Origin of the sequence: Microbacterium sp. IEGM 1404 (assembly GCF_030056775.1) — a bacterium.
Lineage (GTDB): Bacteria > Actinomycetota > Actinomycetes > Actinomycetales > Microbacteriaceae > Microbacterium.
In genome coordinates, this window is record NZ_JASHKP010000003.1 from 225618 (window position 1) to 275757 (window position 50140).

A 50140-nucleotide genomic window follows, 5' to 3' on the forward strand; every position below is an offset into this window, starting at 1 on the left:
GGGTCTGGGCGACGAAAGGAGCGCACGGCGGGGGTGCGCTTCACCCGATCATTGGGGTGATGTTCGCCCGTATGACCTGTCGAGGGAGCGGTTTCATCCCCGTGGTCATCCCTCCTTCACCCTGTTGGCATCACACTCTCCGCCCCCCTGTCACCATCGCCGGGCGCCGCCGATTCCCCCCGCGTATCGCCCGCCCGGGCACGATCCGAGGTGGTGCGAGTGCTCCTCCGGGCCGTGCCTATGCTTCCCGGGCTCGGCGTTCCCGATCGGACCGAGCGGAAGGCGGTACACGAGTGGACATGCAACGCGTCGCGCGGATCCTGCGCGCGTACTGGAAGGCGATCGTGGCGCTCACCCTGGCCGGAGGCCTCGCGGGGTTCGGGTGGAGCGCGCTGCAACCACGGGTCTACACGGCCGACGCGAGCGGCTACGTCGCCAGCGTGTCATCCGACGGATCGACCGGCTCGGCTCTCGCGGGAGGGACCCTCGCCCTGGCCAGGGTGAAGTCCTTCATCGACATGGGCTACTGGAAGTCGGTCGCCGAAACGGCGCGCGACGAGCTCGGACTCACCGACAGCCCGGAATCCTTGGTGCAGCGCGTCCACGTGTCCAACCCCGTCGACACCGTCAACGTGCGCGTCGACGCCACGGGGCCGACCCCCGAGGCGGCTCGCGATCTTGCACAGGCCTGGCTCCACGGGATGACCGTGCAGGTGGATCAGTTGGAGTCCACCGGTGGCGCGCACAGCGCCGTCAAACTCGTCGCCGGCGACTCGGCGCGTCTCCCGACGTCGCCGTCCTCGCCCAACGAGAAGCTGGCGATCGCCGTCGGGGCGCTCGGCGGGGCGGTGGTGGGGGTCCTGTTCGCGCTGGTCCGCCGGACCTTCGACCGGCGGGTGCGGTCGACTCAGGACATCTCCGATTCCGTCGACGTGTCGGTCGTCGGCATCCTCCCCGTCGACAAGGAGCTCGCCGCCGGCCGCGCCGTCTTCTCGTTCGACGACATCCGGGACGGACGCGGATCCTTCGCCCACAAGGAGGCCATGCGGGAGCTCCGGACCAACCTGCAGTACGTGGACGTGGACCGGCCTCCGCGCGTCATGGTCGTGACCAGCCCGCTGCCGGGGGACGGCAAGTCCACCACGGCCGCGAACCTCGCGGTGAGCATCGCGGCGACCGGGCAAACGGTGATCCTCATCGACGCGGATCTGCGCCGCCCCGTGCTGGGGGCGACGTTCGGCTTCTCCGACGACGTGGGCCTCTCGGACGTCCTCGCGGGCCGCGCCCGCATCGAGCAGGTGGCCCACCAGGTCGACGAGCACGGGCGCCTCTTCGTCGTCGCGGCGGGGCGGACGCCTCCGAACCCCAGTGAGATGGTCGGCTCGCAGCGCATGCAGCAGCTGGCGCGCACACTGGCCGATGACATGGTCGTCATCATCGACTCGCCACCGACGCTCGCGGTCGCCGACGCCGCGGTGATCGCCAGCTGGGCGGACGGGGCCGTCCTCGTGGTGACAGCCGGTCGTACGACGGACGACATGCTCCAGCGCGCGGTCGGCAACATCGCCAAGACGCGCGGACGGCTCCTCGGGGTCGTCCTGAACCGGGTCCCGCTCCGCGGCGCCGATTCGAACTACTACGGCTCTCAGTACGGCGGATACTACGGCTACGGCGCACCGGGTTCCGGGGCAGAACGAACCCGATGGTGGCGTCGGCCGTGGCGTCGTCAGGTGGGCGACGCGGAGGATGCCGGTGCGTCGGCGCCGGGCCCGCGTCGGCGATCCGCGGAACTGCCTCCCTCGAACGTCAGCGGCCTGCGGACGCTGTCCGCGCGGCGGAACCCCGTGGCGGCGTCGGGTGATTCCACTGGTGAAGGCGCGGTCGCCGTCGCTCCGCCCGCCGCGGTCGTGGCGGACGAGCGGACGCCGCGGCGTCGACGGCGGGGGTGAGACGCCGCCACGGAACACGAGGAGGGCGCCGATTCCACTCCGGGAATCGGCGCCCTCCTCGTGTGCTCAGTGCGCGGTGTCGCCGGGGGCGAAGACGGCCTTCACGGTGCGGAACAGGATGACGAGGTCGCCGATCAGCGACCAGTTCTCTACGTAGAAGAGGTCGAGGCGGATGGCATCCTCCCAGGACAGCGCCGATCGGCCGCTCACCTGCCAGAGACCGCTCATTCCGGGGCGGACGATCAAGCGACGCCGGGCGTCGTCGTCGTAGAACGCCACCTCCGCATCGCGCTGAGGACGCGGCCCGACGAGGCTCATCTGCCCGACCAGCACGTTGAACAGCTGCGGGATCTCGTCGAGCGAGTACCTCCGCAGAATACGGCCGATCGGCGTGATGCGCGGGTCGTCGTCGATCTTGAACAGGGGGGCGCCGTCGCGTCCCTGGCTCGTCAGGAGTTCCGACAGGCGGGCGTCGGCGCCGTCGACCATGGAGCGGAACTTGATCATCCCGAATCGGACGCCGCCCTGACCGACACGTTCCTGCCGGTACAGGATCGGGCCGGGGCCCGACAGTCGCACGAGGACGGCCAGGACGAGCAGCAGCGGACTGAGGGCCCCGAGCAGCAGCAGGGACCCGACGAGATCGAACGCGCGTTTCAGGACCCGCTGACGGGTGGAGTATTGCGGCGTCTCGACGTGGACGAGGGGGAGACCCGCGACCGGGCGCGTGTGGATCCGTGGCCCGGCGACGTCGGTCAGGTTCACGGCGACGATCAGGTGCTGCCGCCCGGGCTCGAGGCCCCAGCCGATCCGCCGGATGTCATGGGCGTCGATGTGTCCGCCGCCGGTGACGAGCACGCTGTCGGCGTCCAGCTCGTCTAGTCGGCGCTCCAGGCGCCGCGCGTGGGCGTCCGTCCACGAGTTCTCGCCGGCGCCCTCGACGGTGTGCACGCCCACGATCGTGAGGCCGACGCCGGGCTGACGGGCGATCTCGCCGGCCACCCGGGCGTTCTCCTCGGAACTTCCGACGAGGACGACTCGCGCGGACAGTTCCCCCCGACGTCTGCGGGCGACGAGCCAGGCGCGGGCGGCCGAGCGCGAGGCGAGGAGGGTGAGGGTCCCCACGGGAAGGCTGAGCAGGAAGTAACCGCGGGACAGGTCGACCCCGGTGAGGTAGGCGCCCATGGCGATGAGGCCGAAGAGTTGGAAGGATGCCGCGATGACCAGGCGATGCTCGGCGACGCCGTGTCCGACGACCCGGGGGAGGCGTGTCCCCCAGAGGGTCAGGGCGATGAGCCACGCGACGCACAGGAGCAGCGACACGGTGGTGTAGTCGATCGGCACCGCGCTGACGCCCGCGTGATCGGGTCCGAGCCAGAGCGCCTGGGTGCCGAAGACGGCCGCTGCCACCACGAGCGCGTCGGAGGCGACGAGGAGCCGGGCGTATCGGGACTGCCAGGTGCGCCTTCGTTGCGTGCGCGTCGGGGTGAAGCTTTTTGTAGGGGCGGGTGAAACAAGTGACGAGGTAGCGAGATCCATGGGTACTCCGCTGATCGGGCTCAGTGGCCGGAGATGATGCGCCTCTGGGCTGGAACAGGAGGCGCGGGGTCCGGGCACTGTGCCACCCACGGCGTCCGCGGGGGACCGATACGTCAGCGGTGCGGGGAGGGTGAAGGGTGTCGAGGGGGAGGGCTCCGAAGAGTGATGCGGCAGCAGGACCGGCCCCGCGCCCGTGATCCGCACATGGTTCGCCCCCGCGCTCACCTCCGCAAGATCGCCGATCACCTCGGCAGGTTTCCCGCCTCCGGGCACGGACCCGACGCCGGTGAGACATGTACACATGTTCATGTGCGCGTAGCCGAACGGACAAGCTGGGTGCATGACCGACGTGCCCGATCCCTGGAACGAGTTCGCCCGGCAGTTCGGCGCCCGTCTGCTCGCGGCGCGTGCGGAGAAGGGTTTCTCGCAGGAACACGTCGCGCATGCTGCCGGACTCGCCACCTTCACGTACCGCAAGCTCGAGCACGGCGAGTCCAACCCCGGTACGCCGGCGAACCCGCGGTTGCGCACGATCGTGTGCTTGGCGGAGGTCCTGCAGATTCCGCTCCCCGACCTGCTTCCGCAGCCGCCGGAGGGCGTCGCGCCCGGTCGCTGAGTGCGGTGTCGGAGGCTCGTGCTTCACTTCTTCCGTGCCCACCGATGATCGGGGAGTCCTCGCGGACGACCCGGAAAGAGAGGTGTCCGGCATGAGCGAGAACGATGTCCATCCCCGTCACTCGGGTGCGCGCTGCACGTACGCGTGGTGCACGACCCGCCACGGCCTCACGGTCCACCCCGACGACGAGACGCACCGCAGCTCCGGCTCGGGTTTCACGGCGCGGGTCCGGGGCTCGGACGAGTCGGGAGCGGGACGGGAGAGCGAGGTCGAGGTCGGAATCCTCCGTCGACCGGGCGATGTCGAGAACTGGCTCGCGATCGAGCTCGGATCCGTGGGGCTCGCGCTCTCGATCGACGGTGCGCGCGAACTCCGCCGCGTGCTCGCGGAGGACCCGCAGATCCGAGAGGCGCTGTCGTCCTGAGGTGATCGGGAACGCGGACGCCGCGGCGATTCACCCGTCCCGGCAGTCGACGCATCGGCCGGCGGGGCGGACGGAGCGGCAGCGGAGGACGCTGTACTCGAGGGAGCAGCCGTCGCGCGCGAGGACCCGACCTCGCCGCCGCCGCCCCGAAAGAGACCCGTGAACCAGCTCTCCCGCCCCCGTGTGCTGATCGTGTGCACGGCGAACGCGATCCGCTCGCCGTTCGTCGAGCACCTGCTCCGTGCCCGGTTCGCCGACGCGGGTGTCGTCGGTCCCGTCCTCACCAGCGCGGGGACGGCCGCGCGGCCCGGCCGATCCGCGGAGCCGGACGCGGTCGAACTCGGACGGGAGCATGGGCTCGACCTCGCCGGTCATCGCACGCGCTCCCTCGACGAGGTCATGCTCGGCGAGTCGTCGACCGTCCTGTGCGCGGCGGCCGTTCACCGGCGAACGGTCCTGGACATGCGTCCGGACGCTCTGGACACGACGTTCATGGTGCGCGAGTTCGCCCGACTGCTTCGGGAGGAGCGCGACGCGTCCGCCGCAGAGGATTGGGACTCGCTGGTGCGCCGCCTCGCTCGAGGGCGGACGCGGACGCGTCGGACACCCGCGGGAGACGATGACCTCGTCGACCCGATCGGTCAGCCGCCGGCCGTCTGGCGGGAGTTCGAGCGCGCCGCGACGGAGGCCGTCGAGGCGATCGCGATGCATACGGCTCCGGCGCTCGCCGCGGCAGCAGTGGATCGCCTCCCGGACCGGCCGCAGATGACCCGCCGGGAGCATCGAGCGCGCGCGCGGCGCGTCGCGGGTTCCGATGCCTCCCTCGACGGAGGTGGACCTCTCACTCCGGGCGTCGACGGCGGGTGAGGCGGCGCAGCGTCGCGAGGCCTGCCGCCCCGAGGATGCCGCCGAGGGTGTTCGCCGCGACATCGACGGCGCTGGACGTCCGGCCGGGGAGGAACAGCCCCTGGGCGATCTCGGCCATCAGCGGCACGACCCACGCCACGCCGAGGATGACGAGAGGCCGACGGGGCAGGACGGTGGCGAGGATCACCCCGAACGGAACCATCATCACGACGTTCAGGGTCGGGTCGATCCCGAACGGGAAGGCCGCGGGGGCGACGCGCAGGAGGACGTCGTACAGCGGACCGGCCTGCGAGTCGATGTGCTGCGGCCAGAACAGGACCGCCGCGAGGACGACGAGATAGACCGACGCCGAGACGGCCGCGAGGATGCGGCCCCGGCCGCGCGGAGGTGCGGTGCGCATGCCTCACCGTACGAAGCCGCGCACGCGGCGTCCGCCGCGCGATCCCGGGGAATTAGAGGGTGATCACGCCGCTGAACCCGGCCCCCGATGGGGCGTCGAGCGCGCGACCCTCTTCACTGTCGGCGCGGGCGATGATGCGGCCGAGGCCGATGCCCGCGGCGAGGGCCGCGACGATCCAAGTGACGATACCGACGACGATGGCGGTGACGACGAAGACCATGGGACTTCTCCTTTGGAGTCCGGTGGTGCACAACGGGTAGCTGTTCGACACTGTAGCGGTCCCGCGCGTGGGAAGGAGAGACTCCCGCCGCGTGGCGGAATGCGCTATGTCAGCCCCGGCGCGTGAACGTCCGGCGGACCACCCTCAGCAGTCCCAGGAAGCCGAACAGGCCGATCACTGCGCCGAGGATCGCGAACAACGTGACCGATCCGCCGAGCACCGGTCCGCCGCCGGCGACGATCAGGACGACGGCGATCACGACCGCGGCGATCGAGACCAGGGTCGTCGCGATCTCGGAGGTGATCCGGCTCAGGATGCCACTCGTATCGGTGCCGTCGTCGGAGCGCAGCGTGATCCCGATGGAGCCGCGCTCGATGCCGGTGAGCAGGGCTTCGAGGCGCTGCGGCATCCGCTGCAGACGTGCGAGCGAGATCACCGCGCCGGCCTGGAGGTCGGTGGCCGCCCGGCTGAGCGAGACCGAGCGTCGGAGCAGGGTGGGCATGAGGGGGAGTGCTCGGCCGACCATGTCGAAGTCATCGACGATCACGCGGAGACAACCCTCCAGGGTGGCGAAACTGCGCAGCGCGGATGCCAGCTCCCCGGGCAGGGCGATCCGGTGCTGTCGGATCACGTCGACGATGCGGGTGAAGATGGAGCCCTGCCCGCCGCTGCGCACGTGTTCCGCCGTGAGGACGATCCCGACGTCGTGGCGGAAGGCATCCAGATCGACGTCGTCGGGGGCGTCGACGATGAGTAGGAGCGCGTCGGTGGCGGCCACGTCGTTCTCGCTGAGGGCTGCGAGCAGGAAGGCCGTCATGTGCTGACGGCGGCTACGCTCGATGATGCCGACCGCGCCGAAGTCGATCAGCCCCAGCCTCCCGGTGTCGGTGAGGAGAACGTTGCCGGGGTGGAGATCGGCGTGGAAGACGCCGTACACGAGGATCTGCTCGATGACCGTCGACATGAGCACCTCGGCGAGCCGATCCCGCTCCTCGGCCGTCAGTGCCGCCAGGCGGTCCGCGGAGTCGCTGAGCGCGGTGCCGTCGACGAGTTCCATGGTGAGCACGCGCGTGCTCGAGGCCTCGGGGAACGCCCCGGGAATGGTGACGAGCCCGCGGCGTCCGGGCTCGGCGGCGTCGATGCGCTCGATCGTGGCGCGGATCATCTCCGTGTTCTGCGCCTCGACGCGATAGTCGAGTTCCTCCAAGAGCGTCGTGGTGAATCCGCGGGCGACGGATTCGATGTGCAGGTCGCGCCCGACGCGGGTGCGCTCCTGCGCGCGCTGGGCGAGGCGGCCGATGATGTCGGAATCCGCTTCCACCTGGGCGCGTGCGGCGGGGCGCTGGACCTTGACGACGACGCGACGGCCGTCGTGGAGCGTCGCCCGGTGCACCTGGGCCACAGAGGCGGCCGCGAGGGGGTTCGGGTCGACGTCGGCGTAGATCTCGTCGATCGGGCGGCCGAGATCGCTCTCGATCACCTCGCGCACGGTCTCCCAGGGGAGGGTGGTCGCGCTCGTCTGCAGCGAGGCGAGGGCGCTGAGATACGGCTCCGGGATGAGGTCGCGGCGCGTGGAGAGCACCTGGCCGAGCTTGACGAAGCTCACCCCCGCGTCGTTGATCGTGGCGACGATGGCCCGGGCGCGTTCCTCCGAGGTGCTGAGCTGCTGCTCCACACGGGAATGGCCGCCGTGGAAGAGCCAGCCGACGCCGTGTCGCGACGCGATGGCGAGGATCTGGAGGTAGCGACGTGTGCGCTTGCGCTGCCGGAGACCGGCACGGATCACATCGATCGGATTGGGCAGCGGTCGCGTCGGGAAGATGGCCTCGCTGGCGACGAGGGTGGCGACCCCGAGGGCGAACACCCAGCTGATGGACAGGGCGATGAGACCGAGGGCCAGCCAGACGTTCCCGCTCTCGGCGAGCGTCGAGCCCGCGGGGAGGTTCGTCTGCTCCAGCACCCATTCCGCGGCGGGAACACCGAGGAAGAACACCAGGAGTCCGACGGCGATGCTGCGCGGCCATCCCACCGCCGTCCCGATGATCTGACGGGCCACGAACCCCACGAGGATCGCGCAGACGATCGCGACGATGGCGATGAGCAGGGTGACGACCACGGGGTCAGCGTAACCGTCGACTCAGGAGATGCGGGCGAACCCGCAACCCGAGCACACCCACACGGCCGCGGAACCTCGGGTGTCGGGATCCATGCGGTGCAGGCATCCGGGGCAACGGGGAGGGAACCCGACGGCCGTGTCGTCGTCGTCGGCCCGCGTCTGAGGGGCAGAGGGGGCGGGGGGTGCGGCGGAAGGTGGGAACATCGATGCCCTTCGGTCGAGGACATCTTTACATGCGCATGCTCCCACGCGGGAGGGCCGTCCACAGGGGCGCCGGCCGCGACGACGAAGGGGGAGGGACGCCGTGCGTCCTCTCCCCCTTCCGCGTGGCCGCGCGGTCCGTCCGTCAGCGACGGAATTCCCGCAGAGCCTTCTTGGCCTTCTTCTCGGCCCGGGCGGCGGCCTTGCGTCGACGTCGGCGTGCGCGCGGGTCGTCCCACAGGCGCACGATCTGGTGGCCGACCGACTCGCGGTTCTTGACTTCGACACGGCCGGTCCGCGTCCCGATCACGTAGGCGATCAGGACGAGGGCACCGATGACGATGATCCGGTTGCGCATGGCATCCCCTTCTAGTTCAGGCGCTTCTGGTCGTGCGCGAGCTTCGCGCGGAGACTCGAATGCACCGAGATGAACGTGCGGAACTGCTGACCGGTCAGGGTCGCGAGATTCGTCACGAGGGTGTCGACGTCCTCGGCGATCTGACGGGGCGACGTGTTCTGACGCGGCGTGATGCTCACGTGCAGCACCGTCTCTTTGCGCACCTCGTTCGAGGAGATGCGCGAGGCGAGGATCTCGTCGCGCTCGTCGAGCGAGTTCTTCAGAGCCGCCGAGGCGAAGTCGTCGGTCACGATGATGCGACCCGCTTCGCTGTCGGAGCCGATGGACTGCAGCGGCACGCGGTGCTTTCCGCGCACGGCGCCCACGGCGACGAGCACCAGCACGATCACGACGACGGCGAGCACGGCGATCGCCCCGATGTCCAGCGACGGCTGACCGATCCCCTCGGTCCATCCGCGGACACCGTCGGCGGTCCGCGTCCACACGTCGGCGGCGCCGGGGAGGGCGGCCACGACGATCAGCAGACCGCCCAGAGCCAGGAGGACCAGCGCGACGACGAGAAGCAGGATGCGGTTGAGTGCGCGATTGGTGTTCCTCATCGGAGATCCTCCTTCCCCGCGTCGAGCGGGCGCTCGACACGGACGTGCGTCCGCACGGACGGGGTGAGACGGTAGGACGCGACTTCCTCATCGACGATGGCTCGAAGGCCGTCGACGTCGACCGGGATCCCGAGCGGCGGCCGCACGGTCACGTCCACGCTGCGGTGGGCGACGCCCACCACCACGTTCTCGCGGGCGATCCCGGACTCGAGGCTCACGTGCTGGGCGATCGAGGAGGCCACCACGCCGTTGTCGACGACGACCGCGCGCTCTCCCCAGGTCATCTCGTGGCGGGAGAGCCGGCCCGGGGCCACGGCGATCACGAGCACGATCAGCCCGATCACGGCGATCGCCGCGCCGATGGCGATGAGCGCCGCGGGGACGACGGCCGTGGGGAGCGCGGCGAGAGCGTCGAAAGCGGCACCGGGAGCCACGAGCAGCGGCGGCCGGCCGGCGAGCGACAACCCGATCTCGACAGCGGCGTACACCGCGGCCAGGATGAGCAGGATCACGACGACGAGCATCGCTCCGGTGCGGGGCGAGTGCGTCTCGCGACGCACGACGGTACGCAGAACGGAGTCGGTCATCTCACCCTCCTTCTCTTCGGGGTGGTCGCCCCGGCGATGGTCAGGTCCACGCGCGACACCTTGCGCCCGAACAGACGGGTGAGGCGGTCGTGGAGATCGTGCTGGATGCCGCGAGCCGCTTCCAGCACGGGGGTGGCGGCCCGCACCGCCTCGGTGTCGTCGAGGCGGGGGACGGGGAAGGGAGCCTGGACGCGGACCACGACGGTGTCGCGCGAGGCGGCGATGTCGACCGACACGTCCGCACGGTCGACGCCGATGGCTTCGGCGGCGGCCTGCTCGGCCGCTTTGCGGAAGACGCGGTCGGCCACGTCCACGCGGCCGTGGGTCTGCACGCTGACCCCGCCCCCCGGGGCGGCGGTGGCCACCCCGGGAAGCGCGGTGGTCACGATGTGCTCCGACCCGAGAATGCGTTGGCGATGCTGCGGATGTCGATCTCGCCCGAGACGATCCGACCGACGACCGCGCCGATCGCCATGAACAGGGCGACCAGGAGGAAGCCCCAGAACCCGAAGATGAGTGCGGCGGCGGCCAGGATCAGGCCGACGAGGGCACCGGTGATGGTCGGGTTCATGACACGCGCGAGGGGGTCGAGTCGTCGTCATCGTCACCCGGGATGTGGATGTCGTTGACGTCGACGTTCACCTCGACGACCTCGAGGCCGACGAGACGGCTGATGGCACCGGCGACGCGCGCGCGCACCTGGTCGGCCACCTCCTGGATCGGAGCGGGGTACTCGACCACGATGGTGAGGTCGGCGGCCGCCTGGGTCTCGCCCACCTCGACCTTGACGCCCTGCGTCAGGTCGGTGGCGTTGATCGCGTCGCGGATCGCGCCGAAGGCGCGCGCTCCGCCACCGCCGAGGGCGTAGACGCCGGTGACCTCTCGCGCCGCGATGCCGGCGACCTTGGCCACGACGGAGTCGGCGATGGTGGTCTTGCCCGCGGTGTCGGCGGCGAGGGTCGCGGAGCCGGCGGATGCGCGGTCCACGCGCGAGCCCTGGGGCGCGGCGCTGGGGGCCGCGGGCTTTTCTTCGATAGCCATCGGAGTGTCCTTCCTGTACGTCCTGGCCGGGGCGGTGATCCCGTGCCAGCTGTGTTCGCTTACTGGTTAGACGTACGCGGAAGGGGTTTCGTCACGCCGCGGCCCCCACTTTCTCCGGATGCGTGCGGCTGCGCTCACACGGGGGTGGCGAACTCCCGGATCGTGAGGCCCGAGAATTGCGCGGCACCGCCGTCGGTGTACAGCGAGATCCCGGTGTCGCCGTCGAGGAAGTGCACCTGCTGCGACAGAACGGTGTGCCCGGCGTTGACGAAGACCTCCACGCTCTGACGGTCGACGAAGATGCGCAGGTGCACGGACCTGGCCGCGGGGTCGATGGGCGCGGCCGCGCGGGTGTACGGCGCGAGAGCGTATCCGGCACGGTCGGACGGCCCCCGGTCGACGTAGAGGTCGGATCCGTACTTGCCGATGTTCGTGTGGCGGGACCCGTCGGCCGATCGGCCGACCGAGACGCCGACGTTGACCGCATCGGTCCACGCGATGTCCAGCTCGAGTTCGTAGGCCCGCCCCGTCCAGGGGAGCACCGCACTGCCGTTCACCGTCCGGTCCGGCAGGGTCGCCGTCGAGGTCGCGCGACCCGCCAGGGCGGAGATCGGTGCGCTGAGCAGGCTGTACCACCCGCCGGACTGCTTCTCCAGGCGCAGCTCGCGCACGATCGAGTTCTGGCCGTTGTAGCCGTCGGTGACGTCGGTGGGGACGTCGCGCGCGGCGTACTTCCAGTTGTTCATCCACCCGATCGCCAGCCGTCGGGTGTCGGGCGCCTCGATGCTCGGCCACGTCACCGCCCCGTACCAGTCCCAGCCCCAGTCCAGCCACTGCGGGGTCGGGTCGTCGGCGACGAAGTGCGTGCCGTTCCACGTTCCCATCCAGTACGCGTAGGTCATCGGGAGCCCGGCCGTGTAGGCATCCATGCTCGCCCCCAGCACCCAGTGCCGGGTGCCGTCGTCGGCGGTCATCTGGAACAGATCGGGGCATTCGATCCCACCGAGCTGCGGGTTCGGGTAGTCGAAGTTGCTGCGCCACGTCCACTGCCGGAGGTCCGGCGAGGTGTAGAAACCCGCGTAGCGGGCACGGCCGAGGGCCATGACCCATTCACCGCGCGACGCGTCCCAGTGCACCTTCGGGTCGCGGCACCACTCGGCGTTGTCGATCTCGGCCGGGGTCTGGGCGGCGCGACCATCGGTGTTGACGAGGACGGGGTCGGGGAGCATCGTGAAGCTGAACCCGCCGTCGGTCGACCAGTAGAGGTACTGCTCCTGGTACTTGCGGATGCCGTCGGTGGGACGGGTCGCGAGCGCGATGACCGCTCCCGCGCCGAATCCCGCGGTGTTCGCCTCGTCGACCACGAGGCACCCCGACCACACGGGGACGCCGTTCGTGAGCGGCATGACGGTGCCGTGGTGGACGAAGCTGACGCCGTCGGTGGTGGCGTGATCCCACCCGCCGGGTCCGTTGTTGACGTCGGAATGGAGGTAGTACAGCTGGTACTGCCCGCCCGAGACGATCGGGCGCTGCGGATCGCACAGCCAGGCCGTCGGTGGGGTCATGTGGTAGATCGCGCGTTGCGACGGCGGGGTGGCGCGGGCGGCCACGGGAGCCGCGGACGCCAGGGCGAGGCCGAAGGCCCCGGCTCCGGCGCCCTGCAGCAGGGTGCGGCGGGAGATCTCGAACGGCATGATGCTCACTTCCTCGTGATCGGCGGGCGCGACGATGCACCCGCCGGGTGTCCGGCGGTTCGGTTGTGGTGGGTCAGGCGGCCGCCGGAGCTGCCCGACCTTCCTGCGCGTCGTCGAGCCCGACGATGCGCACGGCGGGAGCCTCCGCCCCCTCGGCGGTGGCGCGGACGGCCACGGGCCCCGCGCCGAGGGTCACCAGGTGCGAGAGCACGGTGGCGCCCCGGTCGGCGAAGACCTCCAGGAGGGGGCCGTCCAGCACGATCGTGAACACCGCCGCGCCCGCTTCGAGCAGCGGGGCGACGCGCGCGCCGGCGAAGTCGGGGTGCAACGTCCGGGCGGCTTCGCCCGTGCGCGACACGGTGAGGGTGCGAGCGGTCGGGTCGTGCACGATCTCGACCGCGGCATCCGCTTCGCCGTCGAGCCGGATGCGCAGGATGCCGGTGTCTGCGGTGTCGCGACGGATCTCGATGAGCGCGTGGGGATCGATACCGGCCTCCGGCAGGGGCGTCGCGTCCGGGGCCGCGGGGAGGACCGGGTGCTGCACGAGCCGCAGTGCGCCCGCGATGCGGCGCAGCCCCAACGTGCGCGGCAGCGACATCGCGCCGCGCCACGGAGCGGTCGGCACGGCGTGCGCGTAGCGCCAGTTGTTCATCCAGGCGAGCATCACCGCCGCGCCGTCGGGGGCGTCGTGGAAGGTGACGCCGGCGTAGAAGTCCCGACCGTGGTCGACGGGGAGGAGGACGTCCTCGTCGGCGCGGAACACGTCGCCGACGAGGTCGCCGACGACGTAGTGCATCGCCGACCCGGACGGGTCGGGGGCGTCGCCCACGGGGTTCGTGCTCAGCAGCAGCACCCAGGCGGCGGCATCCGATCCCTCGACCGGGAGCCGCACGAGATCCGGGCATTCCCACACGACCCCGGTCGGGCCGAGCGGGCCGAACGATCCCGTCTCGCGCCACGATTGCAGGTCGTCGGAGGCGTAGAACACGACGCGCCGTTCCACCGCCTCGACCGCGAGCATCAGCCAGCCGCCGCCCGGGAGCGCGATGACCTTCGGGTCGCGGAAGTCGGAGCTGCCGCGGTCGAGCACCGGGTTGGCGGCATCCGGGGTCCAGGTGAGGCCGCCGTCGAGACTGGTCGCGCGGGACTGGGCTTGGATGCCGTGGGCGTAGGCGCTCGTGTAGAACGCCGTCAGGGCGTCGCCGGGGCCGGCCACGACCGATCCCGAGAAGATCTGCTCGCCGGGGCGATGGGCGAGGGCGACGGGATGCTCCTCCCAGTGCAGGAGGTCGGGGCTGGACGCATGGCCCCAGCTCATGTTGCCCCAGTCGTTGCCCGCGGGGTTGTACTGGAAGAACGCGTGCCACCGGCCGCCGCTGTGCACGAGGCCGTTGGGGTCGTTCATCCAGTTGCGCGCGGGCGCGAGGTGGAGGCGCGGGCGGGGCAGGCTCACATCGACTCCCGGAGGACCGGCGGGCAGGCCACGAGCTGGCGCGCACCCGACGCGGGCGCCTCCAGCCCCAGGAGCGTGCGCACGCCGGCGGCACCCAGCTCGTAGTGCGGCAGCGCGACCGTCGACAGCGGCGGACGCAGGTGCGCCGCGATGACGTCCTGGTTGTCGAAGCCCATGACCGCCACGTCGTCGGGGATGCGCAGGCCGCGGTCGCGAAGGCCGTCGTACAGGCCCATCGCGACGCGGTCGTTGTGGCAGAACACCGCCGTCGCTCCGGAGGCGACGACGGCTCCGGCGATGCCGTACCCGCCCTCCTGCTCGGGAGCCGCCTCGAAGATCAGGGAGTCGTCGCTCGCGACGCCGGCGTCCTCCAGGGCGGCGCGGTAGCCCGCGAGCCGTCCGTCCCTCGCGGGTGAGGGGGACGTGGTGTTCACGAAGGCGATCCGGCGATGACCGGCCGAAAGGAGTTCCTCGGTGGCCGTCCGACCGCCCTGCACCTCGTCGGGGACGACCGCGGGGAAAGCGTCGTCGGCGGCGAAGCAGTTCACCAGCACCGTTTCGGTGTGCTGGAGCGGCGGCGGCACGTCGATCTCGCGGTGGTACCAGGTGGAGTACAGGATGCCGCGCACCTGGTGCTCGAGCATCATCGCGATCGCGTCGTTCTCGGCGGCGGCGTTGCCCTCGGTGTTGGCGACGAGCAGGACGAAGCCGTGACGCCACGCCTCGTCCTGGGCCCCGTGGATGATCTGTCCGGCGAAGGGGGTGGTGGCGATGGCATCCGCCACCAGGCCGATGAAGCGCGAGTTGCCTTCGGACAGCGTCTTGGCGAGGGCGTTGGGCCGGTAGCCGAGCGCCTCGATCGCCTCGTGGACGCGGCGTCGGGCGTCTTCGCCGATGCGCGCGCCCGGCTTGTCGTTCACCACGTGCGACACGGTCGCCACCGACACCCCGGCCGCCCGCGCCACGTCGCGCATCGTCGTGCTCATCCCTTGGTGGCTCCGCTCTCCAGGCCGGCGATCATCGCCTTGTTCAGCACGAGGAACACCAGCAGCAGTGGCGTCACCGTGACGCACACCGCGGCGAACGTCGCCGTCCAGTCGGTGTTGCCCATCGCTCCGATGTAGTTTTGCAGCCCCAGCGGGATCGTCTTGAGTCCATCGGACAGAACGAACGTGTTCGCGAAGATGAAGTCGTTCCAGATGAAGATGCTGTTGACCAGGACGACCGTGATGATCGTGTTCACCGACAGCGGCGCCGTGATCTGCAGGAAGATCCGGTACGGGCCGGCGCCGTCCAGGGACGCGGCCTCGTACAGCTCCCGCGGGATGTACTCGTAGAACGACGAGAACAGGTAGATCCCCATCGGCAGCGAGAACGCCGCCAGCGGCAGGATCATCGAGAGGTGCGTGTCGAGCAGCCCGACCTGCGAGTAATCGATGAACAGCGGCACGAGCGCGATCTGCACGGGCACGATGATCCCGAGCAGGAACAGCGCCCGGACGAACCCGCTGAACCGGAAGCCGAGGACCTGCAGCGCGTAGGCGGCCATCATGCCGGCCACGACGATCAGAAGGCTGGCGCCGAGGGTGACGATGAAGCTGTTCGCGATGTTCAGTGCCAGGTTCCCGGTCGCGAAGGCGCGGGCGTAGTTGTCGAGGGTCCACTCCGACGGCAGCGCGAAGGGGTCTCCTCCGGCGAAATCCGACGCGGTGCGGAAGCTCGTGAGGAACAGCCACAGCAGCGGGTACACCTGCACCACGACGATGAGGATCACCGTCACCGTCAGGAGAGTCCGCTGCACGCGCACCCGCGGCGAGCGGTGCACGGCGCGCGGTTCCGGTGCGTCGGACGGGGGGACGGATGCCACCGGGGGCGGGGCGAGAGTCGTGCTCATCACGCGTCCTTTCGACGCAGCAGCAGGAAGATGAGTCCCACTGCGACGAGGCACTCGACCACGATGAAGACCGAGATGGCACTGGCGTAGCCGTAGTCGGTGTGGACGAACGCCGTCTTGTACATGTAGGTGGTCAGCAGCTCCGACGCCTGACCCGGTCCGCCGTTGGTCAGCAGGTACGGGATGTCGAAGCCGCGGAGCGCGAAGGTCGTGGCCATCACGGTCGTGGTGATCCAGACGGGACGGATGTACGGGAAGCGGATCCGCCAGAAGGTCTGCCACCAGGAGGCGCCGTCCAGGCGCGCGGCCTCCTCGAGCTCCTTGGGCACCGCGATGAGCGCCGCGTAGATGATGAGCATGTAGAGACCGGTGAACCGCCACCCCTCGGGGATGGACACCGCCGCCAGCACCGTCTGCACGTTGGAGAGCCAGGCCGTCTGGAGGCCGTCGAGTCCCACCCACGCCAGCAGCTGGTTGAGCAGACCCACGGGCTCGAGCGAGTAGATGCGGACGAAGAGGAACGCGATCGCCACGGTGGAGATGACCGCCGGCAGCAGGTACAGCGTCTTGACCAGTTCGCGGGCCCGGGGGAGGGCGGTGAGGAGCCCCGCCACCGCCAGGGCGCCCCCGAGCTGGAGGACCAGGCAGATGGCGAGATATCCCAGCGCGTTGCCGAACGCCGTCCAGAACACGTCGTCGCGCGTGAACATCTTCACGTAGTTGTCGAGGCCCACGAACGCGAGGTCGGTGATGCCGTCCCACGAGAACAGGCTGAGGACGAGCGACTGCACGATGGGGAGGAGGACCGCGGCGCCGTAGAGCAGCAGCGGGGGGACGAGGAAGACGGCGACGGCCAGGCCCGAGCGCCGCGGCAGCATCGACGTGCGCATCGGCGCCCGACGTCGGGCGGGCGAGCCGGCCCCGGTGACCCGGGGCCGGCTCGGTGCGAGGGTGTCAGCCACCGACGTTCTCCGTCAGAGCCGCGTCCATCGTGCTGACGAACTCGTCGGGCGTGATGTCGCCCTGCACGAGGAGGGTCAGCTCCTGCTGCAGACGGGTGTTCGTGGCGGGGTCGAGCTGGGTGTCCCAGGGCATCGCGATCTTCGGGCCCACGTCACCGGCCTGCTCGATCGCCCGCGTGTACAGCGGGGTCGCGTTCGCGGGGATGGTCGTCTCCACGCCCGTGGTCGGCGAGAGGGCGCCCGAGGCGGCGACCTCGGCGGGGTAGCGCTCGAGGGCGAACCGCAGGAAGTCGCGCACGAGCGGGTCGTACGTGGCGGAGTTGACGGCCATGCCGATGCCGGACGGAGTCACGTACTCGTTGTCGGCGGTCACGGCTCCGGGGATCGTCGGGAGCGTGAAGTAGTCGACGCTGTCGCGCACGCCCGCGTCGAGCTTGTCGGTGGCGAGGTTCGCCAGCTCCCACGTGCCGATGTTGTACACCGCCGCATTGCCGGAGGTGAACTGCGCCTGGGCGTCGGCGTATCCCGTGGCGGAGAAGCCCTCCTGGAAGCAGCCGGCCTGTCCGAGCCCGTACAGCCAGTCGGCGGCGGCGCGTCCGGGAGCGTCGGAGAACTTCGCCTCTCCGGTCTTCAGCTTCTGCACGTAGTCGGGGCCCGCCTGGCGGAACGGGTAGTAGGCCATGTACCGCTCGAGCGGCCAGCCGTCGGCACCGTCCAGGGCGATCGGCGTGATGCCCTTGGCCCGGAGCGCCGTGCACATCGGGGCGAAGTCGTCGAGCGTCGCGGGGACGGGCACCCCGGCCTGCGCGAGCAGGTCCTTGTTGTACCAGAAGAACTCCAGCTGGAACTCGAACGGCACCATGTACAGCGAGCCGTCGTCGAAGCGCTGGTAGGTCAGGGCGACGTCGCGGTACTCGTCGGACAGGCCGAGGTCCTTCAGCAGCAGGTCGACGTCGACCATGCGGCCCTGCTGTGCGAGCTTCTGCGCGAAGGGCGTGGCATCCGTGTCGAAGAGCTCGGGCAGCTTGTTGGCGGCGGCCAGGGTCTCGTACTTCTGGATGTAGCTGGGGCGATCGGGTGTCGTGATGAGGTTCAGCGAGAAGCCGGGGTGGTCGGCGGCGTACTCGTCGGCGATCTTCTGCATCGCGGTGATCACGCCGCCGTCGGCCGGACGCGACAGCAGCCACGAGATCTCGCGGGGCTTGATCTCGCCCTCGGGGTTGACGTCGGTCGGGTCGCCGGCGGAGCCGGTCGCGCCGCATCCGGACAGGACGAGCGCGGTGGCGGCGGTCAGGGCGACCCAGGATGCCGCTCGGGTGAGGTGGACCATGTGAATCTCCATTGATGTGGTGGTGCGGGTAGGGGTGAGGTTGTGCGGGTCAGGACGAGACGAGGGCGTCGTCGAGCGACGCGGCCGGGACGGCGGTGGTGGAGGGGCCGGTGATCTCCAGCGAGAGCACCGTCGCGGCGCCCTCGCCGACGAAGGCGCCGACGCGACCGTCGGTCCGGTCGTAGAGGCGCGTGCTGAGGGTCACCGAACCGTCGACCGTGGCGACGCACAGATCGCCGTCGACGACGACCTCGAGCCGGTGCGGGCCCGGAGCGAGCGTCACGGGGCGCTCGAGCTCGATGACGTGGGGGACGTCCCCCGAGATCTGCCACTGCTCGCCGCCCGTCCGCCGGCGGGGCCAGCGGTCGAGCACCAGACGGTTCCGTCGCGGCTCGAGGCGCAGGACGTAGGCCTCGTCGCCGTCCGCGCTCGCCCGGAGTAGCAGGCCGCATTCCGTCGTCCCGGGGGCGATGTCGAAGACGGCGTCCACGCGGAAGGCGGCGGGGAGGTCGGTCGGGAGGACGAGGTCGGCGTAGCCGTCGGGGGCCGACAGGACCGTTCCGGATGCCGCCGAGTCGAGGCGCTCGCCGAAGCTCGCGGAGAGCTCCCGCGGCGGATGGAAGCGCAGCGAGCCGTCGGCGTTCTGCTCCGCTTCCAGGACCGAGAGCGTCCCCGCCCACTGCCACGCGCCGTCGTCCCGGCCGCCCTCGCGGGAGGAGATCCATCCGAAGAAGAACCGGCGCCCGTCGCGGGCGGCGGATTTCGCGGCGTAGTAGGCGCGTCCGTCGATCGTGTCGTTCTCGGGCAGCCGCCACGGGCCGTGGAGGCTGCGCGAGACGCGATAGCGCGTGGTGAAGGACTCGCTGAACTCGGAGTACACGAGATACCACCACCCGTTCCACTCGAAGACCTCGGGGCATTCGTGGGCGATGTAGCGGCGCGGGTCCCAGAAGGGCTCGGCGGCCTCCCACGTGCGGAGGTCGTGCGAGACGCACTGCGCGATCACCCCGCGTCGCCGCTCGGGGCCGTCGGCGTGACGGGCGGTGACGAGCATGCGCCACACGCCGGCCTCGTCGTCGCGGAAGACGAAGGGATCGCGCCAGTCGGCGGTCTCGTATCCCGGGGTCGCGCCGAAGGTGTCGTCGGGGTGGCGGACCCATGTGCGCATCCCGTCGTCGCTGGTGGCGTGCAGGACGACCTGGAGCGGGAGGCCGTCCGCGCCGATCCGTTCGGGGTTCTGCCCGGTGTAGAAGACGTGGTGGATGCCGCCGGCTACGACGACGCTGCCGGTGTAGACGTTGAAGTCCGCGGCATCCGGCCCTCCCGAGGGGAGCGCGGGACCGGTCTCGACGAAGGTGACGAGGTCGTCGGTGACGACGCGGTGCCACGGCATCCCGATCTTGGGGACCTGCCGAGATTCGTGCAGGTAGAAGAGGTGGAACCGGCCGTCCTCCTCCCACGGGATGACGTCGCCGACCCAGGCGTTCGGCGGTCGGAAGAACCCTCGCTGGTCCATTCGGATGACTCCTCATCGAGACGATGTCGCCGACGAACCGGGGCTGGTTAATCGGTTACGCAGAACGTAGCAACGTCTCGCGAGGTTGGTCAAGCGGTTAATCACATGTTTTCCGGCGAACCGATCGGGCGCAGAACGGGCGTACCCGCGACGACCCGGGTCTCCCCGTCGATCGGTGCGAAGGTGCGCGCCCCGGCCTCCGTGACGATGGTGAGCACCACCGGGTCCAGCTCCGCCGCCACGATCGCATCGAGATCCGCGCGGGCGAGTGGATCTCCCGCGGCCACCCGGTCGCCGGCGCGGACGAGCGGACGGAACCCGTCGCCGTTCAGGCGCACGGTGTCGATGCCGATGTGGACGAGGACCTCGGTCCCGCCGTCGGTCGTGATGCCGTACGCGTGCGCGGTCGCCGCGACGGCGCTGACCGTGCCCGCCACGGGCGCGGTGATCAGTCCGCTCTCGGGCGCCACCGCCGCCGTGGGTCCGAGCGCGCTCGCGGCGAACGCCCGATCGGCGAGGGACTCCACCGCGACGCGCCGACCGGCCACGGGGGAGAGGATCGCGGTCTCGTCGCCGCTCCGGCGGGGATCCTCGCCGTCGATCGGGCGCCCCCGCCGCCTCCGCCATCGCGCCCAGGCCAGCGTGCCGCCGAACGAGAGCAGCATCGACACCGCCAGACAGACCAGGAACGGCCCGACGCTCCCGGGGGCGATCGAGGCGAACCCGAGGAGCCCGGCGGCGCCGAGCGTCACCGCCTCGACCCGCCACGCGGCCAGGAGCGCCGCCGAGACCGCGGTCGCGCCGACGGCGATCAGGAACGGGACGCGCAGCCGGAGCGTCACGCCGAACATCGCCGGCTCGGCGATTCCGAGGGCGGCGGGGGCGGTCGCCGTGGCCGCGAGGGCGCGCAGGCGCGTCCCCCTCCGTGCGCAGAGCCAGACCGCGAGCGACGCGGCGGCCTGGGCCCCGTTCGCCGCCGCGGCGATCGGGAAGATGAACGATCCCCCCGTGGACAGCAGACCCAGCTCGATCGCGATGAGTCCCTGGTGCAGCCCCGTCACCACCAGCGGCGAGTACACCGCGCCCACGAGCGCTCCCCCGAGCACGCCGGCGCCGGTGTAGAGCCATTCCATCCCCTGCGCGGCCGCATCTCCGAGGAAGCGCAGGGCCGGACCCAGGACCAGGAAGGCGAGCAGGCCGGTGGTGAGCAGGGTGAGCAGCGGCACCAGCAGCAGACGCGCCGACCCGCTGGTGCGTCGCGCGAAGAACCGCTCGAGCCGGGCCAGGACGAAGCAGATCGCGATGATGGGCACGACGGTGCCCTGGTAGTCGATGGCCAGCACGTCCACGCCGGCGATGACCCACCCCGTCTCGGGCGTGAGATGGATCGCCGGCAGGGCGCTGTCGGCGGCGAGGCCGGGGGCGGCGACGAGGGCGGCCCCCATCGCGGCGCCCAGGTACGGACTGCCGCCGAAGCGGCCGGCCGCGGAGAATCCGAGGAGGACGGGAAGCAGCGCGAACACCGCGGCTCCGACGAGTCCCACGAGGGCCACGGGGCCGCGCAGCCACGTCAGGGTGTCGACGACGGCTGTGTCGCCGAACACCCCCGGGCCCGCGAGCACGTTGTGCAGCGCCGTGAGCAGGCCCCCCGCGACGAAGGCCGGGAGCAGCGGCGTGAACACGTCGACCAGGACGCCGATGGTTCGCGCGGACAGACGGCCTCGGTGTGCGGGAGCCGTCGTCGATCCGGCTCCGTGACGCACGGCGGCGCTGACGGCCTCCACCCTCCCCGGCCCGACGACGATCTGCACGCGATCGCCGACCACCTGTGCGGCGAGCACGCCGGGGATCCGGGCGAGGGCCGGGACGTCCACGCGAGCGGACTCGGCCGGATCCACCCGCACCCGCGTCGCGCAGTGCGTGACCCCGCGGACGTTCCCGGCGCCGCCGAGGGCGGCCAGGATGGCGTCCGCCATCGTCGTGGCATCCATCGGCACCCGGACCCCTCGCACCCCCCTCGGGGTGGTGTCGTCCAGGCTACGCGGTCACGACGGAACAGGAACGGGGCCCCGCATCGCGGGGCCCCGTTCAGGAGGGAGGGAGAGGGCGCGTCAGCCGACCGGGCGCGCGTCCGCCGCCCCGTCGATGTCGTGCGCGTACCCCGCGGGGATGTCGGCCCACCCGCCGAGACCGTTCGTGCCGTACGAACGGTCGACGGTCACGGCGTCGCCCGCGATGTCGACGCGGACGGTCGGGGCGAGGGTCCCCCCGCGCACGAAGTCGTCACTGGTGCCGATCGTGTCGATGAACGACTGCACGAGACCGTCGGGCATCACGTAGTGCGAGTACGCCTGGAACTGTCCCGGGTGCTGGTCGGGGTGCGGAGCGAAGGGGGTTCCGACCGGGAAGTTCAGGTTGGAGGGGCTGCCGAGGGCCAGTCCCGAACCGCGGTTCACCGGCTGGAAGTCGCTCCGGATGCCGTCGCCGACGAAGCCGTAGACGCCCTCGGGGCCGTCGATGCCCGCCGCATACGTGCCGCGGTGGGTGATCGTGAAGAGGTAGTACTTGCCGTCCTTGATGTAGATCTGCGGACGCTCGGTCTGGTCGTTCACGCAGTTGGCCGAGAGGATCGGCGGCAGGAACCGCCACTCGGTCAACGCCGCGTTCTCGGCCACGGCGAGCCCGACGTTCGCCATCTGGAAGTGCGCGCCCTGATCCATCGCCTGATCAGCGGTCTCGGCGAACGGGTCACCGGGCGCGTAGCCCATGTCGTCCTCCGTGCAGGCGCGCTCGCCGCGGGCGAAGGCGGAGTTGCCCTCGAAGACCATGTACGTCTTGCCGGGGTGGGCGGGGTCTTCGAAGGTGAAGGGGTCGCGGAAGTTGAAGAACTCGTTCTGCGCGCCGGTCTGGTAGTACTCGCCGTCGGCCTGCAGCATGTCGTGCTGGTCGCGGAAGCCCGTCATCCACACGCCGTTCTCATCGGCGAAGAGACGCCCTTCGCTCTGGACGATGCGCGGGTCGTAGGGCTTGCGGTTAGAGCCGTCCTCGTTGCGGTAGAACGCCACGGCCGTGTAGAAGATGCGGAGCTTGTTGCCGTCGAAGATGCGCGTCGAACCCGACCACTCGGTCTGGTGGCTGAACGACTGGTCGTCGAAGATCGCGCCGGATGCGCCGTCGGGGAACACCAGGCCGCCATAGGTCCATCCGCCGTCGGCCGGCCGTTCGGCGACGTCGGCCTTTCGGAAGAAGTAGCCGAGCTTGGCGTAGGTGTGGCGGTCGTCGAACCCGAGCTTGCGGTCGGCGACGAGGGAGAACACGACCTCCCAGCCCTTGAAGCTGGGCTGTGCGGAGGTGCCGTCGGTGAGCGTCCAGCTGTCCCAGACCCACACCTCCTCGTTGCTCATGTCGGGGAAGTCCTGGGGCACCGTCGGCATGGTGTACTCCTCGGGCAACGAGTTCTCCCGCGACGGCGCGGCGGGATCGCTCATGGCCTTGAGCTGGCGTGCGTCGGCCCGGGTCCACTTGGCGGTGAAGTCGTCCTCGGGGTCGAAGGCCTTCTGGGTGTGCTCGGTCGGCGCCGGGAAGCCCGGTACGGCTTCGGGCGCGTTCTGCGCCTGCGCGGGGGCGCCGGCCGCCAGGGCGGCGGTCGTGGCGATCACGGCGGCGATCGCCGCGAGCCGGATGCGCGTACGCCCGGCTCGGTTCTGCGTGGTGGTCACGTCGTTCTGCTTTCTGCTTCGCGTGACGTGGATCCTGCTCCTCGCGGTCAGCGTACGAAACCTGACGCCGACTGTCAAACGATTGACATAATTTGTGTTCGCTGAGAATCTCTGGCACTCTCGACGCGAGCCGCCGAACGGTGCGCTCCGTGGCATCCCTCCTCCTTCGCGGCTATCTGAGCCCGCACCGCCACCCTTTCGCGACGACGTGAACCCGGTCGAACAGACCCCCGTTCGTCGCGCCCGCCACCAGCCCTCTGGAGTGTCATGACCCCTCTCATCCCCACCGCCCGCCGGGCGCGGTCCCGGCGTGTCCCCGCCGCGTCCGCGGCGGCCCTGGCGTCGTCCGCGGCGCTGATCCTGCTGGCCGCCGCCCCCGCCCACGCGGCCGGTTCCCTGTCCACCTTCGAGGGCCAGGATGCCGCGAATGGAGCGAAAAGCTTGATCGGCGGCCACGTTTCGCTGGCGTCGGCGACGCTCGCATCCGGCCGTGGCGTGCAGGTCGCCTCCTTCGCAGAGCTCGACCTCGGTCTTCCGGGCGGCCCCGTCTCCGGTGTCGCGCTGAGCACGGGCTCGCTGCGCGCCGCTGATTCCTCGGCCTCGTCCGACGTCGACTTCACCGCCTCGGCGCTGCTCGGCCCGAACGGCAAGCTCACCACCACGGGCGATCTCGGCGGTGGTGGTTCCGCCGTGCTGGAGTCCTCGTCCGGTCGGACCACCTACGACGCCGCGGAGCTCCACCTGGAGGTCGTTCCCGAGGGCGACACTCTGACAATCGTTTACCAGATCGGTAGCGAGGAGTACGCGGACTGGGCCGCGCGCGACTACACCGACGCGTTCGGTGTCTTCGTCGACGGACGCCTCTGCTCCACCGTCGACGACCTCCCCGTCGGCATCGAGTCCATCAACGCGGACACGCGTTCGGAGCTCTTCGTCTCCAACCTCACCGCCGGCGGCGCACCCGGCGATCGCGCGACCGAGATGAACGGCTACACGGTGCCGCTCACCTGCACCGTCGAGGTCACCCCCGGTCAGCCGGTCACCGTCGTCGCCGCGGTCGCCGACACGCGCGACGGCCAGCTCGACTCCACGCTCCTCCTGGCCGCGGGGGGAATCTCCTCCGTACCCGGACCCGTGCAGCCGACGACCCCGCCGGTCGTCGATGACGGCGGAGCCGCGGCATCCCCCGACCCGATCCCCGCCTCCGACGCGTCGTCCACCGGATCCGGATCCGCACGACCCGGCTCACCGCTGGCGAACACGGGTGTGGACGGCGCAGCCCTGACCGCCGGGGCGGGAATCGCCGCGGCCGCGGTGGGTGCCGGCGTGACCGCTCTCGTGATCGCCCGCCGCCGCAGTGCCCGCGATGGGGTGAGCGCGCCGTGATCTGCGTCGGCTCCCGTCTCCCCGTCCGTTCCGCGGCCGGCGCGGTGCTCGCGTGCGCGGGGGCGGCGGTCCTCGCGGCCCCCGCGCACGCGCGCGTCGAGCTGCCGCTCGTCGCGGAGACCACCGTCGTCCAGGACGGTCCCGCGACCGTCTCGGACGTGCGGTGGGTGCTCCCCGTGGAGGCCGCTCCCGGAGACACCGTCGAGCTCTTCCTTCCGGAGCACGCGGGCGGTGCGGCGGGAGCCGACTGGATCTCCTCCACGGGCGTCGTGATCGGTACGGCGCGGCTCGATGCCACTGGAAAGCTCGTCATCGAGCTCACCGACGCCGTCGCGGACCCCGCCAACCGCGCGGGGGAGGCGATCGTGCGATCGACCGAGGAGGTCGGGCCCCCGATCGTGACGGCATCCTCATCCACCGCCGACGCGACCCTGCGCCCCGGCGAACGACCCGGACCCTTCTACGGCATCCCCGACCGTACGCGCGGCAACAAGTACGGCTTCTGGGCCGACGAGGACGAGACCCGCGCGCGGTGGGTCGTGGAAGCACCGCGCGGGCCGTGGGATGTCCTCGACATCGTCGATCGAGTGGGGCCGGGCCAGCGTATCGACTGCGCGGCCGGGGTGAGCGTGCGATCCGCGGTCGCGACGCATCCGGACACCGGGGCGCTCGTAGACCCGGTCGACGTGCCCGTGGAGCGCGTGCGCGTCGACTGCGGTGACACCGAAGTGGCGGTGCACGTCGAGCCCGTGGGCGACGAGATCGTCGAGGTCGCCCTCGACACGCTCCCGGATGCGCCCTCGACCGAGATCACCAACGCGGCGACCTTCGAGGCGCGCCGCACCCAGCCGGGTGAGCCGGTACGCGCGGTCGGCTGGGAGTCCCTCCTCGTCGAGCAGCCCCCGGTCCCGCCGACCGCACCGCCGACGCCGGAGCCGCCCCTGCCGGAGCCCCCGGTGGCCGAGACCCCGGTGCCCGCGCCGCCCGTGCCCGCACGCTTGGCCGAGACGGGGTCGGAGGGATCGGCTGTGTCGTTCGCCGCGGCCGCCGTCGGTCTGCTGGCCGCGGGGTGGACCGCTCTCGCCCTGCACGCGCGCCGTGCCCGGAGGCGCGCATGACGGGCGTCGAGAATCCCCGCGCGAAACGATCCCTGCGCCCGGGCCGGGCGACCCTGCTGTCGCTAGTCGCGGCCGGCGTCGTGGTGGCGATTGGCCTCGTGATCCTCCTGCTCCCGCGCGACGCTTCGCCGCCCGTCGAACCGACGCCCACGGTGACGTCCGACGCGTTCGACGTGCCCGAGGGCTGGGAGAGGTTCCGGCCCACGTTCCATCTCACCCCCGAGCGGCACTGGATGAACGACCCGCAACGCCCTGTCCTCATTGACGGCGAGTGGCACCTCTACTACCTGTACAACGCCGACTACCCCGAGGGGAACGGCACGGAGTGGCATCTGGCCACCTCGGCCGACATGGTGACGTGGAAGAACCGCGGTGTCGCGATCGAGAAGTACCGCAACGGGCTCGGTGACATCCTGACCGGCAGCGCCGTCGTCGATGAACGCGACACCGCGGGATTCGGCGCGGGCACGATCGTCGCGCTCACGACGCAGCAGGACGAGGGAGTGCAGCGGCAGTCGATGTTCACCTCGGCCGACGGGGGCCGGACGTTCCAGAACTACGAAGGGAATCCGATCATGGACAACCCCGGCGTCACCGACTGGCGCGACCCCAAGGTCGTCTGGGACGACGCCCACGAGCGGTGGGTGATGGTGCTGGCGGAAGGGGAGCGCCTCGGCTTCTACACCTCCACGAACCTGCGCGAGTGGACCTACGTCTCGGACTTCGTGCGCGACGGCTACGGCCTCCTCGAGTGTCCCGACCTGTTCGAGATGGTCGACCCGGTCTCGGGGCGCCGCACCTGGGTGCTCGGAGCGAGCGCGGATGCCGCGCGCTCCGGCGGCACGACCGGCTTCGCCTACTGGACGGGGACGTGGGACGGGGAGCGCTTCGCCGCCGATGCCGACGAGCCGCAGTGGCTCGACGGAGGATCCGACTTCTACGCCGCGGTGACGTGGGACGACCCCCGCGACGGGGACCGCGGCCGACTGGAACGCCGGTTCGCCCTCGCGTGGGTCAACAACTGGGCGTACGCCCGGGAGCTGCCCGGCGGAAGCTGGCAGGGCGGCTCCCTCTCGACCACGCGCGAGATCACGCTGCGCGAGGTGGACGGGCGCCTGACGCTGCTCTCGCAGCCGGTCACCGAGGTCGCGGCCCAGGAGGGGCGGGCCCGCTCCGCCGTCGCTCCCGTGACGGTGGTCCCGGGGAACATCACCGCGTTGCCGGTGCAGAGCACCGGGGCCGCCTATCGCCTGCGGGCGACCGTGTCCGCTCCCGACGGCGGCGAGGTGCGGCTCCGGCTGGGCTCGTCCGAGCGAGGGGAGGTCACGGTGGGCTATGACGCCGAGGCGGGGAAGGTCTTCCTCGACCGTCGCCGCGATGAGGCGGCGGATGCCCTGCCCGACACGTATCGCGAGGTGCGCGTCGCCCCGGTCGGAACCGGGGGGACGGTCGTCTTCGACGTGATCGTCGACGCGTCCTCGATCGAGGTCTTCACCGGAGACGGGCAGGCTTCGCTCACCTCAGCGGCGTTCGTCGATCTCACGGGGGGCGTCACCGTCGAGTCCGTCGGGGCCGGGGCGGAGATCCGCGACGTCTCCCTGTCCCCCCTCGCGGTCAACGACCCGGGCGCTCGCTGAGGGAGTGCGGCTCCGCCGGGATCCGGCGGAGCCGCACCGTCAGGAGGTCCAGCCCTGCAGCAGCTCGACCGGGAGAGGCTCTTCCTCGACCTCGGTCAGCGTGGCATCCGCCATCCGTGCCCGCAGCAGGTCGACGGCCCGGGCGGCCATGCGCTCGATCGGCTGACGGACGGTGGTGAGTCCGGGCACGGCCATCCGCAGCGCTGCGGCGCCGTCGTAGCCGACGATCCGGAGGTCGTCCGGGACGCGTCGTCCGGTCTTGCGCGCCCAGTCCAGCGCCATGAGCGCGGTGAGATCGTCGCTGGCGAACACCCCGTCCGCGGGGTTCAGGGTGAGCCATGTCTCGATGGCGGCGCGACGACGATCCACCGGGGTGTCGTAGCCGTAGGCCATCACGCGGGGCTCGAGTCCGTGGCGGTCCATGACCTCGCGGTAGGCCGCGGCGCGCGCGTTGCCGGCGTGATCGGTCGCGGTGATGTGCACCGGTGAACGGGATCCGCGGGAGATCAGGTGTTCGGCGGCGAGGAGTCCACCGGTGCGGTTGTCGCTGTGGACGGTCGGGATGCCCTCGCCGAGTCGTCGGTCGATGGCGACGATCGGCAGATCGGCGCGTCCGTAGCCGGCGACGTCCCGATTGTGCGTGGAGCTGATGATCCCGTCGACGCGGTTCCCCTGCAGGAGGTCCAGGTAGCGCTCTTCGCGTTCGGGGGTGTCGTGGCAGTCGCAGAGGAGCATCTTGTAGCCGCTCTCGGCCAGTGCGCCCTCGACGTGGGTCGCGAGTTCTCCGAAGAACGGGTCGGCGACCGTCGGGACGATGAGCCCTACGAGCGTGGAGCGCTGGCCGATGAGCGACCGGGCGATCTCATTGGGGCGATAGCCGAGTGCCGTGACCGCGTCGTCGACCCGGCGGCGGATGTCGTCGCTGAGGTACCCCCGGTTGTTGAGGACGCGCGAGACGGTGGTGACCGACACGCCCGCGTGCGCGGCGACGTCCTGCAGCTTGGGTCGGCTCATCGGATGCTCACGCTCCAGGGTCGGGTTACGGGCGCGGGTGCCCCCTCGACGGTATCCCACCGGGTCGCGGACTCCGGGCCTCTCGGCGTCGTCCGAACGAGGTCGGGCCCGCGACAGGATGCCGCGGGCCCGACGGGGAGTCGTGCGTGGTCAGGGGCGACCCATGCCGTAGTACGTCCAGCCGGCGGAGCGCCAGGCGGCGGCATCCAGGCAGTTGCGTCCGTCGACCACCACGTGACCGGCGGCGAGCTCGGCGGCGTGGGCGGGATCGAGCTCGCGGCGGTACTCGTCCCACTCGGTGACGACGATGACGGCGTCGGCTCCGCGCAGGGCCTCGTCGCGGTCCTCGACGTAGGTCAGCTGCGGGTGGATGCGACGGGCGTTCTCGATCGCCGCCGGGTCGGTGAGCGTCACGTCGGCGCCCAGGCCGTGCAGGCGCACCGCCACATCGAGCGCGGGGGAGTCGCGGATGTCGTCGCTGTGGGGCTTGAAGGCCGCGCCGAGGACGGTCACCTTCTTCTCGTACACCGACCCGCCCAGCGCCTGCACCGTGAGGTCGACGGCGCGGTCGCGACGGCGCAGGTTGATCGCGTCGATCTCGCGCAGGAACGCCACCGACTCACCGCGGCCCAGCTCTTCGGCGCGAGCCGAGAAGGCGCGGATGTCCTTGGGCAGGCAGCCGCCGCCGAATCCGATGCCGGCGCCGAGGAAGCGGCGACCGATGCGCGCATCGTGTCCGATGGCGTCGGCGAGGGTCGTCACGTCGGCGCCCGTGACCTCGGCGATCTCGGCCATCGCGTTGATGAAGCTGATCTTGGTGGCGAGGAAGGCGTTGGCCGACACCTTCACCAGCTCGGCCGTGGCGTAGTCCGTCACGATGAACGGGGTGCCCTTGGCGATGGAGGGGTGGTAGACCTCGCGCAGGACGTCCGCGGTACGGGCGCCTTCCTCGCTGGGGGCGCCGTCGAGGCTCGGCACGCCGGCGACGAGACGGTCGGGGTCGACGGTGTCCTGGACGGCCCAGCCCTCGCGGAGGAACTCGGGGTTCCACACGAGGGTCGCCCCGCGCTCGGAGACCCGCGGTGCGAGCGACTCCGCCGTTCCGACCGGCACGGTCGACTTGCCGGCGACGATGTCCCCCTCGGAGAGGTAGGGCAGCAGGCCGTCGACGGCGGCGTGGACGTAGGTGAGGTCCGCGGCGTATCCGCCCGGCTGCTGCGGCGTACCCACTCCGATGAAGTGGACCTTCGCGCCCTGTGCGGCGGACATGTCGGTCGTGAAGGACAGTCGGCCGGAGGCGATGCCCTCGGTGAGGATCTCCTGGAGTCCGGGCTCGAAGAACGGGGCCTCCCCCTTCGAGAGCGAGGCCACCTTCCGCTCGTCGACGTCGATGCCGACGACCTCGTGTCCGATCGAGGCCATCGCGGCCGCGTGCACGGCTCCCAGGTATCCGCAACCAATCACAGAAAGACGCACAGGTCTCCTCCAGCTTTGTTGAGAGACGGCGCGCGAGTGTCGCGCCGTCGACCCGCGCGGGAGCGCGGGGAGTTCACGCGGCCGTCTCGCCCGGTGCCAGTGCGGCACGGGCGGTCTTGCCGAGGATGACGAAGTCGCCCACGAGCGTCCAGTTCTCCACGTAAGAGAGGTCGAGGCGCACCGACTCCTCCCACGAGAGGGAGGAACGTCCGCTGACCTGCCAGAGGCCCGTGATGCCGGGCTTGGCCAGGAATCGACGATGCACGTGGTCAGCGTAGAGCGCCACTTCCGACGGCAGCGGGGGCCGCGGACCGACGAGCGACATCGACCCGCCGATCACGTTGAACAGCTGCGGCAGTTCGTCGAGGCTGAACTTGCGCATGATGCGGCCGATGGGCGTGACCCGCGGGTCGTTCTTCATCTTGAAGAGCACCTCGTTGCCGGCATCGCGTTCTTGCCGCGCGAGCTGCTCGAGAAGATCCTCCGCGTTGACGACCATGGAGCGGAACTTGATCATCGTGAATTCGCGGCCGCGGAATCCGACGCGCTTCTGCCGGAAGAACACGGGGCCTTCGCTGGAGAGGCGGACCGCCATCGCGAGGAATGCGAGGAGCGGGCTCAGCACGATGACGCCGGCGATGCTCGCGACCAGGTCGACGGTGCGCTTGAGGAAGACCTGCCCGCGGGAGAACCGCGGCGTCTCGACGTGGATGAGGGGGAGTCCGGCGACCGGGCGGGTGTGGAGCCGAGGTCCCGCGATGTCGATGATGCTCGGTGCGAGCACGAGGTGCTGCCGCCCGGCCTCGAGGCTCCACGAGATCTGCTTCACCTTGTCGGCGGGCAGTTCGTCTGCACTCGTCACGGCGACGGTGTCCGCGCCGGTGACCTGGAGGGCGCGCGAGATGTCGCCGACGTGGCCCATGACCGGGATGTCGGTCCCGGGGATGGTGTCGGCGACCTTGCCGCTGGGGACGCACGCGCCCACGACGCGGTAGCCGGCGTTCGGGTTGCGGGCGAACTCGCGGGCGAGCTGGGTGACGGAGGGGAGCGACCCCACGAGCAGGACGTTGGCCGAATACTTCCCGTGCGAGCGCTGCACCACCAGCCACTGCCGCCAGAGCCAGCGGGTGAAGATGAGGACCAGGATGCCGACGGGCAGGCTGATCAACAGGTATCCGCGGGCCACGTCGATCTGGGTCAGGAAGGCGATGATCGCGATCGTCCCGAAGAGCCGGAAGCTGGAGTCGACGACGCGGATGTACTCCTGCGACCCCGTGCCGAGCACGCGGTCGCTGCGGGAGTCGATGAACGACAGCGCCCACATCCAGGCGACGACCAGGACGGCCGAGAAGATCCAGTAGGAGAGGTCCGTGATGCGGCTGTCGCGGCTCGCGGCGACGGCCGCGTTCCCGGTGCCGAACCACGCCAGCTGCGTGCCGTAGACCACCCAGATGAGTGCGGCGAGGTCGGTGAGGATCAGGTTGCGGCGATACCGCTGGCGCCAGCGGTCGTGCGTCGAGGAGGGGGCCTGGGGGCGGCGGTCCAGGAAGGACCCGCCCATCGGTTTCATCGTCGTCGTCGCATCGTCCATGCCGACGACGGCGCCCTGCGACGTCGATGTCGCGCCGACCTTGAGGTCAGACGTCACAGTGCGTAGGCCCCTTTCCCCGGTAACCCCGGATCGTGGTTCTTCTCGGAACGATAACAGCCTCAACTCACCCCGTGAATCACCCCTGTATGAACGGATTGTTTCCTGAGCGTGCGCAGCAGTCACCCGAAGTTTCCCCAGATGAAGGCCATGTCCGCCGATCGGGGGACACGGTCGCAGCCGCGGGTTCGCAGACCGGTTGCATCGTCCGCCCGCCGTCGAAGGGCACCCGTGCCCGCACTCCTTTGGTGCACGGGTTCGGGTCGCCTAGACTCGGCCGCGGCCGGTGGCTTCCCATCCCCCCGGTCGCGACTCCGGGGGGATCGCCGATGACACGCGCAGACCGGCCGACTCCCCGGCCGCCTCGGTGGGGAGCGGGCGTCCTCATCGCCGTGCTCGCCGTCGTTCTCCTCGTCGGCGGTTCGATCGTCGTGTCCACCGCTCTGGGGATCTGGCCTCTGGGCGCGGCGACCCCGCAGGCGGCACCCGCGGCCACCCGGACGCCGAGTCCCGCGTCCACGGCCGCGCCGGTTCCCCGCGTCGCCCCTTCGACGACGGCGAGCCCCACTCCGACGGTGCCCCCGTCGCCCGCCGTCCAGGCCTGCGACGGCGACACGGTTCTGACCGTGTGGGCCCACCCCGACGACGACATCATCTTCGGCAACCCCACCATCTCCGACGCCATCGCCGCGGGCCAGTGCGTTCGCACCGTGTTCCTCACGGCGGGCGACGCCGGAAAAGGACTGGACTACACCCACGCGCGCGAGCTCGGCATCCTCCGCGCGTACAACCACATGCGCGGTGCCGACGGGCTGTGGGATTCCACCGTCGTGACCCTCGACGCCGGGCTGCGGCTGGAGAGGCTGACCCCCCAGGGCGACCCGCGTCTGTCGGTGATGTTCGTGCGCCTTCCCGACGGCAACATCACCGACCGGGGATTCGACGCCACCGGGCATGCGTCGCTGAGCAGGCTGATCGACGGGGACATCTCGACGCTCGCGCCGGTCGACGGGGGTCCCGCGGTGGACCGTGCGCAGCTCTCCGCCGCACTGAGCGAGATCGCCGTCGCGCTGCACCCGGTGCGCACGCTCACGCACGTTCCGCGCGGCAGTTCGTATGCGCCGGGAGACCATCCCGACCACTCCACGGTGGGCACGCTCGTGCGCGACTCGATCGGACAAAACCCGGCGGCGGCCCCCGGCATCCTGTACTTCGTCGGCTACCCGTCGATCGACCTTCCCCGCACCCTGGACGGTGCCGTCCTGGATGCCAAGGTCGAGACGTACCGCATCTACGCGCAGCAGGACTCGGTGGTGCGATGCGCCGACCGCGACGCGTGTCTGAAGACCCGCAAGTTCGGCGAGTGGCTGCGGAGGTCGTACCCCCTCACCGAGGCCGACCTCCGCATGTCCTGACTCAGTGCGCGAAGGTACCGTGGACGATCGCGCGTCCGAGCGTCTGGAATGCCAGCGCGAAGGACGCCGCGGCGGGGGTGGCGTCGTGCTCCACCCCGAGGCTCTCGGCGCCGACGGCGTGCACGACGAAGAAGTAGCGGTGCGGCTGGTCCCCCTCGGGGGGTGCCGCACCGAGGAAGCCGGCCTGCCCGCCGTCGTTGCGGAGGTGGAAGGCGGCTCCCGGCAGGTCTCCCGCTGCGAAACCGGCGGGGATCTCGCGCACATCGCCCGGCAGATCGACGAGCACCCAGTGCCAGAACCCGCTGGGCGTGGGGGCGTCGGGATCGAAGCAGGTGATGGTGAAGGACGCGGTTCCCTCGGGCACGTTCGACCAGCGCAGGTGCGGAGACGTGTTCCCGCGGGCGGCCACCTGGTCGTCCTTCAGCGGCCGGCCGTCGGTCACGTCGTCGCTGACGACGTCGAAGGACCGCACGGCGGGCAGGAGCGGATAGGGATCGGGGGTCTGGGGGCGCGTCAGATCAACCATGACCGCACGATAGGACTCCGATCCGACACGCAGACCGGGCTTGCGCCCCTCGCGGTCGCTCGGTAAACGCCGATCAGTCCTCCGTGTGCAGCGCGAGCAGAGCGCGGGCCGCCTCCGTGCAGCCGCCGGGGGAGGGGAGTCCGTAGTCCGTCTCGAGGACGGCGCGCAGGTCGTCGGCGAGCTCCGCGACCCCGGGCCGCTCGGCGAGAGCCGCGATCAGCGGGAGGAGCAGGTCGTCGTACTCGTCCTCCGGCCACCCGTCGCCGATCGCCCGCACGCCGATCGGATCCCACTCCCACAGCACGGCACGGATGCGCCGGGCGAGGGGAGACAGTGACCGCGGCGGCGAGGACGTCTGCATGCCCCGAGTGTTCCCATCGTCTCTAGGTGTCCGCTGAGGGAGCGCGATGAACGACGTGGATGCCAACGCACTCCCGCCGCGCCGTCGATGGCACCCGCCGATCGGCGTCTGTCGCCCCGCCGGTCGGTGGGGCCGTGGTGTGTGTTCAGCGGTTCCGGTGCGTCGGCGCGGTAGCGTCGGAGGGTCACGCCGACCGCCGACGACCCGAACCCGTCGCCGCGCTCGGCCGGGGGGACACAGGACGGAGCCACGGTGCAGGACGACGACCTTTCTGGGGCGAAAGGTGACGGAGAAGACGGAACACGCGACGCGCGCCGCATCCGTGTGACTCGGCGCGGCCTCCTCATCGGCGGACTCGCGGTCGTCGGACTCGGCGGCGGCGCCCTGCTCGCCCGGCAGTTCCGCCGGGGCGGCCCGCCGCGCGGAGCGTGGATGCCGCTTCGCGCGATCCCCGCGCCGACGGCGCCGGCCGCGCTCTCGCCCGCGGTCGAAGCGCCCGGCATCGACACGAGCGTGACGATGTGGGCGCACGCCGATGACGACATCATCTTCGCCAACCCGGAGCTGTCGGACGCGATCACCGGCGGCGCCACCGTGCGCGCGGTGTACGTCACGGCGGGAGACGCGGGGAAGGGGCTCGACTACGCCCATGAACGCGAGGCCGGGATCCGCGCCGCCTACGACCTCATGCGCGGCTCCACCGCGGAGTGGGACGAACGACGCATCACCCTCCTCAGCGGTGCCACCGTGACGCGGTTCGTGCCGTCCGACGAACCACGCCTGTCCATCACCGTCCTTCGGCTCCCCGACGGCGGGCTCAACGGCAAGGGCTTCCCCGCCACGGGGAACGCCGGGCTCACGCAGCTCGTCAACGGCGACGTCGCCGAACTCGCCCCGATCGACGGGTCACCGACCTACGACCTGCCGCGACTGACCGCGACGCTCGCCGAGCTCCTGGCGGCGGCGCAGCCCGAACGCGTGAGCACGAACGTCCCGCACGAGAGCGCTTTCGCCCGCGGCGACCACCCCGATCACTCGTGCGTCGGCTCGCTGGTGCGAAGGTCCGCGCCCGCGGTCGGCATCCCCGCGGACTCCATGTCGTATTTCCTCGGATACCCGTCCCAGGATCAACCCGTCAACGTCACCGGCGACGCCCTCAATGCCAAGGTCGAGGTGTACCGCACCTATGCCGCCGACGACCCGGTGGTCCGGTGCGCGGAGGCGTCCACGTGCCTCGCGCAGCCCGGCTTCGGCGACTGGCTCCGACGGACGTACCCCAAGACCGAGGCCGAGCTCCGGCTGTCCTGACCGGGCTCAGCTCTCGGGCGTGCGCCGGGGGAGCGACACCGCGAGTCGGAAGGCGCCGTCCGGTCCGCCCGCGGCGGTGAGACGGCCGCCCAGCAGTTCGGTCCGCTCCCGCAGTCCGCGGAGGCCGGCTCCGCCGGAGGGGAGGATCAGCGCGGCTCCCGTGGGCGGGTCGTTCTCGACGACGACGTCGATGGTCGTGGTCGAGGTGCGCACGCTCACCCGCACGGCGGCTCCGGGAGCGTGCTTCCGAGCGTTCGTCAGTCCTTCCTGGATCGTCCGGTAGACCGCTCGCTGCAGCGGCGGTGCGAGGTCGTCCGTGACGTGGGTGACCAGTTCCGCGGGGAGGCCGCTGTCGGCGACCAGTCGCGGGAGGTCGTCGAGGGTCGGCTGCGGCTTGTCGCCGCCGGTCGGAGCGCCCTCGGCGCGCAGCACCCCGACCATCTGCCGGAGCTCGTCGAGGGTGCGCACCGCCAGGGAGCGGATGACTCCGGCCGCTGTCCGCGCCGCCGGATCGGGCGAGGACACCTGGAGCGCGCCGGCCTGCACGGCGATCAGGCTCACCTGGTGGGAGACGACGTCGTGCATCTCGCGGGAGAGGCGGGCGCGTTCCCGTCGGAGGACGTCCTGTTCGTCGCGGCGCCGCTCGGCCTCCCTCGCCGCCGAGAGATCGGCGACCCGGTCGCTCAGCTCCCGCCGGGTGCGCACCAGCGCGCCGAGGGCGATCGGGGTCGCGGCGTAGAGCAGGGCGTAGAGGAGCGAGGGCGCCAGGTAGTCCAGCTCGGGCAGTTGCCAGTCGGGGAGGAGGAAGCACGCGAAGGTGACGGCCCCGGCCGCGACGAGCGGGGGGAGGCGCCGCTCGCGGACGGCGACCGAGTACAGCGCGATCGGTGCGGCGATGGTCATGGCATCCACCACGAGCCCGGGCAGGACCAGCGCGAACGCCACCCAGGGAAGACGTCGGCGCACGAGGAGCCCGAGGACGGCGATGGCGGCGAGCGCGACCTCGAACGGGGTCCACTCCGGGAGGAGGACGACGACGTCCACGACCGCGGCTCCGGCCAGCGCGAGGTCGGTGACGACGGCGAACCATCGCGTGCGGGTGACGGCCGCCAACCGGTCGCGCGCGCGGAGGGTCACCGCCGGTCGCCGCCCCGGCGGGCGCGCTCGGCGATGAGGGCGGCTTCGAGTCGGGTGGAGACCGAGAGCTTTGCCAGGATGGCGCTCACGTGGTCCTTCACGGTCGCGCCGCTGAGATGCAGGCGCTTGCCGATCTCGGCGTTGGATTCGCCCGTGGGCAGGTGCTCGAGCACGTCTCGCTCGCGCTCGGTCAGGAGCGCCACGCGTTCCACGGCGTCCGGGTCGGGAGCGCCGACGTAGCCCTCGACCAGCGTCCGCGAGACCTGGGGCGAGAGCACCACGCCTCCGGCGGCGAGCGAGCGCACCATGGCCGCGAGGTGCTGCGGGGGCGTGTCCTTCACGAGGAACCCGGACGCGCCGTCCTGCAGGGCCCGGGCGATGTGCTCGTCGGTGTCGAAGGTCGTCAGGATGCCGACGACGGGGCGCTCGGGGTCGTCCCGGATGTCGGCCAGCACGTCCAGGCCGCTGCGTCCCGGCATCCGGATGTCGAGGAGGACCACGTCCGGACGCTCGCGACGGATGACGTCGACGGCATGGTCGCCGTCGACGGCCGCGACGACCTCGATGTCGTCGGCGGCGCCCAGGATGAGCTCGAAGCCCGAACGGACGAGGGCTTCGTCGTCGACGACTACCACGCGGATCACGTCTGTCACCCTACGACGGGGCGGGCCGAGTCGCCCGCCCGGGAACGCGGAAGGGGATGCCGGGCGACCGGCATCCCCTTCCGTCGACGGGTCAGTCGTCGGAGACGGTGACCGTCACCTCGATGTTGCCGCGTGTCGCGTTCGAGTACGGGCACACCTGGTGCGCCTCGTCGGCGAGCTGCTGGGCCTGGTCTTGTTCGATGCCGGGGAGCACGACCTCGAGCAGAACGGCGAGCTGGTAGCCGCCCTGACCGTTGGGTCCGATCTGGACACGGCCGCCGACGGAGGAGTCCTGCAGCTTCACCTTGTGACCGCGGGCGACGGCGTGCAGCGCGCTGTGGAAGCACGCGGCGTAGCCGGCCGCGAAGAGCTGCTCGGGGTTCGTCCCGTTGCCCGAGCCGCCCATCTCCTTCGGGACGGCGACGTCGAGGTCGAGCTGGTCGCCGGCGACGACGTGGCCGTTGCGGCCTTCTCCGGTCGAGAGGGCTTCGGCGGTGTAGAGGACGTCCATGGGTGGGGGTTCCTTTCTGGAGGACGAACGGATGCCGGACGGCATGAGGGGAGGAGGGGACGCGCGCGGCGTCTCGCGATCAGGCGCGGGATGCTCGGTCGACGACGTCGCGGACGGTCTGGGGGTGGTCGCGCAGGTCGCGCATCGCGACGGTGAGCTGCTGGAGGGCGCGGATCAACTCGTGAGCGCTGTCGGCGTCGGGGATGCCGGATCCCACGGCGATGCAGCGCGGGACGTGCGCCAGCTCGTCGCGCATCTCGCGCCCGCGTGCGGTGAGCGACACCGTCACGACGCGTTCGTCGTCGACGCGGCGCTCGCGCGTGACGTATCCGGCGGATTCCATGCGGGCGAGCATCGGCGAAAGCGTGCCGGAATCGAGCTGCAGGGCGTCGCCGAGCCCGCTGACGGTCTGATCGCCGTCGTTCCAGAGCGTCACGAGCGCGAGGTACTGGGGATAGGTGAGATCCCACGGGTCGAGGAGGACGCGGTAGGCCTGGGTGGTGGTGCGGCTGGCCGCGTACAGCGCGAAGCAGACGAGGGAGTCGACGGCGGGCATGACCTAAGAGTTGCACACAATTTAATTGTGCACAACATGAATCGGAGCGAACCCCGGAAGTCAACCCCTGCCACGGGATGCCGTGCACCCGCACCATGGGTCGCATGATCCCCCGCAGCGACGTCGGCGCCATGTCCGCGTCGGGCTTCCCGCCCGACGCGGACCGCGATGTCCTCGCCATCAACGGGCACCACTTCGAGCTCGGCCTCCCGGGGATGCCGGGCCTCGCCGAACCGGCCTGATCGCCGTCGGTTCAGCGTTCGATCGACCCGTCGGTCACCGCGACCGCCACCTCGCCGCCGTCGGTGAACTCCACCGTCCAGGACGGCTGTGCACCGGAGCCCAACCCGACCTCCGCGACACTCCCGTCGCCGGCGTGCGCGGAGGCGGCGACGCGGATGCCGTCCGCCAGCGTCGTGGACGCCCTCGTCAACGCCTCCCGGTCCTCGGCCTCGACCTCGCCCGCGTCCCGGCGGTCGGTCACGCTCGGGCCGGTGAGATCGATGTCGACCTCGACGGTCCGGTCGCCCGCCGCCACATGCACCTGAGCGGTCCCGTCGGCGATCTCCACCTCGAACGCCCGGCCCCCGGCATCCGACTCGGCCAGCAGGACCGCGGCGATCACCGTTTCGTAGCCCACGTCGCCGGTGCCGGCCTGGCCGCCGAAAGGAGCGCACGCGGTCAGTGCGAGAGCGAGACCGAGGGCGGAGAGCCCCGCGGCCGGAGCGCGATGGGATGCCATGGCGCGAGGCTAACGGCCGGATCCGAACCGACGCCGGTCATTGCGGCGGCGCGTGGGATATGCCAGGGGAGCGGCGTGATATCAAGCCCCGCCCCCGGCGTCAATGGCGGCCGCGCGCCCAGGTCGGCGTCCCAGCATGACCGGCATGAGCGAGATCACCGCACACCACGGACTTCTGACCGATATCGACCTCCACGTCGACGACACCGGCGGGGCAGGGCGCCCCGTCGTCCTGATCCACGGCTGGCCCCTCTCGGGCGAATCGTGGGCCCATCAGGTGCCCGCCCTCGAAGAGGCCGGCTACCGGGTCGTCACCTACGACCGCCGCGGGTTCGGGCGCAGTGACAAGCCGCGCACGGGATACGACTACGACACCTTCGCCGACGATCTGCACGCCGTCCTCGAGGCCCTGGATCTTCGCGACGCCACGCTCGTGGGCTTTTCCATGGGCGGGGGAGAGGTGGCGCGCTACCTGACCCGCCACGGCGCCGACCGGGTGCGCAGCGTCGTCTTCGCCGCCGCGGTCCCGCCGTACCTGGCCCAGACCGACGACAACCCCGAGGGGCCGCTCGACGCGGACACGGCCGCGGGGATGGAGAAGGGGCTCAAGGCCGACGAGAAGGCCTTCTACCACCAGTTCACGACCGACTTCTTCTCGGTGGACGGGGAGCTCACCGTGCCCCCGGCCGAGCAGGCCGAGGCGGAGCGTCTCGCGAACCAGGCCGACCACCACGCCGCGCTGAAGGCGATGGAGGCATTCGCCACGACCGACTTCCGCGACGACCTGCGCAACGTCTCGGTGCCCGCGCTGATCCTGCACGGTGACAGCGACGCGACCGTTCCGTTCGAGGGCTCGGGCAAGCGCACCCACGCGGCGATCCCCGGCAGTGAGCTGCACGTCGTGGCCGGCGCCCCGCACGGCGTCAACGTCAGCCACGCCGACGAATTCAACCGCGCGCTGGTGGACTTCCTGCAGCGCTGACCCGTCACCGCGCCCTCGATCTCGCCCGCGATCCCGCGGAGGGCGGTCCGTGCCCCCGACACCACCCGGTGCCGGGGGCACGGGCCTGTCTCGGGAGGCAGCGCCCGACCGGTGGCGGAGAGGGCCGTCTCGTTTGGTCGTGGCATCCGGATGCCGTAAGCTAACCCTTTGGTGCCCGCCTCACTGCGAGCGGGTCGCCCGAACGTGAGCCCTCCACCGGCCCAGTTGCCCGGTCATCGACCGGAGAACCGACCACCGGAGCGGGATTCACGAACTCCTCCGTTCGATCAAGAAAGCAGCACTACTGTGACGCGCACTTTCACCCCCAAGGCCGCTGAGGTCACGCGCGAGTGGGTCGTTATCGACGCCACCGACGTCGTCCTCGGCCGCCTGGCCTCGCACGCGGCGGCCCTCCTCCGCGGCAAGCACAAGGCGACCTTCGCCAACCACATCGACTCGGGTGACTTCGTCATCGTGATCAACGCCGACAAGGTCGCGCTCACGGGTCAGAAGCTCGAGAAGAAGAAGGCTTACCGCCACTCGGGTTACCCGGGCGGCCTCAAGTCGGTCACCTACAACGAGCTCCTCGAGAAGAACCCCGAGCGGGCCGTCGAGAAGGCCGTTCGCGGCATGCTCCCCAAGAACAGCCTCGGTGCGGCGCAGCTCAAGAAGCTGAAGGTCTACCGCGGCGCCGAGCACCCGCACGGTGCCCAGCAGCCCACCGCGTACACCTTCGACCAGGTCGCCCAGTAAGCGCCGCCGGATAAGGACGAAACAGTGTCGAACATCGACTCCAGCAACTACAGCACCGAGACGCCGGCCGAGCAGGCCGTCGTCGCGGCCGAGCGCCCCGTTCTCTCGGTCCCCGGCGCAGCCGTCGGCCGTCGCAAGCAGGCCATCGCCCGCGTGCGCCTGGTCCCCGGCTCCGGCACGATCACGGTCAACGGCCGCACGATCGAGGACTACTTCCCGAACAAGCTCCACCAGCAGCTCATCAACGACCCGTTCACGGTCCTCGAGCTCGCCGGCGCCTACGACGTCATCGCACGTATCTCCGGCGGCGGCCCCTCGGGCCAGGCCGGTGCGCTGCGCCTGGGCATCGCCCGTGCGCTGAACGAGATCGACGCCGAGAACAACCGCCCGGGTCTGAAGAAGGCCGGCTTCCTCTCCCGTGACGCCCGCGTCAAGGAGCGCAAGAAGGCCGGTCTCAAGAAGGCCCGCAAGGCGCCTCAGTACTCCAAGCGCTGAGTTCGACGTTCCGGATGCCTCTTTTCGGCACGGACGGGGTGCGGGGGCTGGCCAACGGCCTCCTCACCGCCGAACTCGCGCTGCACCTGGCCCAGGCGACTGCCGTCGTCCTGGGCCAGGGCCGTTCGGCGGAGGCGCGGAAGGCCGAAGGCCGCCGTCTCACCGCCGTCATCGCGCGCGATCCGCGGGTCTCGGGAGAGTTCCTCTCGGCCGCGGTCGCCGCGGGCCTGGCCTCGTCGGGCGTGGACGTCCTCGACGCGGGCGTCATCCCGACCCCGGCGACCGCCTTCCTGATCGCGGATCGCGACGCCGACTTCGGCGTCATGGTGTCGGCTTCGCACAACCCCGCTCCCGACAACGGGATCAAGATCTTCGCCCGCGGCGGTACGAAGCTCCCCGACATCGTCGAGGAGCGCATCGAGCGCGCCCTGGAGTGGGAGCGACTGCAGCCCACGGGTGCGGGTGTCGGGCGCATCCGTCGCTTCGCCGACGCCGAAGACCGTTACGTCGTCCACCTGCTCGGCTCGCTTCCGCACCGGCTCGACGGCATCCACGTCGTCCTCGACTGCGCGCACGGTGCCGCCGCCGGCGTCTCGCCCGAGACCTTCCGCGACGCGGGTGCCACGGTGACCGTCATCGGTGCCGACCCCGACGGCCTCAACATCAACGACGGCGTGGGCTCCACCCACCTCGACGTGCTCGCCGAGGCCGTGGTGCGCCTGGGGGCCGACGTCGGCATCGCGCACGACGGCGACGCCGACCGCTGCCTAGCCGTCGATGCCGACGGCAACATCGTCGACGGCGACCAGATCATGGCGATCCTCGCGGTGGCGATGAAGGAGCGCGGTGCGCTCGTCGACGACACCCTGGTGGCCACCGTGATGAGCAACCTGGGCCTCCACCGCGCGATGGCGGATCACGGCATCCGTGTCCTTCAGACCGCCGTCGGCGACCGCTACGTGCTCGAGGCCATGAACGAGGGCGGCTACTCCCTCGGGGGCGAGCAGTCCGGCCACGTGATCATGAGCGACTTCGCCACGACCGGCGACGGTCTGCTCACGGGTTTGCACATCGTCGCGGAGATGGCCCGTCAGAAGAAGACGATGGCCGAGCTGGCCGCGATCATGACGGTCTACCCGCAGGTGCTCGTGAACGTCCGGGGCGTCGACCGCGACCGCGTGTCCGACGAGGTCGTGCAGGAGGCCGTGCGCGCCGCCGAGACGGAGTTGGGCGACTCGGGGCGTGTGCTGCTGCGCGCGTCGGGGACCGAGCCGCTGGTTCGCGTCATGGTCGAGGCCGCGTCGGAGCACGTCGCCCGCGCCCATGCCGATCGCCTGTCCGAGGTCGTGCGCGAGCGCCTCGCCCTCTGACCCACGGCCCCTGACCTGGGTTCGGGGCGCGATTCTTCGTTCGGGGCGGGATATTCACGCCCCGAACGCGGGAACGCGCCCCAAACCAGGGAATGCGGCGCCCCGAGGAAGGTCAGTACTCCAGCGACTCGATGTAGCGCAGCAGGACGCCCTCGCGGAGCGCCCAGGGCGAGACCTCGAGCTCGTCGACGTCCATCGCCTTCATCGCCCGCTCCACGACGACCGCGGCCGCGACGATCTGGAACGTGCGGTCGGCGGTGATACCGGGGAGCGCCTCGCGGGCGTCGGCGGGAATCCGCGCAAGTCGCGGGATCCAATCCTTCAGCTCGCGCCGCGGCAGCACCATCCTGTCGATGCCCGACCAGCCCGGCACGGGGTACCCGGCGAGCTTCGCGAGAGAGCGGATCGCCTTCGACGAGCCGATCACGTGGTCCGGGCGGGGGAGGGCGGCGAAGCGCTCGGCGACGGGGGCGAGGACGGATGCCGCGTGCTGACGCAGCGCGTCGATCTCGTCCTCGCTCGGCGGGTCGTGGGGGAGGAACTGCACCGTCGACCGCCCGGCGCCCAGCGGCACCGACTCGGCCAGCTCGGGCAGTTCGTCCGCGCCGCCCGCGATCTCGAGCGACCCGCCGCCGATGTCGAACAGCAGAATCTGTCCGGCGGACCATCCGAACCAGCGGCGCACCGCCAGGTAGGTGTACCGGGCCTCGGTCTCCCCGCCGAGCACCTGGAGCGGCTGCCCCAGGACGGCCTCGATGCGGGCGATGACGTCATCGCCGTTGGTCGCTTCGCGGACGGCGGAGGTGGCGGTCGCGAGGAGCTCGTCGACCCCTTCGGCCCGCGCGGTCTCGCACGCCTGGGTCACGGCATCGACGAGTCCGGTGACGCCCTCGGGCGAGATCGACCCGTCGGGCTCGAGGTAGCGCATGAGCCGCAGCACCGAGCGGTGCGACGTCGTCGCGGTGGGCCGTCCCCCGGCGCGCGCGTTCGCGACGAGCAGGTGGACGGTGTTGGAACCGATGTCGAGTACCCCGAGTCGCACGCTCCGAGCGTAGTGGGAGCCCGCGGGTAGCATGGGCGGGTGTCCGCCGCAGAGACCGCCGCTCCCGCACCGTCGCTGAGCCCCTACCGTCAGATCGACCGCGCCGAGTGGGCACGTATGGCCGGCGGCATCCAGCAGCCGCTCACCGAGACCGAGGTCGTGCAGCTGCGCGGCATCGGCGATCGGCTCGACCTGCGCGAGGTCGCCGAGGTGTACCTGCCGCTCAGTCGCCTGCTGAGCCTCTACGCCCGCGCCACGCGGCGGCTCGGTGCCGACACCAGCGAGTTCCTGGGCGAACCGGATGCCACGACCCCGTTCGTCATCGGGGTCGCGGGCTCGGTCGCTGTGGGCAAGTCCACGATCGCGCGCCTGCTGCGCGAGCTGATGAGCCGCTGGCCCGACACCCCGCGCGTCGAGCTCGTGACCACCGACGGCTTCCTCTATCCGAACGCTGAGCTCGAGCGCCGCGGCCTCATGGACCGCAAGGGCTTCCCGGAGTCCTACGACCGACGGGCGCTGGTGGAGTTCCTCAGCGAAGTGAAGTCCGGCGCGGAGGAGGTGCGCGCCCCGTTCTACTCGCACGTGCAGTACGACATCATGCCCGACGCCCACGTGACGGTGCACCGCCCCGACGTCGTGATCGTCGAGGGGCTCAACGTGCTGCAGCCCCCGCCCACGCCGAACGACGTCGCGGTCAGCGACCTGTTCGACTTCTCGATCTACGTGGATGCCGATGCGGCCCACATCGAGCGCTGGTACGTCGACCGCTTCCTGGCGCTGCGCGACAACGCGTTCACCAACCCCTCGTCTTTCTTCCGCGTGTTCGCCGACATCAGCGACGAAGAAGCGGTGTCGCGGGCGCTCGGGTTCTGGCGCGAGATCAACCTGCCCAATCTCGAGGAGAACGTCCTTCCCACCCGCCACCGGGCCAAGCTCGTGCTGCAGAAGGGTGCCGACCACACCGTCGAATCGGTACTGCTACGCAAGCTCTGACGCAGCAACCCGGCGGGGGATTCGCACAGGCACCGCCCCGTAGACTCGGAAGCTATGTGCGGAATCATCGGATACGTGGGTCCTCGGCAGAGCCAGGACATCCTGCTGGCGGGCCTGTCGCGGCTGGAGTACCGGGGCTACGACTCCGCCGGCATCGCCGTGATCGACGGCGACGGGGGCCTCGGCATGCGCAAGCGTGCCGGCAAGCTCGCGGTGCTGCGTGACGACCTGGTATCCACGCCCCTCGCCGATGGCACCACGGGCATCGGGCACACGCGCTGGGCCACGCACGGCGGACCGACGGATGCCAACGCGCACCCGCACCTCGCCGATGACGACAAGCTCGCTGTCATCCACAACGGGATCATCGAGAACTTCGCCGAGCTCAAGAGCGAGCTCGTGGGCGAGGGCGTGACCTTCCGCAGCGAGACCGACACCGAGGTCGCGGCCGCGATGATCGGCCGCGAGTACGCCCGCACCGGTGACCTCGTCGCGGCGTTCCGCGCCGTGGTGTCGCGCCTCGAGGGCGCCTACACGCTGCTCGCGATGCACAAGGACCACCCGGGCCTCGTCGTGGGCGCCCGCCGCAACTCTCCGCTGGTGATCGGCCTGGGCGAGGGCGAGAACTTCCTCGGCTCCGACGTCGCGGCCTTCGTCGAGCACACGCGGAACGCTCTCGCGATCGGCCAGGACGAGATCGTCGCGATCACGCCCGAGGGTGTCGAGGTCACCGACTTCTCCGGCGCGCCGGTCGAGGTCGAGGCCTTCGAGGTCACGTGGGACGCGTCCGCCGCCGAGAAGGGCGGCTGGTCGTCGTTCATGGCGAAGGAGGTCTCGGAGGAGCCCGAGGCCGTCGCCAACACGCTCCGCGGTCGCATCCACGAGGGCCGTGTCGAGATCCCCGAGCTCGACGGCATGGACGAGTTCCTCGCCGACATCGACCGCATCCTCGTCATCGCCTGCGGCACCGCCGCCTACGCCGGCATGGTCGGCAAGTACGCGCTCGAGACGTGGACGCGGGTCCCCGTCGACGTGGAACTCGCGCACGAGTTCCGCTACCGCGACCCGGTGCTCTCGCCCCGCACGCTCGTGGTCTCGATCAGCCAGTCCGGCGAGACCATGGACACGCTGATGGCCGTGAAGTACGCCCGCTCGCGCGGCGCGAAGACGCTGTCGATCTGCAACACGCAGGGCGCGACCATCCCGCGCGAGTCGGATGCCATTGTCTACACGCACGCCGGCCCCGAGGTCGCCGTCGCCTCGACGAAGGCCTTCGTCGCGCAGATCACGGCGCTGTACCTGCTCGCCCTGCACGTGGGTCGCGTGCGTGGCGCGGTCGACCCCGTGGTCGCCGTCGAGGCGGTCACCGAGCTCGAGGCCGTCCCCGGCAAGATCGCCCGTGTGCTCGAGACCGAGCAGACCCGCATCGAGCAGCTCGCGCACTGGATGGCCGACACCCGCTCGGTGCTGTTCCTCGGCCGCAACGTCGGATACCCGATCGCCCTCGAGGGTGCGCTGAAGCTCAAGGAGCTGGCCTACATCCACGCCGAGGGCTTCGCCGCCGGCGAGCTGAAGCACGGACCGATCGCCCTGATCGAGCCCGGTCAGCCGGTGTTCGTCGTGGTGCCGTCGCCGCGCGGTTCGGGCGAGATGCACAAGAAGGTCGTGTCGAACATCGAGGAGATCCGCGCCCGCGGCGCCCGCGTGATCGCGATCGCGGAAGAGGGCGACGTCGCCGTGCTGCCCGCCGCCGACGAGGTGCTCCGCATCCCGCTCGCCGCGCCGCTGTTCGAGCCGCTCCTCGCCGTGGTGCCGCTGCACATCTTCGCGATGGGCCTCGCCGAGGCCAAGGGCCTGGACGTCGACCAGCCCCGCAACCTCGCGAAGTCGGTGACGGTCGAATAGGACCGGACGTTTTCGGGGCCGGATGCCAGTGGCATCCGGCCCCTTTTCCTTTGCGGATGAGGCGAAGAGGAGAGTTCTCTCATCTTCCTTGGGGAGTGGCGGTGATGTGCCTACGGTGTAAGTCTCATCTGTTCCGTGGGCGCGGGACGGTGGCCGAGTAATGAGCTTTCCGCACGGGGTGATGTGATGCCGGACGCGATCAAGGTCGACGCGATCCCGGGTGACGAGATCAAGCCGGAGGTCATCGAGGAGAACGCCCGCACGATCGGGACGATCGCGGGTCAGGTGTCCGAGCACGGCTCGAACGTCCACTTCAAGTGGCAGGGCATGGCCGGGGTCTATGAGGCTCCGGAATCGCCCACCCTGCTGGGACTGATGGCCCCGGTCAGTTCGCAGGCTACCCAGGTCAGCGACAACCTGGCCGAGGTGTCGGCCGCCCTCATCGCCTTCGCCGCGGATGTGCGTCCGATCAAGGCCGAACTCGACTCGTTGCGTGTGCAGGCGCAGGCCTTCGTCGACTCGATCCAGGGCGGCGTGCAGGTCCGCGAGATCAACCCCGCCTGGACCGCGGCGCAGTCGCCGTACGGCGGAGCGACCGCGATGCCGACGTATCAGGGTTCGTGGGGCTCGTCGACAACGGGGTCGTCGAGCGCTGCGGCGCCGGAGCAGTACCGCACGGTCACGAAGGAGTGGCACGAGTCGCAGGACCATGTCGACCGCAACAACGAGCTGATCGCGGCGGTCAACGCGCAACAGGTGAAGCTGTGGGAGGCCGAACGGGCCTGCGCAAATCGCATCCGCGCCCTCTACGGCGCCCAGCCGCTGCACGCCGCCACGTCCGAGGACGTCGCTCTCGGGTACGGCATCTCCGAGATCCCCGAGGGCACCGACATGCCCTGGGGCGCTGAGGTGGAGCGCACCGAGGACTGCGCGGAGGGCACGGTGCGGTTCGTGGTGAAGGACTTCCTCTGGGAGGGCATCATCGTCGGCGGCCTCGGCGGCACGATCGGCGGGCTCTTGACGCTGACCGTGGGGTTCGACCCTGCCACGTGGACGTTCTTCTCCCCGGACGCGTACGGGGCCGCCTGGGGTGGGATGCTGCAGCTCGGCGTCGGCCTCGCTCTGCAGTCGGAACCGAATAGGTCGATCCTGTGGGCTGACGACGTCGCAGGCATGTTCGGGGCGCGGTTCCTTCCCCCGGAGGTGCAGCAGCTCCGCGCGAACGCGGGCGAGGCGTGGCTCACCACGGGCAAGTCCCTGATCGCATGGGACAAGTGGCAGGACGATCCCGGTACCGCGCTGGGCGAGTCCGTCTTCAATGTCGGCACGATCCTCGTTCCCGCCGGCGCGGCGGTTTCGGGGGTGAAGACGGCGGCGGGCGCGACCTCGGCGATCGCCCGCACCGGCGAAGTCGGGTCGGCGATCGTGCGAGGGACCGCGCGCGCCGGGCAGTTCTTCGACCCGACCTCGCATCTCGCCGCGGGGGTCGGGAAGCTGTCGTCCGGGATGTCGCGTGTCATCGAGGCGGCCGTGGACCGTCTCCGCCCCTCGTGGGCCGATGACGTGTCGTCCCACGTCGCGCCGCCTCTGACGCTTCCGGACGCCGAGACGGCGATGCGGACGCTGCAGGACGCGGGCGTCGACATGAACACGGTGGTGGCGCGCACCGACAATGGCATCCCCGTCTACGAGTTCCCGCTGACCAGTGCTCTCCCCGCGGGGCGCATCGAACTGCCGCCGGGAGTGTGGCCCGAGCCTCGCGGGGGCGGAGCGGTGGATGCCGTTGCCCCGGTCCGGGAGCCCGAGCTCGTCGCCGCGGGTGGGGTCCGTGGCGAGACCGGACCCGGGCCGGTCGCCTCGATCGTCGACGAGTCGCCTCCGCGGCCCGAGACGGGCGGTGGCGCCGACTCGGGCGGCGGACCCGGGTCCGTTGCCGACAGCGCGGGGGGCGGGCGTGGTGGGGGCCATGGCGGGAGCGGCGGAGGCTGGGGCCATGGCGACGACGGGATCGGCGCCGGCCCCGGCGACGATCTCCACAGCGGGACCCCGGACGACCTCTCGGGTCACGGCCCGCACGACGACGTTCCGCCGGGGACGGACCCCGAAGGCGCTGCACATTCCGGCGGGGGCGTGGATGCCGCCGTGCATCCCCGGTTCGAGCACACCCCCGAATGGCTGCAACGTATCCTCGACCGCGACGACCTGCTGCCGTGGGAGCGGCAGCGGTGGAACGGTGTCGCCTTCGACTACGAACAGCGCCCCCGATACCCTGAGAACGAGGTGCTCACGGCGGACGGGAAGCGACTCGACTCGTACATAGAGGGTGAAGATATCGTGTCGCGCAAGTACACCCAGCTGAGCGAGATATCGGAGGAGACCGCGAAGCGGTACATCGCGGAGATCGAACGGAAGTATTCGCCGGGTACGTTGCTCGCGGATGGGCGGCTGCTGGACGGGGACCCGATCCTCGAGGTGCCGATTCAACACTCGGACGTGCCTCAGTCCCTGGTCGCCTACTGCAGAACCTTCGATCCTCCAGTGATAATTCGAGACGTGCGCGGACGCACTTATGAGTAGGAGAACGACATTGAGGACCGTTTACGGAAGGGCCTGGAACAGTCGCTCACGTGTCATGGGGGGTGTCATCACGGAGGGTGAGGCGCGCCGCCGGTTCGATGAAGGGAACGAGGAGGAGTGGTTTGGGGTCGCGGCATATGCAGAGGGCGTTCCCGATGGGGCGGCGCCCGAATACTCCATGGAAATCAACCCAGGGCGAAACTTCATCAGCGTAAGCTTCCATGATCAGCTCTGTCGTATCCGTTTCAAATTCCTTTTTCTGAAGCATGAAAATGGAATGATGTTCCTAACGGAGATCTACGATTTCCGTTACCCGGATGAGACGACGTATTACACCCGGTCGGGGTGCGTGACGAACACGAATTACCGGTATCGTCCGGATGGGTCGATGCACTGGCGCCGGTCGGACAAGGTCGTGAACGTGATCGAGGAGGCGGATTACCGCGACATCGACGTGTCCACTCATTGGGAGCCGGTGCCGGAGTTCGGGGAGTGGGCGTCGATCACCCGCTTCGACCGGACCCAGCCGGTGGGGGCGTAGCGGGGGATGCGGCTTGTTTACGGGCGCCTCTGGGATGACGAGGATCGCGTCATGGGTCTTCCGATTGATGCTGAGGAGGCCCGGCGGCGATACGCCGAGGGGGGCGAGCGAGAATGGTTTGGTGTAGCGGCGTACGCGGATGGTGTTCCTGATGGCGCGCCGCCGGAGTACACGATGGAGATAAATCCGTGGCTGAACTTCATCAGTGTGAGTTTTCACGATCAATTATGTCGTATAAGACTTAAGTTTCTGTTCGGGAAGACGGATGCGGGCGTGATGTTCCTTGAGGAGATCTATGATTTCCGTTACCCGGATGAGTCGACGTATTACACGCGGTCGGGGAGTGTGTTGACGACGAATTATCGGTATCGGCCGGATGGGTCGATGCATTGGTATCGGTCGGACAAGATTGCGAACGTGATCGAGGAAGCGGATTACCGCGACATCGACGTGTCCACTCATTGGGAGCCGGTGCCGGAGTTCGGGGAGTGGGCGTCGATCACCCGCTTCGACCGGAC

Annotated in this window: 49 protein-coding genes; 19 read left to right on the forward strand and 30 right to left on the reverse strand. The window is 70.6% G+C overall.

The window, feature by feature from the left end; genetic code table 11:
- The first annotated feature begins 299 nt into the window (after window positions 1-299).
- Complete coding sequence (locus tag QM517_RS11775; protein ID WP_283287587.1) at window positions 300-1949, forward strand: polysaccharide biosynthesis tyrosine autokinase; 1650 nt, start codon at window positions 300-302, stop codon at window positions 1947-1949.
- A 66-nt stretch (window positions 1950-2015) separates the two neighbouring features.
- Here the strand turns inward: QM517_RS11775 and QM517_RS11780 are convergent, their stop codons facing one another.
- A complete protein-coding gene (locus QM517_RS11780; protein ID WP_283287588.1) occupies window positions 2016-3488 on the reverse strand; it encodes a sugar transferase in 1473 nt (490 codons plus the stop codon).
- Window positions 3489-3828: 340 nt separating this feature from the next.
- Between QM517_RS11780 and QM517_RS11785 the strand changes: the two genes are divergently transcribed.
- The 3 genes from QM517_RS11785 to QM517_RS11795 all read left to right on the forward strand — a co-directional run bounded on the left by QM517_RS11785 (window position 3829) and on the right by QM517_RS11795 (window position 5395).
- Window positions 3829-4104 carry a helix-turn-helix domain-containing protein gene (locus tag QM517_RS11785; RefSeq protein WP_077049536.1) on the forward strand — a complete coding sequence of 92 codons (276 nt, stop codon included), beginning with the start codon at window positions 3829-3831 and terminating at the stop codon, window positions 4102-4104.
- Between the two features lie 91 nt (window positions 4105-4195).
- Entirely contained in the window at window positions 4196-4528 is a 333-nt protein-coding gene (locus QM517_RS11790) for a hypothetical protein (protein WP_278103699.1), read from the forward strand.
- Window positions 4529-4687: 159 nt separating this feature from the next.
- Window positions 4688-5395, forward strand: a complete 708-nt coding sequence (locus QM517_RS11795) for an arsenate reductase/protein-tyrosine-phosphatase family protein (RefSeq protein ID WP_283287592.1) — start codon at window positions 4688-4690, stop codon at window positions 5393-5395.
- Here the strand turns inward: QM517_RS11795 and QM517_RS11800 are convergent.
- The 18 genes from QM517_RS11800 to QM517_RS11885 all read right to left on the reverse strand — a co-directional run bounded on the left by QM517_RS11800 (window position 5370) and on the right by QM517_RS11885 (window position 23485).
- A complete protein-coding gene (locus tag QM517_RS11800) occupies window positions 5370-5795 on the reverse strand; it encodes a VanZ family protein (protein ID WP_283287593.1) in 426 nt (141 codons plus the stop codon). The two genes, QM517_RS11795 and QM517_RS11800, sit on opposite strands and share 26 nt — an antisense overlap.
- A gap of 52 nt (window positions 5796-5847) precedes the next feature.
- The gene (locus QM517_RS11805) at window positions 5848-6015 is read right to left on the reverse strand and encodes a hypothetical protein (RefSeq protein ID WP_160897636.1); all 168 of its coding nucleotides are present in this window, start codon (window positions 6013-6015) and stop codon (window positions 5848-5850) included.
- A 109-nt stretch (window positions 6016-6124) separates the two neighbouring features.
- Window positions 6125-8131 (reverse strand): ABC1 kinase family protein, encoded by a 2007-nt coding sequence (locus QM517_RS11810; protein ID WP_283287595.1) that lies wholly within the window; start codon window positions 8129-8131, stop codon window positions 6125-6127.
- A 346-nt stretch (window positions 8132-8477) separates the two neighbouring features.
- Window positions 8478-8690 (reverse strand): hypothetical protein, encoded by a 213-nt coding sequence (locus QM517_RS11815; protein WP_077049531.1) that lies wholly within the window; start codon window positions 8688-8690, stop codon window positions 8478-8480.
- 11 nt (window positions 8691-8701) lie between these two features.
- The gene (locus QM517_RS11820; protein WP_283287598.1) at window positions 8702-9289 is read right to left on the reverse strand and encodes a hypothetical protein; all 588 of its coding nucleotides are present in this window, start codon (window positions 9287-9289) and stop codon (window positions 8702-8704) included.
- On the reverse strand, window positions 9286-9876 hold the full coding sequence (locus QM517_RS11825) for a DNA/RNA endonuclease G (RefSeq protein ID WP_077049529.1): 591 nt from the start codon (window positions 9874-9876) through the stop codon (window positions 9286-9288). Before QM517_RS11825 ends, QM517_RS11820 begins: the two co-directional genes overlap by 4 nt.
- Complete coding sequence (locus QM517_RS11830) at window positions 9873-10262, reverse strand: hypothetical protein (RefSeq protein WP_083734909.1); 390 nt, start codon at window positions 10260-10262, stop codon at window positions 9873-9875. Before QM517_RS11830 ends, QM517_RS11825 begins: the two co-directional genes overlap by 4 nt.
- Window positions 10259-10447 carry a DUF2273 domain-containing protein gene (locus QM517_RS11835; RefSeq protein ID WP_077049528.1) on the reverse strand — a complete coding sequence of 63 codons (189 nt, stop codon included), beginning with the start codon at window positions 10445-10447 and terminating at the stop codon, window positions 10259-10261. Before QM517_RS11835 ends, QM517_RS11830 begins: the two co-directional genes overlap by 4 nt.
- A complete protein-coding gene (locus tag QM517_RS11840) occupies window positions 10444-10917 on the reverse strand; it encodes an Asp23/Gls24 family envelope stress response protein (protein ID WP_283287599.1) in 474 nt (157 codons plus the stop codon). The genes QM517_RS11835 and QM517_RS11840 overlap by 4 nt, the downstream gene beginning before the upstream one ends.
- A gap of 134 nt (window positions 10918-11051) precedes the next feature.
- Window positions 11052-12611 (reverse strand): glycoside hydrolase family 32 protein, encoded by a 1560-nt coding sequence (locus QM517_RS11845; RefSeq protein ID WP_283287600.1) that lies wholly within the window; start codon window positions 12609-12611, stop codon window positions 11052-11054.
- 73 nt (window positions 12612-12684) lie between these two features.
- Complete coding sequence (locus QM517_RS11850) at window positions 12685-14064, reverse strand: glycoside hydrolase family 32 protein (RefSeq protein WP_283287602.1); 1380 nt, start codon at window positions 14062-14064, stop codon at window positions 12685-12687.
- Entirely contained in the window at window positions 14061-15050 is a 990-nt protein-coding gene (locus QM517_RS11855; protein WP_283287604.1) for a LacI family DNA-binding transcriptional regulator, read from the reverse strand. Before QM517_RS11855 ends, QM517_RS11850 begins: the two co-directional genes overlap by 4 nt.
- Window positions 15047-15958, reverse strand: coding sequence for a carbohydrate ABC transporter permease (locus tag QM517_RS11860; protein ID WP_278103711.1), 912 nt, complete (start codon window positions 15956-15958; stop codon window positions 15047-15049). The genes QM517_RS11855 and QM517_RS11860 overlap by 4 nt, the downstream gene beginning before the upstream one ends.
- The gene (locus QM517_RS11865) at window positions 15958-16836 is read right to left on the reverse strand and encodes a carbohydrate ABC transporter permease (RefSeq protein WP_077049603.1); all 879 of its coding nucleotides are present in this window, start codon (window positions 16834-16836) and stop codon (window positions 15958-15960) included. The genes QM517_RS11860 and QM517_RS11865 overlap by 1 nt, the downstream gene beginning before the upstream one ends.
- Window positions 16837-16912: 76 nt before the next feature.
- Entirely contained in the window at window positions 16913-18250 is a 1338-nt protein-coding gene (locus tag QM517_RS11870; RefSeq protein ID WP_283287609.1) for an ABC transporter substrate-binding protein, read from the reverse strand.
- 49 nt (window positions 18251-18299) lie between these two features.
- The gene (locus tag QM517_RS11875; RefSeq protein WP_283287611.1) at window positions 18300-19766 is read right to left on the reverse strand and encodes a family 43 glycosylhydrolase; all 1467 of its coding nucleotides are present in this window, start codon (window positions 19764-19766) and stop codon (window positions 18300-18302) included.
- Window positions 19767-19867: 101 nt separating this feature from the next.
- Window positions 19868-21757, reverse strand: a complete 1890-nt coding sequence (locus QM517_RS11880; RefSeq protein ID WP_283287614.1) for a glucose PTS transporter subunit IIA — start codon at window positions 21755-21757, stop codon at window positions 19868-19870.
- A gap of 120 nt (window positions 21758-21877) precedes the next feature.
- The gene (locus QM517_RS11885) at window positions 21878-23485 is read right to left on the reverse strand and encodes a glycoside hydrolase family 68 protein (protein ID WP_283287616.1); all 1608 of its coding nucleotides are present in this window, start codon (window positions 23483-23485) and stop codon (window positions 21878-21880) included.
- A gap of 267 nt (window positions 23486-23752) precedes the next feature.
- On the opposite strand from QM517_RS11885, the gene QM517_RS11890 reads away from it, so the two are divergent.
- The 3 genes from QM517_RS11890 to QM517_RS11900 are packed head-to-tail and all read left to right on the forward strand — an operon-like array spanning window position 23753 to window position 27626.
- Entirely contained in the window at window positions 23753-24871 is a 1119-nt protein-coding gene (locus QM517_RS11890) for a choice-of-anchor L domain-containing protein (protein WP_283287618.1), read from the forward strand.
- Window positions 24868-25989 carry a hypothetical protein gene (locus tag QM517_RS11895; RefSeq protein ID WP_283287620.1) on the forward strand — a complete coding sequence of 374 codons (1122 nt, stop codon included), beginning with the start codon at window positions 24868-24870 and terminating at the stop codon, window positions 25987-25989. Before QM517_RS11890 ends, QM517_RS11895 begins: the two co-directional genes overlap by 4 nt.
- On the forward strand, window positions 25986-27626 hold the full coding sequence (locus QM517_RS11900; protein ID WP_283287623.1) for a glycoside hydrolase family 32 protein: 1641 nt from the start codon (window positions 25986-25988) through the stop codon (window positions 27624-27626). The genes QM517_RS11895 and QM517_RS11900 overlap by 4 nt, the downstream gene beginning before the upstream one ends.
- 39 nt (window positions 27627-27665) lie before the next feature.
- Here the strand turns inward: QM517_RS11900 and QM517_RS11905 are convergent, their stop codons facing one another.
- From QM517_RS11905 to QM517_RS11915, 3 genes are all read right to left on the reverse strand, one after another.
- Entirely contained in the window at window positions 27666-28640 is a 975-nt protein-coding gene (locus tag QM517_RS11905; RefSeq protein ID WP_283287625.1) for a LacI family DNA-binding transcriptional regulator, read from the reverse strand.
- 150 nt (window positions 28641-28790) lie between these two features.
- Window positions 28791-30116 carry a UDP-glucose dehydrogenase family protein gene (locus QM517_RS11910; RefSeq protein ID WP_077049516.1) on the reverse strand — a complete coding sequence of 442 codons (1326 nt, stop codon included), beginning with the start codon at window positions 30114-30116 and terminating at the stop codon, window positions 28791-28793.
- Window positions 30117-30189: 73 nt separating this feature from the next.
- The gene (locus tag QM517_RS11915; protein WP_077049601.1) at window positions 30190-31677 is read right to left on the reverse strand and encodes a sugar transferase; all 1488 of its coding nucleotides are present in this window, start codon (window positions 31675-31677) and stop codon (window positions 30190-30192) included.
- 416 nt (window positions 31678-32093) lie between these two features.
- Here QM517_RS11915 and QM517_RS11920 point away from each other — a divergent pair, with 416 nt between their 5' ends.
- Window positions 32094-33179 (forward strand): PIG-L family deacetylase, encoded by a 1086-nt coding sequence (locus QM517_RS11920; protein WP_283287628.1) that lies wholly within the window; start codon window positions 32094-32096, stop codon window positions 33177-33179.
- Between the two features lies 1 nt (window position 33180).
- Here QM517_RS11920 and QM517_RS11925 read toward each other — a convergent pair whose 3' ends face one another.
- Together QM517_RS11925 and QM517_RS11930 are read right to left on the reverse strand one after the other, a co-directional pair.
- Window positions 33181-33705 carry a YbhB/YbcL family Raf kinase inhibitor-like protein gene (locus QM517_RS11925; protein WP_077049514.1) on the reverse strand — a complete coding sequence of 175 codons (525 nt, stop codon included), beginning with the start codon at window positions 33703-33705 and terminating at the stop codon, window positions 33181-33183.
- A gap of 73 nt (window positions 33706-33778) precedes the next feature.
- Window positions 33779-34066: a hypothetical protein gene (locus QM517_RS11930; protein ID WP_283287631.1), complete on the reverse strand. Its 288-nt coding sequence runs from the start codon at window positions 34064-34066 to the stop codon at window positions 33779-33781.
- Window positions 34067-34390: 324 nt separating this feature from the next.
- On the opposite strand from QM517_RS11930, the gene QM517_RS11935 reads away from it, so the two are divergent.
- A complete protein-coding gene (locus tag QM517_RS11935; RefSeq protein ID WP_283287633.1) occupies window positions 34391-35374 on the forward strand; it encodes a PIG-L family deacetylase in 984 nt (327 codons plus the stop codon).
- A gap of 6 nt (window positions 35375-35380) precedes the next feature.
- On the opposite strand, the gene QM517_RS11940 is transcribed toward QM517_RS11935, so the two are convergent.
- The 4 genes from QM517_RS11940 to QM517_RS11955 form a co-directional block, all read right to left on the reverse strand.
- Complete coding sequence (locus QM517_RS11940; RefSeq protein WP_283287634.1) at window positions 35381-36511, reverse strand: sensor histidine kinase; 1131 nt, start codon at window positions 36509-36511, stop codon at window positions 35381-35383.
- Window positions 36508-37155 carry a response regulator gene (locus tag QM517_RS11945; protein ID WP_283287636.1) on the reverse strand — a complete coding sequence of 216 codons (648 nt, stop codon included), beginning with the start codon at window positions 37153-37155 and terminating at the stop codon, window positions 36508-36510. The genes QM517_RS11940 and QM517_RS11945 overlap by 4 nt, the downstream gene beginning before the upstream one ends.
- A gap of 91 nt (window positions 37156-37246) precedes the next feature.
- Window positions 37247-37666 (reverse strand): organic hydroperoxide resistance protein, encoded by a 420-nt coding sequence (locus QM517_RS11950; RefSeq protein ID WP_077049510.1) that lies wholly within the window; start codon window positions 37664-37666, stop codon window positions 37247-37249.
- A 79-nt stretch (window positions 37667-37745) separates the two neighbouring features.
- Window positions 37746-38222, reverse strand: a complete 477-nt coding sequence (locus tag QM517_RS11955; protein ID WP_283287639.1) for a MarR family winged helix-turn-helix transcriptional regulator — start codon at window positions 38220-38222, stop codon at window positions 37746-37748.
- A 104-nt stretch (window positions 38223-38326) separates the two neighbouring features.
- Here QM517_RS11955 and QM517_RS11960 point away from each other — a divergent pair, with 104 nt between their 5' ends.
- Window positions 38327-38464: a hypothetical protein gene (locus tag QM517_RS11960; RefSeq protein ID WP_160897633.1), complete on the forward strand. Its 138-nt coding sequence runs from the start codon at window positions 38327-38329 to the stop codon at window positions 38462-38464.
- Between the two features lie 11 nt (window positions 38465-38475).
- Here the strand turns inward: QM517_RS11960 and QM517_RS11965 are convergent, their stop codons facing one another.
- Window positions 38476-38964 (reverse strand): hypothetical protein, encoded by a 489-nt coding sequence (locus QM517_RS11965; RefSeq protein ID WP_283287641.1) that lies wholly within the window; start codon window positions 38962-38964, stop codon window positions 38476-38478.
- A gap of 145 nt (window positions 38965-39109) precedes the next feature.
- On the opposite strand from QM517_RS11965, the gene QM517_RS11970 reads away from it, so the two are divergent.
- The 4 genes from QM517_RS11970 to glmM all read left to right on the forward strand — a co-directional run bounded on the left by QM517_RS11970 (window position 39110) and on the right by glmM (window position 42564).
- Window positions 39110-39946 carry an alpha/beta fold hydrolase gene (locus QM517_RS11970; RefSeq protein WP_283287643.1) on the forward strand — a complete coding sequence of 279 codons (837 nt, stop codon included), beginning with the start codon at window positions 39110-39112 and terminating at the stop codon, window positions 39944-39946.
- Between the two features lie 306 nt (window positions 39947-40252).
- The gene (rplM, locus tag QM517_RS11975; protein WP_076491214.1) at window positions 40253-40699 is read left to right on the forward strand and encodes a 50S ribosomal protein L13; all 447 of its coding nucleotides are present in this window, start codon (window positions 40253-40255) and stop codon (window positions 40697-40699) included.
- Window positions 40700-40723: 24 nt separating this feature from the next.
- Complete coding sequence (gene rpsI, locus QM517_RS11980) at window positions 40724-41194, forward strand: 30S ribosomal protein S9 (RefSeq protein WP_077049507.1); 471 nt, start codon at window positions 40724-40726, stop codon at window positions 41192-41194.
- 14 nt (window positions 41195-41208) lie between these two features.
- Entirely contained in the window at window positions 41209-42564 is a 1356-nt protein-coding gene (gene glmM / locus QM517_RS11985; RefSeq protein WP_077049506.1) for a phosphoglucosamine mutase, read from the forward strand.
- A 112-nt stretch (window positions 42565-42676) separates the two neighbouring features.
- Here glmM and QM517_RS11990 read toward each other — a convergent pair whose 3' ends face one another.
- Window positions 42677-43606, reverse strand: a complete 930-nt coding sequence (locus QM517_RS11990; protein ID WP_077049505.1) for a Ppx/GppA phosphatase family protein — start codon at window positions 43604-43606, stop codon at window positions 42677-42679.
- A 39-nt stretch (window positions 43607-43645) separates the two neighbouring features.
- Between QM517_RS11990 and coaA the strand changes: the two genes are divergently transcribed.
- From coaA to QM517_RS12015, 5 genes are all read left to right on the forward strand, one after another.
- Window positions 43646-44599, forward strand: coding sequence for a type I pantothenate kinase (coaA, locus tag QM517_RS11995; RefSeq protein ID WP_077049504.1), 954 nt, complete (start codon window positions 43646-43648; stop codon window positions 44597-44599).
- A gap of 54 nt (window positions 44600-44653) precedes the next feature.
- Window positions 44654-46504: a glutamine--fructose-6-phosphate transaminase (isomerizing) gene (gene glmS / locus QM517_RS12000; protein WP_077049503.1), complete on the forward strand. Its 1851-nt coding sequence runs from the start codon at window positions 44654-44656 to the stop codon at window positions 46502-46504.
- A 186-nt stretch (window positions 46505-46690) separates the two neighbouring features.
- Complete coding sequence (locus tag QM517_RS12005) at window positions 46691-49081, forward strand: hypothetical protein (protein ID WP_283287669.1); 2391 nt, start codon at window positions 46691-46693, stop codon at window positions 49079-49081.
- A gap of 55 nt (window positions 49082-49136) precedes the next feature.
- Window positions 49137-49622, forward strand: coding sequence for a hypothetical protein (locus QM517_RS12010; RefSeq protein ID WP_283287671.1), 486 nt, complete (start codon window positions 49137-49139; stop codon window positions 49620-49622).
- Window positions 49623-49673: 51 nt separating this feature from the next.
- A partial coding sequence (locus tag QM517_RS12015) for a hypothetical protein (protein WP_283287673.1) occupies window positions 49674-50140 on the forward strand: 467 nt, incomplete at its 3' end.

Coding starts and splice junctions, on each gene's coding strand:
- glmS (WP_077049503.1), top strand. CDS start 44,654: ATGTGCGGAATCATCGGATACGTGGGTCCTCGGCAGAGCCAGGACATC.
- QM517_RS11835 (WP_077049528.1), bottom strand. CDS start 10,447: ATGAACCCGACCATCACCGGTGCCCTCGTCGGCCTGATCCTGGCCGCC.
- QM517_RS12010 (WP_283287671.1), top strand. CDS start 49,137: ATGGGGGGTGTCATCACGGAGGGTGAGGCGCGCCGCCGGTTCGATGAA.
- QM517_RS12005 (WP_283287669.1), top strand. CDS start 46,691: ATGCCGGACGCGATCAAGGTCGACGCGATCCCGGGTGACGAGATCAAG.
- QM517_RS11860 (WP_278103711.1), bottom strand. CDS start 15,958: ATGAGCACGACTCTCGCCCCGCCCCCGGTGGCATCCGTCCCCCCGTCC.
- QM517_RS11790 (WP_278103699.1), top strand. CDS start 4,196: ATGAGCGAGAACGATGTCCATCCCCGTCACTCGGGTGCGCGCTGCACG.
- QM517_RS11840 (WP_283287599.1), bottom strand. CDS start 10,917: ATGGCTATCGAAGAAAAGCCCGCGGCCCCCAGCGCCGCGCCCCAGGGC.
- QM517_RS11965 (WP_283287641.1), bottom strand. CDS start 38,964: ATGGCATCCCATCGCGCTCCGGCCGCGGGGCTCTCCGCCCTCGGTCTC.
- QM517_RS11855 (WP_283287604.1), bottom strand. CDS start 15,050: ATGAGCACGACGATGCGCGACGTGGCGCGGGCGGCCGGGGTGTCGGTG.
- QM517_RS11785 (WP_077049536.1), top strand. CDS start 3,829: ATGACCGACGTGCCCGATCCCTGGAACGAGTTCGCCCGGCAGTTCGGC.
- QM517_RS11925 (WP_077049514.1), bottom strand. CDS start 33,705: ATGGTTGATCTGACGCGCCCCCAGACCCCCGATCCCTATCCGCTCCTG.
- QM517_RS11775 (WP_283287587.1), top strand. CDS start 300: ATGCAACGCGTCGCGCGGATCCTGCGCGCGTACTGGAAGGCGATCGTG.
- QM517_RS11960 (WP_160897633.1), top strand. CDS start 38,327: ATGATCCCCCGCAGCGACGTCGGCGCCATGTCCGCGTCGGGCTTCCCG.
- QM517_RS11780 (WP_283287588.1), bottom strand. CDS start 3,488: ATGGATCTCGCTACCTCGTCACTTGTTTCACCCGCCCCTACAAAAAGC.
- QM517_RS11820 (WP_283287598.1), bottom strand. CDS start 9,289: ATGAGGAACACCAATCGCGCACTCAACCGCATCCTGCTTCTCGTCGTC.
- QM517_RS11805 (WP_160897636.1), bottom strand. CDS start 6,015: ATGGTCTTCGTCGTCACCGCCATCGTCGTCGGTATCGTCACTTGGATC.
- glmM (WP_077049506.1), top strand. CDS start 41,209: ATGCCTCTTTTCGGCACGGACGGGGTGCGGGGGCTGGCCAACGGCCTC.
- QM517_RS11930 (WP_283287631.1), bottom strand. CDS start 34,066: ATGCAGACGTCCTCGCCGCCGCGGTCACTGTCTCCCCTCGCCCGGCGC.
- QM517_RS11845 (WP_283287600.1), bottom strand. CDS start 12,611: ATGCCGTTCGAGATCTCCCGCCGCACCCTGCTGCAGGGCGCCGGAGCC.
- QM517_RS11900 (WP_283287623.1), top strand. CDS start 25,986: ATGACGGGCGTCGAGAATCCCCGCGCGAAACGATCCCTGCGCCCGGGC.
- QM517_RS11970 (WP_283287643.1), top strand. CDS start 39,110: ATGAGCGAGATCACCGCACACCACGGACTTCTGACCGATATCGACCTC.
- QM517_RS11915 (WP_077049601.1), bottom strand. CDS start 31,677: ATGGGCGGGTCCTTCCTGGACCGCCGCCCCCAGGCCCCCTCCTCGACG.
- QM517_RS11870 (WP_283287609.1), bottom strand. CDS start 18,250: ATGGTCCACCTCACCCGAGCGGCATCCTGGGTCGCCCTGACCGCCGCC.
- QM517_RS11920 (WP_283287628.1), top strand. CDS start 32,094: ATGACACGCGCAGACCGGCCGACTCCCCGGCCGCCTCGGTGGGGAGCG.
- QM517_RS11950 (WP_077049510.1), bottom strand. CDS start 37,666: ATGGACGTCCTCTACACCGCCGAAGCCCTCTCGACCGGAGAAGGCCGC.
- QM517_RS11865 (WP_077049603.1), bottom strand. CDS start 16,836: ATGCTGCCGCGGCGCTCGGGCCTGGCCGTCGCCGTCTTCCTCGTCCCC.
- QM517_RS11815 (WP_077049531.1), bottom strand. CDS start 8,690: ATGCGCAACCGGATCATCGTCATCGGTGCCCTCGTCCTGATCGCCTAC.
- QM517_RS11875 (WP_283287611.1), bottom strand. CDS start 19,766: ATGGACCAGCGAGGGTTCTTCCGACCGCCGAACGCCTGGGTCGGCGAC.
- QM517_RS11955 (WP_283287639.1), bottom strand. CDS start 38,222: ATGCCCGCCGTCGACTCCCTCGTCTGCTTCGCGCTGTACGCGGCCAGC.
- QM517_RS11880 (WP_283287614.1), bottom strand. CDS start 21,757: ATGGATGCCACGACGATGGCGGACGCCATCCTGGCCGCCCTCGGCGGC.
- QM517_RS11905 (WP_283287625.1), bottom strand. CDS start 28,640: ATGAGCCGACCCAAGCTGCAGGACGTCGCCGCGCACGCGGGCGTGTCG.
- QM517_RS11800 (WP_283287593.1), bottom strand. CDS start 5,795: ATGCGCACCGCACCTCCGCGCGGCCGGGGCCGCATCCTCGCGGCCGTC.
- QM517_RS11890 (WP_283287618.1), top strand. CDS start 23,753: ATGACCCCTCTCATCCCCACCGCCCGCCGGGCGCGGTCCCGGCGTGTC.
- QM517_RS11825 (WP_077049529.1), bottom strand. CDS start 9,876: ATGACCGACTCCGTTCTGCGTACCGTCGTGCGTCGCGAGACGCACTCG.